This window comes from Microbacterium sp. JZ70 (assembly GCF_053903225.1).
In genome coordinates this window covers 338,476-395,504 of the sequence record NZ_CP096405.1, presented here as the reverse complement: position 1 = coordinate 395,504, position 57,029 = coordinate 338,476, and the positions used below count along the sequence as shown (strand labels likewise).

The following is a 57,029-nucleotide window of genomic DNA, read 5'->3' as shown; positions in this document are numbered from 1 at the left end:
GGACGGATACGTCGCGAGCACCACGCAGCTGACCGTGTCAGGTTCCAACGTTACCGCGTCCGTGCAGCTGATCGAGGACGTCGGCACGGTGACGGGCACGGTCGTCGGGACCGACGGTCAGCCGCTCAGCGGCGCTGCCGTCCGGATCGGCGAAGCGGAGACAACCACCGGATCAGACGGTGCATTCACCATCGCCGGGGTGCCGTCGGGGCAGGGTCTCGTCGTCACGGCTGCGCAGGTCGGATACCTCGACTCGTTCTCGGCGCCCATCACCGTCGTGCACAGCCAGACGACCTCGGGAGTGCGCATCGAACTGCCGGTCGCGGTGCCGGTCGTCAACGGTAGCTTCGAGACGGCGGGGGCCGACGGAGACGCATCCGCCGAGGGCTGGACACTCACGAGCGAGCCGGCCGGAGCAGTCATCCGGCAGGACCGCCGACCCTTCCAGGGCACCGTGGACGGCTCTTACGCCGTTTCGTTCTGGGCAGCTTCGGCCTATACGGCGGCACCATGCAGGCGGTCCCGGTCACGAAGCCCGGCACCTACACGGTGCGCGCGTATTCGTACTCGGGCGTCACAGGAACGCTGACAATGCAGATCAAGGATGCCGCCGGCGCAGTCCTCGCAGAGAAGACCCTCCCGCGGACCTCTAGCGCACAGCAGGTCGAACTGCTCGCCGATGTCAACGGAAGCTCGTTCACTATCGGCTTCGCGGTCGACGGGCATGCCGGAGACTGGGCGGTCATCGACAAGGTCGAGGCAGGCTTCGTCAGCGCACCCACGACGGAATCGGACACCACCCTCCCCACGGCCGCCATCATCACGCCGGTCGATGGCGCCGTGCTCGCTCGGTCGAACGGCGGCAAGGTATCGGCCACCGCGAAGGACGCCAGCGGACTGGCGCAGGTCACGGCCGACCTATACGACGGCGCGAACGAGCAACTGCTGAAGACGCTCGGGAGTACCGCGTCGATCGACGCGAACGAGTGGTCGGGGCGTTGGTCGCTGCCCACGAAGCTCGTCGACGGCTGGTACACCATCCGCTTCTCGGCGACCGACCTCGCTGGCAACGTGTCGACGGTCACCCGACGCTTCCGCGTGGACAGGAAGCGAACCCATGTCGCGACCATGAGCCCGAAGCCCGGCACTTCCGCCACATCGAAGAATGGACACAAGATCGAGATCACGGTTTCGGACAAGGGCGGCCTCGACATCGTGGGGCCGGTAGATCTGACCGACGTCGACGCGAGCAAGTAGTCGGCTCGGATCCTCCTCGTCGCCAAGGGAGTTGCGGCGGGCCTCGCTGTACCGGGACAAGCTCGCCTGTATTCAGGCACAGAGTGCGATCACCGCAGCCAGACGGAGCGGGTGCGTGAAGCCCTCGGCAACGTGGCGCCCAATGTCGGAAACGAGCATGCGGTCGAGGTGCGCTTCTACAAGCGGCGGGGAGCGCGCGCGACGGAGGCGCCCTCGCCGGGCGTGCAGGGGATGAGCGTCTGCGGCAGCGGCCGGTCGGGCTCGTTGATGCGCTCGATGATCGCGTCGACACCGAGTCGGCCGAGCTCGGCGGCGGGGGAGTCCATGTGGGTGAGGACGGGCTCGGCCATCGAGGCCATGTGCGCGGATGTGCCGATCGAGATGATCGACAGGTCGTCGGGTACCCGCACGCCGTGCTGCGCGAGCCCGATGGCGAGCCCGGGCGCGGCATGCTCGTTCATGAGGACGATCGCGGTCGCGTCGGGGTGGTGCTCCACGAGCTCGGCGGCGAGGAGGCGACCGGCCGCCGAGTTCTCCCCGCAGGTCAGCGTCGTCGCCGTGAGCCCCGACTGCGCCATGGTCTGGAGATACGACTCGCGGGCGCGGGCCACGCCTCCGTGCGCCACGAAGCGCTTCTCGGTCGCGCCGGAGATGTAGAGGATCGACGTGTGGCCGAGCGCGACGAGCTCCTCGATCGCGGTCTCGACCGAGGAAGCGAAGTCGACGTCGACCCAGGCCATCCCCTCCGGATCCTGCGTGCGCCCGATGAGGGCGAAGGGCGTCCGTCCCTCCTTGAGACGGTCGACTCGCCCGTCCTCGAGCTGGACCTCCATGAGGAGCACGCCGTCGACGAGGCCGCTCGCGGTGAGCTCGGTGATCTCCGCGGCCTCGTTGTGGGCGGGCCAGAGCACGAGCGTGTACCCGCGCTCGCGCGCGCGGTCGGCCGCGCTCGTGAAGAACGTCATGGCCGTTCCGCTGAGGTTCCGCTCGAAGGCCGGGTAGAGGAGCGCGATGATGTCGGTCCGCCCGCGGGCGAGGGCGCTGCCGGCGTGGTTGCGCGAGTAGCCGAGCTCGCGCATGGCCGCCTCGACGCGCTCGCGGGTGTGGGGGAGGACCTTCTTCGAGCCGTTCACGACGAAGGAGACCGTCGCGATCGACACGCCCGCGCGCTCCGCGACCTGCTGCATCGTGGCCATCCGATCATCCTCCTCTCCCGAAATCGAGTCGGGGCAAACCGTGGGGTTGACAACTTACCGTTCCCGAACCCATACTCTTTCACACAGCATCTAAGCGCTTAACCGCCCGAAGGGGAAGCGCTGGATCCGCCCCCGCCACCGCGTACGAAGGAGTATCGCCATGCGCACCAGGACCCGCGCTCTCACCGCCACCGCGGCCCTCGCCGCCGTCCCCCTCGCTCTCGCCGCGTGCAGCGGCGGGGCAGGCGGCGGCCAGGGCTCCGGCGACGCCGACACGCTCACCGTGCTCGACTACTACAACAACGAGCCCGACAAGACCCTCGTGCAGGAGGCCCTCGACACGTGCGCCGCCGAGGTCGGCGTCGAGCTGGACCGCGAGACCGTCCCCGGCGCCGACCTCATCCAGACCGTGCTCCAGCGCTCGTCGTCGCGCACGCTGCCCGACGTGCTCATGCTCGACAACCCCGACGTGCAGGAGATCGCCGCGACCGGCGGCCTCGCGCCGCTCAGCGACTTCGACGTCGACACCTCGGGCTTCGCGCAGGGGATCCTCGACGCCGCGACGTACGAGGGCGAGGTCTACGGCATCGGGCCGGCCGTCAACACGCTCGGCCTGTTCTACAACGTGACCGCGCTCGAGGAGGCCGGCATCGAGCCGCCGAAGACGTGGGACGAGCTCAAGGACGCCGCCGCCAAGCTCACGCAGGGCGACCAGTACGGCATCGCGTTCTCGGCCATCGCGAACTACGAGGGCAGCTGGCAGTTCCTGCCGTTCATGTGGACGAACGGCGGCGACGAGACCGACCTCACGAGCCCCGAGGTCGCCGAGGCGCTGCAGCTGTGGGTCGACCTCGTCGAGTCGGGATCCGCCTCGCCGAGCGTCGTCAACTGGAAGCAGGGCGACGTCAAGGACCAGTTCGTCGCGGGCAAGGCCGCGATGATGATCAACGGCCCGTGGCAGATCCCCGCGCTCGCCGAGACCGACGTCGAGTGGGACTCGGTGCAGGTGCCCGTGAACGAGGAGGGCCAGACGCCCGTGGCCCCGCTCGGCGGCGAGGTGTGGACCGTCCCGCAGACCGGCGACGAAGCGAAGCAGGCGAAGGCGGCCGAGTTCGTCGAGTGCATGTCGAGCCCCGACATCTCGATGTCGCTCGCCGAGAGCCGCTACCTCGTGCCGACGCGCACCGACCTCATCGACGACTACGTCGAGCAGGTGCCCGAGATGGCCGCCTTCGCGGAGCAGATCAAGGACGCCCGCGCCCGCACCGGCAAGCTCGGCGAGGACTGGCCGGAGGCCGCCACCGTGATCTACGACGCGATCCAGCTCGCGATCACCGGCAAGGCCACGCCGGCCGAGGCCTTCGAGCAGGCCTCGCAGGGCTGATCCACCACCCGTCGTCCGGCCGGGCGCGCGAGCGCCCGGCCGGCCCGAGGAAGAGGACGCTGATGACCTCGATCCCGTCCACCGCGCGACGTCCGCGCCGACGGCTGCAGCGCGACGACTTCGTCAAGGCGCTCTTCGTGATCCCCGCGGGGGTCTACATCCTGCTGTACTTCGGCTACCCCATCGTCAAGAACCTGATGATGAGCTTCCAGGAGTACACGACCAAGACCTTCTTCACGGGCGAGGCGCCCTGGGTCGGCCTCCAGAACTACGTCACGGCGGTCACGAGCAACCTCTTCTGGCCGGCCATCGTCAACACCCTGCTGTTCACGCTCGGATCGCTCGCTGGCCAGTTCGTGATCGGCCTCGCGCTCGCCGTGTTCTTCCAGAAGCGCTTCCCGCTGAGCGGCTTCATGCGCGCGATGCTCCTGCTGCCCTGGCTGCTCCCGCTCATCGTCGCGAGCGCGACGTGGCGCTCGATCCTCGATCAGGACAGCGGCATCCTCAATCAGTTCCTCACGGCGATCGGGCTGAACGCCGTGCCCTGGCTCACGAGCCCCGACGTCGCGCTCATCGCGGTCATCCTCGTGAACATCTGGGTCGGCATCCCGTTCAACGTGACGCTGCTCTACGGCGGGCTGCAGGACATCCCGGGCGAGCTCTACGAGGCCGCGTCGCTCGACGGCGCCACGGGGTGGAAGGCGTTCTGGCACATCACGCTGCCGAACCTGCGCGCCGTCATCGGCGTCGTGCTCGTGCTCGGCGTCGTCTACACGCTCAAGGTGCTCGACGTGATCCTCGGCCTCACGGGCGGCGGGCCGGCGAACGCGACGCAGACGATCGCCATCCGCTCGTACCAGACCTCGTTCATCGACTTCGAGTTCGGCGTGGGTGCGGCCTTCAGCAACATCCTCATCCTCATCTCGCTCGTGTTCGCGTTCGTGTACCTGCGCGGCACCCGCAAGGCCGTGGACGAGTAAGGAGACGACCATGACCACCGCACTCATCACGGTCGACCCCCGGGCCGCTCGACGGGCCGGCGGCCGGCGTCCGCTCGTCTACACCGCGCTCGGGCTGCTGTTCCTCGGCATCATGCTGTTCCCCGTCTACTGGATGGTGAACGCGTCGCTGCAGCCGTCCGGCAACACGCTCAATGCCGCGCTCATCCCGCTCGAGCCGAGCTTCGCGGGGTACGAGCGCGCGATCGCCGACCAGGGCCGCAACCTCCTCACGAGCCTCATCGTGTCGGTCGGCGCGGTCGTCGTGAGTCTCGGCATCGCGGCGCCGGCCGCGTACGCGCTCGCGCAGTTCCGGTACCGCTGGATCAACATCGCGCTGCTCGTCATCCTCATCGCGCAGATGATCCCCGGCATCGTCATCGCCAACGCGCTCTATGCGGCGTACAACGACCTCGGGCTGCTCAACACCGTCGCGGGGCTCATCCTCGCCGACGCCTCGCACGCGATCCCGTTCGCGATCCTCGTGCTGCGCGCGTTCATGATGAACGTGCACCCTTCGATCATCGAGGCCGCGCGCGTGGATGGCGCTGGCCAGTTCCGCGCGTTCTGGTCGATCGTGCTGCCGGTGTCGAAGAACGCGCTCATCACGGCGGGCCTGTTCGCGTTCCTCTTCGCGTGGAGCGACTTCCTCTTCGCCCTGACGCTCACGACGACGCCCGACATCCGCCCGGTCACGCTCGGCATCTACCAGTACCTCGGCACGCAGGTGTCGAACTGGAGCGCCGTGATGGCGACGGCCGTGCTGTCGTCGCTGCCGGCGATCCTCCTCCTGCTGCTCGCGCAGCGCTACATCGCCGCTGGGGCGATGGGCGGCGCGGTCAAGTAAGCCTCCGGAACCTCTGAAAGGACACATCGATGACGAACAACCCGATCCGCGTGATCGTCTGGGGCGAGAACCGCCACGAGCAGGTGCAGCAGAACGTGCGCGACATCTACCCCGACGGCATGCACACGACGATCAAGGAGGGCATCGAGGAGAACCTCGGCGACCGCGTGTCGGTGCGCACCGTGACCCTCGACGACCCCGAGCACGGCCTCACCGAGGAGGTGCTCGCCGAGACCGACGTGCTCGTGTGGTGGGGGCACGCGGCCCACGGCGAGGTGGCGGACGAGGTCGTCGAGCGCGTGCATCAGCACGTCCTGGCGGGGATGGGCCTGCTCGTGCTTCACTCGGGGCACTGGTCGAAGATCTTCGGGAAGCTCATGGGCACGACGTGCACGCTGCGGTGGCGGTCGAAGGACGACCACGAGATCGTGTGGACGGTCGACCCGACGCACCCGATCGCGCAGGGCGTGCCGCATCCGTTCATCATCCCCGCGCAGGAGATGTACGGGGAGTTCTTCGACGTGCCGGCCCCCGACGAGCTCGTGTTCCTCTCGACGTTCTCGGGCGGCGAGGTGTTCCGCAGCGGCATGACGTACCGTCGCGGCTTCGGCAAGATCTTCTACTTCAGCCCGGGCGATCAGGACTACCCCGTGTACCACCAGGCCGAGGTGCGCAAGGTCATCGCGAACGGCGTCGCATGGGCGCAGACTCTTCGTCCGGAGCGCTCGGTGCCGACGCTGCTGCGGTACGAGACCGAGGACTTCTACAACGGACGCGGCTACGAAGGGGCGATGCACAATTGACCGGCCAATCAGATGGCCGCCTGCGCGTCGTGCAGGTCGGGGCCGGCGGGATGGGCCGGGCCTGGATCGGGGCGATCACCGCCTCGGATGAGACGGAGCTCGTCGGCCTCGTCGACCTCAACATGACGACCGCGCACGACGCGCTCGCCGACGCGGGCCTGACCGACGTCGCGGTGGGCACGTCGGCGGCCGAGGTCGCGCGCGCGGTCAGCGCCGACGTCGTCGTGAACGTCACGGTGCCCGTCGCCCACCTGCCCGTGAACGTCGAGGCGCTCGCCGCGGGCTACCCCGTGCTGTGCGAGAAGCCGGCGGCGCCGACCGTCTCGGACGCCCTCCGCCAGGCGGCCGCCGCCGAGGTGCACGGCCGCCTGCTCATGATCAGCCAGTCGCGCCGGTACTTCGACGGGCTGCGCGCCCTCAAGCGGCAGACCGAGCGGCTCGGCGAGATCGGCGCCGTGACGACCGACTTCTTCCGGGCACCGCACTTCGGCGGCTTCCGCGAGGAGATGGAGCACGTGCTCCTCGTCGACATGGCCATCCACCAGTTCGACGCCGCGCGGTATCTCATCGGCCGCGACCCGGTCGCGGTGTACGCCGAGGAGTACAACCCGAGCTGGAGCTGGTACCGCGGCGACGCGAACGCCGTCGCGGTCTTCGAGTTCGAGGGCGGGGCGCGCTACACCTACAGCGGGAGCTGGTGCGCGCCGGGGCTCGAGACCTCCTGGAACGGCCGGTGGCGCATCAGCGGCGAGGCCGGATCGGCCGAGTGGGATGGCGACGGCGCGCCGCGCGCGGAGATCGGCGTCGGGTCGGTGGAGCAGGAGCTCGACACGGCTCCCGAGCAGATCGAGGGCTCGCTCGCCGAGTTCGTGGCCGCCGTGCGCGCGGGGGAGACGCCCTCGACCGACGCCCGGTCGAACGTCGCGAGCCTCGCGATGGTGGAGGCGGCGGTGCGCTCGGCCTCGACGGGCCGCCGCGTGCGCATCGCGACGGTGATCGAGGAGGCGTACGAGGCCGCGCTCGTCGACGAGAAGGATGACGCGGTGCGCGAGGTCCTCGAGCGCTGGCGCGCCGAGGTGCTCCTTCCCCGTCGGTGAGCGATGTTTCGACGCGGTCGTTGAGGGAGCTCGTCTTTCTCGGTCGTTGAGGGAGCTCGTCTTTCTCGGTCGTTGAGCGATGTCTCGACTCGGTCGCTGCGCTCCCTCGCTCGACACGGGTCTCCGCGAGTCGAAACGCCGATCTCGGCTCAGCCCGTCGGGGCCGTGATCTCGACGGGCTGACCGAGCCGCTCGAAGGTCTGCGTCACGGTTCCGGCGAAGCCGTGCACGGTGAGGGCGACCTCGGCGCTCAGCGGCGTCGCATCGGACGCCAGGCGGAGGACGAACGTGTCGACGTCGACCTCGTTCCAGCGGAACGGCGCGGTGCTCGCGATGCGGTAGACGCCCGCGGCGGCCGGCTCTGCGGCCACCTCCCACGCGGGGCTCGCCGCGATGAGCTCGGCGATCGCCCGCGGATCCGAGAACGGGGCCGCGTAGTCGGCGGCCTCGGCGGCGATCTGCTGGTCGCGGTCGTCGGATGACGCGTCGGCCTCGACGGCGCCGTCGCCGCGGTCGAGCCAGTGCGCGCCGTCGACGAACCAGAGGTCGAACGGGATGTCGGTGCCTCCCGTGCCGTCGAGGTGGAAGGCATAGTCGGGCTCGAAGGTGAAGTCCACCGTCCCGCGGAGCATCGGGCCGCTGAGGCTGATCCGCCCGGACCCCTGCGCGACGAGGACGTCCTGCACGCAGGCACCGAGGTCCGCTCCGTCGACGGTCGCGCCCGCCTCGATCCCCGCGCACGAGTCGGGCGCGGTCCATCCGCTCGGAGTGGGCGTCGGCGTCACCGTGGCCGGCGCGGTCTCCGCCGTCGGCGAGGGTGCGGCGGTCTCCTCGGGCGCCGTCTCGTGGGGCGGCGTCTGGGCCGCGCAGCCCGCGATCGCGGCGGCGAGAGCGAGAGCGGCGGCTGCGCGTGCGACCTTCATGGTCGGAGGATACTCGGCGCACTCGGGCGCAGACGCAGAGGCTCCTGGGTGCGCGGCGGGCGGCCGGGCTCGCGCCCGACCGCCCGCTGTCCCTCCCCCCTCGGACGTCACTGCGCGGGCATGAGCACCGTGTCGACGAGGTAGACCGTCGCGTTGGCGGTCTGGACGCCGCCGCAGATGACGGTCGCGTCGTTCACCATGAGGGCGTCGCCCGAGCCGGTCACCTCGAGGTCGGAGCCCTGAACGGTCGTGTGGGTGCCGGCGATCGCGTCGGGAGCGATCTGGCCGGGGACGACGTGGTAGGTGAGGATCGACGTCAGCAGGTCGGCGTCGGTGCTGAGCGTCTCGATCGTGGCCTCGTCGATCTGCGCGAACGCGTCGTCGACGGGGGCGAAGACCGTGAACTCGTCGCCGTTGAGCGTGTCGACGAGGTTCACGTCGGGGTTCAGCTCTCCCGACACGGCCGAGACGAGGGTCGTCAGCAGCGGGTTGTTCGACGCCGCGACCGCGACGGGGTCGGCGGACATGCCCTCGATCGAGCCCGCGCCATCCGGCACCGCCTCGGCGTAGTCGGCGCAGCCGGGCCCGACGAGGTTCGCGGCCGGGTCGGCCATCGTCTCGGGGCTCTCCTCGGGGGTCGTCTCCTCGGGCGCGGCCGACTCCTCGACCATGCCGGAATCGCCCGACGTCGGCTCCTCCTCGGCGGTGGTGGCGCCGCTGCTGCAGGCGGCGAGGCCGAAGACGGCGACGAGCGACAGGACGGCAGCGCCGGCGAACGTGGACTTCTTCGTGGACATGGCGTTCTCCTCTTCAACGGTGGGTGCCCCGAGGGGCGGTGCCTCTCGGCTTTCACGACGTATTCGGGGTGGTCGGCGAATCGGATGGGTCGATCTCGAAATCGCGTCGGGATGGCCCGCGGACCGCCTCGTGACGGGGATGCGGCATGCTTGTGGGCATGGTGATCGACGGCGTCGAGGTGGGCGAGCACGCCGACGGACCCGTCGACCACGTCGCGGACCTCCTCGTGCGCATCGCGGACGGCGATCAGGGCGCCTTCGCGTCGCTCTACGACATGCTCTCGGGCCGGGTCTTCGGCCTCATCCTGCGGGTGCTCGTGGATCGCGCGCAGAGCGAGGAGGTGCTGCAGGAGGTCTTCCTGGAGATCTGGCAATCCGCCGCGCGCTTCTCTCCGAACAGAGGTCAGGGGAGGACATGGGTCCTCACCATCGCGCACGGCCGAGCGGTCGACCGCGTGCGATCCGCGCAGGCGAGCACCGACCGGGATGTTCGCGTGGGCTTCCGGGACCTCGGAGTGCCGTTCGACGGGGTCGCCGAGGATGTGGAGCTCCGGATGGAGGGACGACGCGTCGTCGAGGCGCTCCAGAGCCTGCCGGAGGCGCAGCGCGAGGCGCTCACCCTCGCGTACTACGGGGGATACTCGCAGAGCGAGATCGCGGCCATGACCGCGACGCCGCTCGGAACGGTGAAGACGAGGATGCGCGACGGGCTGTCGCGCCTGAGGACCTGGATGGGGGTGCCGGCATGACCGAGAAGGATCTCGACGAGCTGCTCGCCGGCCGCGCCCTCCACGCGCTGTCGCCCGAGGATGCCGCCCGGCTGGAGCAGGCGCTCGCCGCGGATCCCGCGCTGCGCGCCCGTGCGCAGCGCGATGAGGAGACCGCCGCGCTGCTCGCCGATGCGACGCCCGAGGTCGCGCCGCCCGCCGCCATCCGGGACCAGCTGCTCGCGCGGATCGCCGGAGCCGCGGCTCCCGCGGACGTGACCCCCGAGCAGAGCGCCGATGCGCCCGCCCAGCCCGCGGGGTCCCGGGCGGGCGAGGCCGTCGAGCCCGCGGCATCCGCGCCTGCGGAGCCCGCGCCATCCGCGCCTGCGCGCCCGGGCCGTCGCCGCTGGTTCGCGCTCGCGGCCTCCGTCGCCGTCGTCGCGGCGGTCGGCCTCTCGGCGCTCACGATCGGGCGCCTGCTCGACCGGCCCGACGCCGTCGTGGCGCTCGAGCAGATCGCGCAGGCCGACGACGGACAGGTGCTCGAGGGCGAGCTGCCGGGCGGGGGCGCGATCGAGATGCACTGGTCGCACTCGGTCGGCGAGGTCGTGGTGCTCGCCGATGAGGCGCCGGCGCTCGACGAGGGCCGCCAGTACGAGCTCTGGCTCGTGCGCGGAGACGAGCCGCTCCCGGCGGGGGTGTTCGACGGCGGCGTCGACGAGCCGCTCCTGCTCGACGGAGAGCTGGCACCCGGCGACGTCGTCGCCGTGACGATCGAGCAGGAGGGCGGGTCGCCGACCGGCGTCCCGACGACCGAGCCGATCGCCGTGATGCCGACCGATTGAGCGACGCGACGGGAGCGGAGGACGGCCCCGGGGCCATCCGCCGCTCCCGTGCCCGCGGCTCAGCCGAACGTGAAGGAGTAGACCTCCACGCCCGGATCGACCGTCACCTCGATCTCGCCTTCGCGCGCGTCGCCGCTGCGCAGCTCGTAGGAGCGCGGCGTGCCGGAGATCGCGATCTCCTCGGGGGCTCCGCCGTCGACGCGTGCGGTGATGCTCCCCTCTCCCGCGAGGACGATGCGCACCTCGCTCGCGGAGTAGGCGAGGCGGATGGTCGCGGGCGCCTCGGCCGGGGTCGCGAACTGGGTCTCGATGGTCCAGGAGCCCTCGAGAGCGAACGTGTCGCGGGGCTGCTCGTCGGGGAGGGCGAAGCGGGCCGTGCCGCCCGTGTACGGTGTGGCGCCCGCGTAGTTGACGTCCTTCGTCCAGCCGAGGAACGTCTCGGGCGTGCGATCGGGATCGACGGGGGTGCGGTCGTCGACGGCGGTCGGCTCAGGGAGTGCGACCGCGGGGTCGGCATCGACGAGCAGCTCGCGGATCATCCGCTCGGTCGCGGCGTAGTTGCCCTCGCCGAACGAGATGTGCCGGACCGTCCCGTCGGCGTCGATGAGGTAGTGGGCCGGCCAGTACCGATTGCGGTAGTTCGTCCACGTCGCGAGGTCGTTGTCGAGGGCGACCGGGTAGGAGATGCCGAAGGCGTCGGCGCCCGCCTGCACGTTGGCCGCGTCCTTCTCGAACGCGTACTCGGGCGAGTGCACGCCGATGACCCGCAGCCCCGCGTCGCGGTACGCTGCATCCCACGCGACGACGTGGGGGATGCTGCGCTGGCAGTTGATGCACGAGTAGGCCCAGAAGTCGATGAGCACGACCTCGCCGCGGAGGCTCTCGAGGTCGACGGGAGCGCCGCCCGGGGTGTTCAGCCACTGCTCGATCCCGCGGATCGAGGGCGCCGTGCCGCAGGACTCGAGCTCGTCGGCTCCGTTGGTGCACTGATCGAGATCGCGGTTCTCGTCGGTGACGATGCCGCCGAGGTCGAGCGCGTCCTGCACGCCCTCATCCTCGGCGAGCTGCTGCTGGAGCGTCGAGGTGTAGTCGGGCACGAGCCGCTGGAGCGCGGCCGGGACATCGAGCACGAGGCCCACCGCGAGGGCGAGCATGGCGACGCCGGCCGCGATCCGCAGTCCGCGCTCGCGGCGGCGGAAGGCGCGGATGCGCTCGATGACGCCGCGCCCCGCGAGCGCGAACAGCAGGAGCGGGATGGCCACGCCGACCGCGAACGCGATCGTCAGGACGACGGTCTCGGGGCCGATGCGGCCGGTCGACCCCGCGACGATGATCGCCGCGAGCACCGGGCCCGCGCAGGGCACGAAGACCGTGCCGAGCGCGAGCCCGACGGCGAACCCGTTGCGGCGGTTCGAGACCTCGCGCTGGGGCAGCCAGGTGAACGGCTTCTCGAGGAGCCGCTCGAACGCGGGCACGAGCAGCCCGAGGCCGATGAGCGCCAGCAGCGCGATGCCGACCCAGCGGATGACGCCCTGGGGCAGGCCGAGCGCGCCGAGCGCGAGGGATCCGAGCAGGGTCACGAGCGTGAAGCTCGTCATGAGGCCGAGCACGACCAGGTAGGGGCGCCAGCGCGAGACGCTGCCGTCGTCGGCGCCGCTCCGGGCGGACTGCGCCCCGCCCGTGAGGAAGATGACGGGCAGCACGGGGAGGATGCACGGCGAGATCCCCGTGATCAGTCCGCCGAGGAACCCGATGATGGCCAGTGACATGTGCGCTTCCCTTCTCCGCTGACTCCTCTTCGTGGCGGGAGGTCGAGCGGATTGGGCGGGGGCGGGACACAGTGCAGGAGATCTGCGAGCGCGCGCTGAGGGGAGCCGCGAGATTACGCGAGGTCCGGGTTCGGGCAGCCCGGCTTCTCCTGCGTTGTGTCCCGCTTCCCGCGGGGGCGGCTCTGCGTGTCCCGCTTCCAGCGGTGCGGCTGTGCGTGTCTCGCTTCCCGCGGGGTCAGCCGCGCAGGTCGCGCCGCGTGAGCGCGACCACGCTCCCCGCGAGGAGCAGCACGACGCCGATCCACAGCGGCCAGAGGCCATCCGTCCATCCCTCGCGGAGCGGGCTCTCGTGATAGGCCCACGAGTACGGGGAGAGGGCGCGGAGCGCGTCGAAGTCGTCGTTCTGGTTGGCGACGCCGTTGAAGAGGAACGCCGCCGCCGCGACGAGCGCACCCGCACTCGTCGCCCACGCGCGACGGCCGAAGAGGGAGCCGACGAGCAGCGCGACCCCGCCGCTGAAGAGCCACAGCCCGATCGCGGCGAGCGTCTGCGGGATGACGTTCTCGCGCGCGAGGTCGAGTTCGAACGGCGAGTTCACGGCGAGCAGCAGGCACCCCGAGTAGACGCCGAGCCACGCGAGCCGTGCGACGAGGGCGAGCACCTGCCCGGCGACGTAGCCCGTGCGCGAGATGCCGTGGGCGAGGTCGAGCTCGAGGCGCCCCTGCTCCTCGGCGCCCGCGACCGCGGCGGAGCCCCAGCCGATCGCGGCGACCGTCGGCAGAACGAATCCGAGGATGCCGTAGAACGTCGCCTGCGCGTAGCCCGCGCCCGACGTGATCTGGTCGAAGCCGAGGGTGTTCACGAGCGAGGGCGGCAGGGTCTCGAGCATCTGCATCATCTGCCCGTCGATGCCGATGCTCGGGTAGAGCGAGAGGTAGAGCATCATCACGGCGGTGAGCGCGAGCGTCCAGACGAGGAGGCCGCGCCACGACTCGGCGAGCGTGCGGATGAACACGGGGATCATCGCGCGCCTCCCTCGTGCTGGACCGGCCCGGCGGAGGGCAGGTCTCCGGACGAGGCGGCTCCGGATGGCTGTCGCCGGCGGTCGCGTCGGAGGCGCGGCGGATCGGATGGTGCGGGTGCGGGTGCGGGTGCGGGTGCGGATGGCGGCGGGTCCGCGGGCGCGGATGAGGGCGGCGTCGCCGGTCGGCGGGACCGGGCGGCTTCTGCGCCCGCTCCCTCGCCGTACAGCCGCAGCACGGATTCCTCGAGGTCGGGCTCCTCGAGGGTGAGGTCGACGACGCGGAACCGGGCGAGCACCTTCACGATCGGGTCGACGTCACCCTCGATCGTGACCGCCACGCGGACATGGCCCGTGCCATCCGTCACCTCGAGGTCATGCAGGGTCGTCTCCGCGCCGGTCCGGCCGAGCGCGTCCCGCACCGATGCGACCGAGGCGTCTGCGATGCCCGCGCGCATGCGGCGCACGGCGCCGAGGCGCAGCGAGGCGACGTCGCCCGCCGCGACGACGCGGCCCGCACTCAGGACGGCGACCTCATCGGCCGCCTGCTGGATCTCGCTCAGCACGTGCGAGCTCAGCAGGATCGTCTGCCCGCGGTCGCGCGCCTCGCGCACGAGCTGCAGGAACGCCCGCTGCACGAGCGGGTCGAGGCCGCTCGTCGGCTCGTCGAGGATGAGCAGCTCGGGCTCGTGCATGAACGCCTGCACGAGCCCGAGCTTCTGCTTGTTGCCCTTCGAGAGGGTGCGGACGCGGCGGTCGAGATCGAGCCCGAGCCGGTCGGCGAGCTCGTCGATCCGCCCGGCTCGCACGGGGCCGGAGACCTTCGCGTAGAAGTCGAGCATCCCGCGCCCGGTCGTGCGGCCATCCAGCCGCAGTTCGCCGGGGACGTAGCCGATGCGGCGGCGCAGCGCGGGGCCGCCGTGCTGCGGGTCCTCGCCGAGCACGCGGACCTCGCCTCCGGATGGCCGGATGACGTCGAGCAGGATGCGCAGCGTCGTGGTCTTGCCGGCGCCGTTCGGGCCGATGAGCCCGAACACGGTGCCGGGCTCGACCCGCAGGTCGAGGGAGTGCAGGGCCGTGTGCTGCCCGTACCGCTTGTGGAGCGCCTTCGTCTCGATCGCCACCATGTGCCTCAACGTAGCGCCGTGCCGGCCGCAGCCAAAGGGTCGCGAGCGCGCGTCCGCTCAATGCCACAGCACGGCGACCGCGATCTCGACGTGCGCGGGCTCGCGGTCGTCGTCGAGGTGGTGCCGCAGGAGGGCTCAGGCCTCGGGCGCCGGCGGGCGCAGGGGTGTCCGCTCGGGCCGCGCCGGGGCCTTCGGGGTCTCTCGGGGCTTCGGGGTCGCGGCAGGGCGCCCGGCCTCGAGTTCAGGGGCGACCTGCTTCTCGAGCACCTCGACCGCGTCGTCGGAGAGGACGATCAGCCCGTCGAGCTCCTCGCGCACGCGCTTGTACGCGATCTGGCGCTCGGCCGCTGTGGCCGACTGGTCGACCGCGGTGCGGAGGAGCTGTTGTGCGCGGTCGAGGCGTCGGCGCTCGTCCTCGGTGAAGCCGCTGTCGCGCACGCGTCGGGCATCCTGCTCGGCGATGTCGAACGCGACCTCGAAGTCGTGCACGGCGTCGCGGTACTCCGCGAGCGTCGCCGCATCGATCTTGACGTCCGCGGACGCTGGGCGGAGGCCATCCGCCACCTTCTTCGCCCGCAGGAAGGCGGCCGTCAGCGGCTGGCGGCCGTCGCTCATCGTCGGGAACGCGATGAGCTTCGCGACGTCGAGCTCGTAGTCGAGCCAGCGGTGCATGACCTCGTCGTGCGTCGCCATGAGGCGCGCGAGCCTGGCCTGCCGGCTCGCCGCGTCGTCGGCCTCGATGTCTTCGGCGGGGCCATCCTGCGCCTTCGACGCCTTGAGCTGCGCCCGCGCCTGCATCTCGACCGCACGGGCTTCGCTCTTCGCCTTGATCAGCTCGAGGCGGCGCTTGTGACGCTCCTTCGACTGCTTGGACCACCATCCGCCGAAGCCGCTGGCGACGCCCATGAATGGGAAGACGAGCCACCAGTAGTCGCCGAGGAAGTCGAGGAGGGGTTGCACGCGTCCATGCTAGGCGCGGGGCTCCCTCGTGGGGAGCGGCCCTCGAGCCCCGCGCCTCTGGGGGACATGCCCCGGGGAGGCGTCGGGTCAGAGGGCGAGCGAGCGTCGGCGCTGGAGGGTCCAGACGACCAGGGCGAACGCGAGGATGGCCGCGGCGGCGACCATGACGAGCGGCCACCCGCCGAGATCCCACAGTGCGACCGCGAGCGTCGAGCCAACCGACCCGCCGAGGAAGTTTCCCACCACGAACACCGTGTTCAGCCGGCTGCGCGCCGACGGATCGATGGCGAGCATGCGGGTCTGGGTGAGGACCATGACCGACTGCACGCCGATCGAGTACAGGGCGATCGACGCCATCACCGCGATGAGCGAGTGCGGCGCGACTCCCGACACGGCGAAGGCGAGGATGGCCAGCACGAGACCCGCGCCGATCGCCGGCACGGCGAGTCCGCGGTCGTAGAGGCGCCCCACGAGCTGCGCCGCGACCGCGCCGCCGATCCCGACGAGGTTGACGAGGCCGATCTGGGTCGCGGAGAAGCCGAAGGGCTCGGTCGAGAGGAGGAGGGTGAGCGCCGTCCAGAAGAGCGTGAAGCTCGCCATCGCCGCCGCGCCGATGAGCCCCACCGCCCGCGCGGTCGCGCTCACGAGGTGCGTGCGCAGCACCGATGCCAGGAGCGCGGGGTAGGACACCCGCGCTCGCGGCTCGAGCCGGGGCAGCGAGCGCCACATGACGAACGCGAGCACGACCATGACGAGCGCGATGAGGGCGTAGAGCGCGCGCCATCCGATGAGGTCGGTCGCGATGCCGCTCACCGCGCGCGCGATCATGATGCCGAGCAGCAGCCCCGAGGCGACGGTGCCGAGCACGCGCCCTCGCTGCGCGTCGGTCGCGAGGTCGCCTGCGAGCGGCGCCAGGAACTGCCCCGACACCGTGCTCACGCCCACGAGACCGAGCGTCGCGAGCAGGATCGGGAAGGTCGGTGCGAGGGCACTCAAGCCGAGCATCGCGGCGGCGAGCAGCATGAAGAGCGGGATGGCGCGCCGGCGGTCGACGACGTCGCCGAGCGGGACGAGGAAGAACACGCCGACGGCGTAGCCGAGCTGGGTGACCGTGATGATGAGGCCCGCGGTGCTCGCGGAGACGCCGACGTCCGCGCCGATCACGTCGAGAATCGGCTGCGCCCAGTAGAGGTTGCCGACGGCGGCGCCCGCCGCGACGGCGAACAGGAGCGTCGCGCCGGCGGACATCCCTCGGGGGCTGGCTGACTCGGTCATGGTGCCTTCTTCACTAAATCCAACGTTCACGTTGGAAGTCACTGTAGTACCGTGGAGGGCAATAAGCAACGCTGGCGTTGGAAATGGGGAAGCGGATGGCCTGGGACGTCGAGGGCACGAAGCGCAAGATCATCGAGGCGGCGACGGAGGAGTTCGTCGCGCACGGCCAGCACGGCACGACGATCGAGCGGATCGCGAAGCGCGCGGGCGTGAACAAGGAGCGGGTCTACAACTACTTCGGCGGCAAGCCCGAGCTGTTCGCTCTCGTGCTTCGCGAGAAGGTCGCGGAGGGGGCGGTGTCGGTTCCGTACGTCGCCACGGGCATCGACGATGTCGGCGGATTCGAGTCGCGACTGGTCGACTTCAATCAGGCGCATCCCGAGCTCATCCGCCTGCTCGCATGGGAGGCGCTGGCCTACACCGACGCCGTGCCGGATGAGGAGAAGCGCGTCGAGCGGTACGCGCGCCGCACCGATGAGATCCGGGTGGCGCAGGACGCAGGCGCGCTCACGACCTCGCTCGATGCCGACATGCTGCACGTGCTCCTGCTCGCGCTCGCAGGATACGGCGCCCTGGTGCCGCAGGTGGTCCGGATGATCACGGGCGTCGGGACCGACGACGAGCGCTATCGCGCGGCGGTCGTCGAGGCCGCGCGTCGCCTCGCGGCCCCGTGACGCGGGGCTCGATCGCGGGTCACCCGCGCAGTGCCTCCACGGCGAGCTCGCCGAGGCGGGCATCGCGCGTCTCCTCGTGCGCGGTGATCGTGAAGACCGCGTTCCGCGTCGGGTCGATGATCGCGTACTGGCCGTAGCGCCCGTCGAGTCGCCAGGTGCCATCCGGCCCGCCCCAGGCCGCGAGTCCGTACCGCGCGGATGGCTCGGGCGCTCCGGTGTCGACCCAATCGGAGTGCATCGCGTCGATCCACTCCGCGGAGACGAGCTGCCGGCCATCCCACGCTCCGCGGTCTCGGAGGAGCCGCCCGATGCGCGCGACCTCCTCGGTGCGGAGCTGGAGGCCGCTGCCGCCGATGATCCATCCGGCAGGGCAGCGATGCCACTGCGGGTTGTGGATGCCGAGCGGATCGAACAGGCGCGGCAGGAGCCAGTCGCGCACATCGCCGACGACCGCGCCGAGCACGCGCATCGCGACGTACGTGCTGACGGTGGAGTACTGGAAGACGCGGCCGCGGGATGGCCGGCGCAGCATCTCCTGCGCGAGGTCGGGCCAGGGCACGGGGTCGAGCGCGAACCACTCGAAGTCGATGCCGCTTGTCATGGTGAGGAGGTGCCGGAGGGTCACCTCCTCGACGCCCTCGCCGAGCCGCATGCCGGGGAGGGAGGAGTGGATGGGCTCATCCAGGCTCACGAGGCCTTCGTCGATCGCGATGCCGACCGCGAGGGCCGAGACGCCCTTGGAGATCGAGTAGACGTTCTCGCGGTCGTCGCTGCGCCACCGGTGCTCGGCGGTGTCGTCGTCGATGAGCACGTGCGCGCCGTAGGCACCGAGGTTCTCTGCATCGACGGCTCGGACGAATCGGTCGAGGATGGCCTGTGCCGAGGTCATCGGTTCAGTCTGCCAGGCACCTGCGGGGTTCCGTCGAGGGCCCGCGCGGCGCTCTGCCTCGCGCCGCGTCTGCATGTCTCGATTGCCGCGGGTAAGCGGGGCGGAAACCCGCGGCGAGTGAGACATGGGTCAGGGGATGGACCCGTCGAGCGCCTCGACGGCCAGCTCGGCCAGACGGTGGTCGCGGGACTCCTCGTGCGCGGTGATCGTCAGGACGGCGTCGCGTCGCTCGTGCACGATGACGTACTGGCCGTAGCGTCCGTCGAGGCGCCAGGCGTCACCGGGGCCCTCCCACACGGCTATGCCGTAGCGGGCATATGGGGGCTCTCCGACGTCGACCCAGGTGCCGTGCATCGCGTCGATCCACTCGGCGGAGACGAGCTGCCGGCCATCCCACGCTCCGCGGTCGCGAAGGAGTCTCCCGATTCGGGCGAGTTCAGATGTGCGGAGCTCGAGTCCCGAGCCGCCGACGATCCATCCGAGCGGGCACCGATGCCACTGCGGATTGTGGATGCCGAGCGGATCGAACAGCCGCGGCAGCAGCCAGTCGCGGACGTCGCCGACGCGGGCGCCGAGAACCCGCATCGCGACATACGTGCTCGCGTCGGAGTACTGGAAGACGCGCCCGCGGGATGGCCGACGCAGCATCTCCTGAGCGAGGTCGTCCCAGCGGACCGGCTCGTCGCCGAACCACGCGAAGTCGATGCCGCTCGTCATCGTGAGCAGGTGCCGGAGGGTGACCTCCTCGGTACCCGCGCCGAACTCCAGCTCGGGGAGGTACGAGCGGATGGGCTCGTCGAGCGTCACGAGGCCCTCGTCGATCGCGATGCCGATCGCCAGCGCCGAGACGCCCTTCGAGACGGAGTAGACGTTCTCGCGGTCGTCGCTGCGCCACCGGTGCTCGGCCGTGCTGTCGCCGATGAGGACGTGCGCGCCGTACGCGCCGAGCCCTTCTGCATCGACGGCGCGGACGAAGCGGTCGAGGGCTGTCTGTGCCGCGGTCACGCGGTCAGTCTGCCAGGCTTCCGACGCCCGGTTCTGCATGTCTCGTTTGCCGCGGGTAAGCGGGGCGAATAACCGCGGCGAGTGAGACATGGGTCGTCCGCCGACCGTGGTGGCGGAGACGCAGGAGCGAGACACCGACGGGAGTGTCACCGCAACAGCGCCGCGACCGCCTTCGCCGCCATCTCGTCGGCGCCGAAGTGATCGTCGGCCGTGATCGTCACGACGGCATCGTCGAGGAAGATGAGCAGCTGACCATACGCGCCGTGAAGCCGCCACGCTTCCCCCGGCCCGCCCCAGCCGGCGAGGGCGTAGCGCTCGTACCCCGGATTCGCGTCGCGCTCGATCCAGTCGCTGTGCATCGCGTCGATCCATCCGCGCGAGACGAGCTGCCGGCCATCCCACCGCCCGCCATCGCGGATGAGGCGACCGATCCGGGCGAACTCGTCGAGCGTGAGCGAGAGGCCGCCGCCCGCGACGATCCACCCGTTCGGGCAGCGCTCCCACGCCGAGCCGACGATGCCGAGCGGCGCGAACAGCCGCGGCTCGAGCCATCCGTGCACGTCGCCGACGACCGCGCCCAGCGCCCGCATCGCGGTGTACGTGCTCGCATTCGAGTACTGGAAGACGCGGCCCTGCGACGGACGCCCGAGGAACTCCCGCGCCAGATCGGGCCAGTCGGTCATCATCGTCTCCGACCACGGGAAGTCGATGCCGCTCGTCATCGTCAGCAGGTGCCGCGTTGTGACGGCATCGACGCCCTGACCGAGCGCGATGCCGGGAAGGTACGTCGCGACAGGGGCGTCGAGATCGAACAGGCCCTCGTCGGAGGCGATGCCCGCCGCGATCACGCACACGCCCTTCGCGGCGGAGTGGATGTCGCGGCGGATGTCCTCGGCCCAGAGGTGCGCGGCCGCGTCGTCGCCGATGCGGACGTGCACGCCGTGGGCGACGAAGCCCTGCTCCTCGGCGCCGCGGACGATGCGGTCGAGTACGGTCTGCGCGCGGGTCACGTCCTCAGTCTCCCAGGGTCGGCGTCACCCCCCGCGTCACGCCAGGGACTGCGCGCCGATCACCGACAGCAGGCGCAGCTTCTCGGCGCTCTCCGAGCCCGGCGTCGCGGTGTACACGAGCAGGCAGTGCGACTGCTCCGGGTCGATGAGCCGCTGGCACTGCAGCTCGAGGGCGCCGACCTCCGGATGGACGAAGTGCTTCACGTCGCGCGGCCGGATGCCGATCTCGTGGCGCTCCCACAGCTCGCGGAACTCCGCACTCTCGGCCAGGAGCAGCTCGGCGTACCGCGCCGCCCGCGACGACGGACCGCGCAGCGTGGCGAGCTCGCGCAGCCCCGACACGTACATCCGCGACAGGAACGCGTGCTCCTCGGGAGCATAGAGTCGCCGAGCATCGGGATCCGCGAACCACCGGTACCCGATGCTCCGGAACGGGCCTTCGTGCGCCGTGAGATCTCCCGTGAGCGCGACGCCGGCGGGCGTCTGCCGCAGGGTCTCGCCGAGCTCCGTGACGATCTCGGCGGGGGTGTCCGTCAGGCGATCGAGGATGCGGATGAGCCCGGGGCTGACGTGCTCGGATGACCCGCGATCGGGCGGCTGCTGCCCCGCGAGCCGGAAGAGGTGGTCGCGCTCCGCGAGCGAGAGACGCAGGCCCTGCGCGATCGCGGCGAGCATCTGAGCGGATGGCTGCGGCCCGCGCTCGCGTTCGAGACGCGCGTAGTAGTCGGTCGACATGTGGCAGAGCGCAGCGACCTCCTCGCGACGCAGCCCGGCCGTGCGGCGTCGGCTTCCGCGGGCGAGGCCCACGTCCTCGGGCTGGAGCGCCTCGCGGCGCCGCCGCAGGAACTCCGCGAGCGCGGGTCGGTCGATCGTGGTCACGTCCCCATCTCACACGACCCGGGCCCCGCGTGCCACGGATCGCGGATCCCCCTCTCGCGAGGGGCGGATCGGCAGTCCCTGGATGCGCCCGCCGCACCCGACGAGCATCGATGCGACAGCCATCCGAGCCGAGGAGCACGCCGATGCCACGCCATCCGATCGACATCACCATCCCCGACCTGCGCGGCAAGCGCGCGATCGTCACGGGCGCGAGCGACGGCATGGGCCTCGTCATCGCCGAGCGCCTCGCGGCGGCCGGTGCCGAGGTCGTGATGCCCGTCCGCAACGCGGCGAAGGGCGAGGCCGCGGCCGCGGCCATCCGTTCGCGCCGCCCCGACGCGCGGCTCGTGCTGCGCGCGCTCGACCTGTCGTCGCTCGACTCCGTCGCGGCGCTCGGAGACACGCTCCTCGAGGAGGGCCGCCCCGTGCACCTCCTCGTGAACAACGCCGGGGTGATGACGCCGCCATCCAGGCAGACGACGGCGGATGGCTTCGAGCTGCAGTTCGGGACGAATCACCTCGGGCACGTCGCGCTCGTCGGGCGGATCCTGCCGCTGCTGCGCGCGGGACGGGCGCGGGTCACGTCGCAGGTGAGCATCGCGGCGCGGCGCGGACGGATCAACTGGGACGACCTGCAGTGGGAGCGCCGCTATGACGGGCAGCGCGCGTACAGCCAGTCGAAGATCGCCTTCGGGCTGTTCGGCCTCGAGCTCGAGCGCCGCAGTCGCGCGCACGGGTGGGGCATCACGAGCAACCTGTCGCATCCTGGGGTGGCTCCGACGAGTCTGCTCGCCGCGCGGCCCGAGATCGGGCGCAGCGGCGACACGACGGGAGTGCGGATCATCCGCTGGCTGTCGGCGCGGGGCATCCTTCTCGGCACGCTGGAGAGCGCGGGGCTCCCGGCGCTCATGGCGGCGACGGAGCCGACGGCGAAGCCCGGTGCGCTCTACGGCCCGAGCGGGCCCGGCCACCTCGGCGGCGCTCCAGCCGAGCACGCGCTGTACCGTCCGCTGCGCAGCGCCGAGGAGGCCCGCCGCGTGTGGGAGGTGTCGGAGCAGCTGACCGGCGTGCGCTTCGGGGCGTAGGCCCGGACCTGCATGTCTCGCTCATGCACCCTTCCGCCGCTCGGTGGGGTGAAGAAGTGAGACATGCAGGGGGGCTCAGCGCCCGAAGAAGTCGCCGAGCCCGAATTCCGACGCGGGGTCGCCCAGGCCGCTGCCGGCCTCCGACACCTGGTCGCCGAGGCCCTGCGTGAACGCGCCGGCCTCCGAGACGAAGCCGCCAGCACCTTCGGCGATCGCCGACACGTCGACACCTTCTGCGAGGGCGTCGAAGTCGACGCCGGCTCCGAGAGCGTGGCCGATGATCTCGGAGCCGATGCTCGTGAGGATGGCCCCGCCCGCGACCGCCGCGAGGATTCCGCCGACCGCGAGGCCGCCCGCGACGGCGCCGCCGGCGATGCCGACCGTCCGCGTGCGGGCGAGGAGCCCGCGGAGCCTGCCCGGCTGCGACGCCTCCGCACGAGCGGCGACCCGCGCGAGCTCGGGAGCATCGTACGAGCGCGGGTGCTCGTACGGCGGCAGCTCCGACCGCATCCGCTCGGCGACCTGCGCGCGCTGCTCGGGCGTGAGCCGCGCGAAGGCCTCGCGGTGCACCTGCTCGATCTGATCGGGGCGCGCGGTCTGCAGGAGGTAGTCGTAGCGGGCGATCGCGGCGCGGTCCTGCGCGGATCCGGATGGCGCGGTGCGCGCCGAGCGCGACGCCGACGGATGCGAGGCGGGGTACGGAGGAGGGGTGAGCCCGGTCGAGCGCCGGGTGTCCGGCGCGTGGTCCTGGCGGTGGCTCGGCTGAGGGCTCGCCGGCCGCTCGTCCCCGAGGAGCGAGTCGACGGCGCCGCGTGCCTTGGCCATCCAGTCGGTGCTCGACGAGCCGCGCTGCGACGAGGACGAGGAGGAGCTCGCGTCCATGGCCTTCTTCGCGAGCTTGATGAACTGGTTGAGCTTGCTCATGGGGTCCTTCCGGAAGGGTCGGCGCAGCCGACGTCTGCCAAAGTCTCCTTCGCTCCGGATGCGGAGCCGGCCGCCCGGAACTCGATGGCGAGTCCGTACTGACGGGTTGACCGCGGTGGAAGTACTCCCTCTGTGCGACCGAAGCTATCCGCCGACCTTATGCGCGCGGTGTGAGCGGCTCCCCGCCCCTCGCATGTCTCGCTTATGCCGGCCAAACCACCCCGGAAGCCTGAACGAGTGAGACATGCCGGAGGGAGGAACCGCCACGACCGAGACATGCCCCAGGGAGGACGCCCCCACAACGCGACAGCGGCCATCCGAGATCCGGATGGCCGCTGCGCGTCGAAGACGATGGCTTACGGGAAGAGCAGCGCGAACAGCGCGGAGCCGCCGCCCGTCGCGATGAGCGCGACGATGGCGATCCACGCCGTGATGCGGATGCGGCGCGTGCGCTGCGTGGAGTACGCGGCGAACTCGTCGTCCTCTTCCGGAGTCGTCATCAGGCGGTGGGCTCGACCACGGTCGGGCCGAAGTGCTTCGGCAGCGTGGAGGTCGAGAGCTCGCGGAGCTCCGCGGCCGAGACGGTGAAGACGTCCTGCACCTCGAGGTCGGCGACGGTGTCGGTGACGCCGATGCGGAGCACGGGGTAGCCGCGGCCCTCGCAGAGCCCGCGGAACTTCACGTCCTCCTCGCGGGGCACAGTCACGATGACACGGCCCGTCGACTCGCTGAACAGGGCCGTCGCGGCGTCGACGCCGTCGCGCTCCATGATCTCGGTGAGCCAGACGCGCGCGCCCACGCCGAAGCGCAGCACGCCCTCGGCGAGGGCCTGGCCGAGGCCGCCCTCCGAGAGGTCGTGCGCCGACGAGATGAGCCACTCGTCGCGTGCGGCGGCGATGAGGCCCGCGAGGCGCTTCTCGCCCTCGAGGTCGACGGCCGGCGGGCGTCCGCCGAGGTGGCCGTGCACGACGTCGGCCCAGGCCGAGCCGTCGAGCTCCTCGCGCGTGATGCCGAGGAGGTAGATGTTCTCGCCCGCGTCCTGCCATCCGCTCGGGATGCGGCGCGCGACGTCGTCGATGATGCCCAGCACGCCGACGACGGGGGTCGGGTGGATCGGGGTGTCGCCGGTCTGGTTGTAGAACGAGACGTTGCCGCCCGTGACCGGCACGCCGAGGGCGAGGCACGCATCGGACAGGCCGTCGACGGCCTGCGAGAACTGCCACATGACCTCGGGGTTCTCGGGCGACCCGAAGTTCAGGCAGTCGGTGACGGCCGTCGGGGTCGCGCCCGTGACGGCGACGTTGCGGTACGCCTCGGCGAGGGCGAGCTGCGCGCCCGCGTACGGGTCGAGCTGGCAGTAGCGGCCGTTGGCGTCGGTCGCGATCGAGAAGCCGAGGCCCGACTCCTCGTCGACGCGGATCATGCCGGCGTCGTCGGGGAACGACAGGGCCGTGTTGCCGAGCACGTAGTAGTCGTACTGGTTCGTGATCCACGAGGTGTCGGCGAGGTTCGGGCTCGCGACGAGCCGGGTGAACTGCTCGCGGATGGCCTCGGGCTCGGTCGGGCGCGGGAGCGCCGACGCCGAGTCCTCCTGGAGGGCGTCGATCCACGTCGGGTAGGCGACGGGGCGCTCGTAGACCGGGCCGTCGACTGCGACCGTCGAGGGGTCGACGTCGACGATGGTCTCGCCGTCCCACGTGATGACGAGCCGGCCATCCCCGGTGACCTCGCCGAGAACGCTCGTCTCGACGTCCCACTTCGACGTGACGGCGAGGAAGGCGTCGAGCTTCTCGGGAGCGACGATCGCCATCATGCGCTCCTGCGACTCGCTCATGAGGATCTCCTCGGGGGTGAGCGAGGGGTCGCGGAGGAGCACGTTCGTGAGCTCGACCTTCATGCCCGAGCCGCCGTTCGCGGCGAGCTCGCTCGTGGCGCACGAGATGCCCGCGGCGCCGAGGTCCTGGATGGCCTCGACGAGGTCGCCCTTGTAGAGCTCGAGGCAGCACTCGATGAGCACCTTCTCGGCGAAGGGGTCGCCGACCTGCACCGCGGGGCGCTTGGTCGGGCCGCCGTCGGCGAAGGTGTCCGACGCGAGGATCGAGGCGCCGCCGATGCCGTCGCCGCCCGTGCGGGCGCCGAAGAGCACGACCTTGTTGCCGGCTCCGGTCGCGTTGGCGAGGCGGATGTCCTCATGGCGCATGACGCCGACCGCGAGCGCGTTGACGAGGGGGTTCGCCTGGTAGACCGCGTCGAAGACCGTCTCGCCGCCGATGTTCGGCAGGCCGAGGCAGTTTCCGTACGACGAGATGCCCGAGACGACGCCGTGCACGACGCGCGCGGTGTCGGGGTGGTCGATGGCGCCGAAGCGCAGCTGGTCCATGACGGCGACCGGGCGCGCGCCCATCGAGATGATGTCGCGGACGATGCCGCCGACGCCGGTCGCGGCGCCCTGGAACGGCTCGATGTACGACGGATGGTTGTGCGACTCGACCTTGAAGGTCACGGCCCAGCCCTCGCCGACGTCGACAACGCCCGCGTTCTGGCCCATGCCGACCATGAGGCGCTCGCGCATCTCGTCGCTGACCTTCTGGCCGAAGCGGCGCAGGTAGATCTTCGAGCTCTTGTAGGAGCAGTGCTCGCTCCACATCACGGAGTACATCGCGAGCTCGCCCGACGTGGGGCGGCGGCCGAGGATGGCCTTGATCTGCTCGTACTCGTCGGGCTTCAGGCCCAGCGCGTCGTACGGCTGCTCCTTCTCGGGAGTGGCCACGGCGTTCTCGACGGTGTCGGCGACGTGGGCGTGCGGGGCAGCGGATGATGCGGGCGTGGTCACGCGGAAGCTCCTGAGGGGCGAGGGGGAGCGGACGAGGAGAGTCTACCGGGCGGGGCGTGAGGCGGTTGAGGGGCGGGGGACGGCGGGAAGCGACGCGGGGCCGCGGTTGATGTGCGTGCGATAGGGCTAGGTCAGATCCGAGACGTAGAGAGCCACTTCGTGTCGGTCAACTACATTCGCGCACACTTCGGGTCCCGCAGTGTGAGCGAGTCCGGGGCGTATGGGGTTGCTATGGTTCCGATCAAACACTCGTGTTCAGTGAGGATGAACGTTGACTGAGGCCGAAGACGCCGTCGTAGATGGCCTTCCCGGTGAGCGCGCTAAAGCCGCCGGCGAGACATCCTCGGACGAGCGGGTGACCATGATCGAGAGGCTCTCCAGCGTCGTCGGCGTGGACTTTTCCGCCTTTGAAGCTCCATACCGCTCTTTCATAACGACTGCGCAGATGGATGTGCAAAATCACGAATTCTATTGGGAGCTATCGGACCTGCACGATCAGCTTTCCAGAGAACTCGTAGTTGGGAAGATAAGAGCCGTCGACGCGTGGGCAAATGGGGAAACGGCATTCAAGCTGGTTGTGAAACCGTGGGAGTCTGTGCTCGACAAGCTCTATCGACTTAATATTGAGGAGAATCCCGAAGACGGTCCTCCTCAGCTCCTTAGCATTGACGACCGGGCGGAGAAGAAGCGCGTCCCCTCTGTCCGTGCATGGGTTACGCCGGACAGGGTGCACGAATTCGCGGACGATCTGATCCGCACGAAGTTTGTCGTGCCGTTCGTTGACGGGGTCGTCGATGTTAGTTCCCGCATTGCTGGAGCTGCGAAGGCCCTCGGGTTGAAGTCCTTCCCTCGGTATCACGCGAAAGATTCCGGGTATCACGCTCGTCACATCTATGTCGTCATTCCCGTAGTCGACGGGTCCGGAGCAGACGTTCACATTGCACTAGAAGTGAAGGTGCTTACAAAGCTCCAAGATACGCTCAGTGAACTCACGCACCTCCTCTACGAACTAAAACGCACCGGACAAGCGCCCTCGGTAAAGAAACGTAAGCTCGCGTGGCAGTTTGGTGATGCTGATTTTGAGGCTTCTTATGTCGGTCACAGCGCACACTACATTGAGGCGTCTCTCGTGCGATTGAAGGAACGTCTCGCCGCCTTCGAAGATAAGGACTGAATATGGAGAATCCGGAGCCGCGGGCACAGTACCTCAATGTTGTGCTGCGCCAAATCGACCGGACCTCGCTAAGGATTCCGCGATTTCAACGGCATTTCGTGTGGGACGAGAGCGACGTTCTGGAGTTGCTCGAAAGTATCAAGCGGGGATACCCCATTGGCAGTGTGTTGACGTGGAAGGTTGAGTCTGCCGACGGATATTTCTCCGGTTTTCGGACGGAAGCGTTTCCGGAAGCTGACGAGCGCGTCACTTCGTTTGAGGTCATCCTCGACGGCGCCCAAAGGCTTTCCAGTCTTTATGGATGCTTGCGACACCCGGATGCAAGTCCGAAGTACAAGATCTACTACGACGCCGACAGCGACGAATTTGTGCACGCCGATTCTGTTCGGTCGCTTGAAGCGTGGCACGTTCCTATGAGTGCCCTATTTGACAGTCGTAGCTTCCTCAAGGTTCAAGGCGACATAGCGGCGCTCGAGAACGGGGAGGCGCTCCTGCCTCGAGCCCTTGATCTGTACGCGACATTCCAGGACTATCAGGTCCCCATTATCGCTCTTTCGAATGCACGCCTTGAGGATGTTGTCGAGGTCTTCCGGCGCGTCAATAGCAGTGGCACCCCCCTGTCTTCTGTCGACTTCGTCCGTGCTCTCACGTGGCGATCCAACTTCGACCTCGAGGATACGTTTGACACTCTCTCGGAGAGATTCCGCGCCACGCCCCTGGATGGTCTAAATGATGAGTTCCTGATTCGCTGTCTATCGGTCGCCGCTGGCCTGTCGCTCGATTCGAGAGACGTTGGGCAACTTAAGAATCTTTCCTTGCGCCCCGGGGGTTTGTCGAACGAAGTGTCGGAGATGGAGGCTGCGCTTGACCGCATGTCGGAATTCCTCCAGCGTCTGGCAATCTCCGGCTTGTCTGAGGTGCCATATGAAGCGCAACGGCTCATTCTGTTCGGGATCATGCTCTTTAAGGTTAAGTTGCGTCCGGCCGAGATTGAGGATTGGTTGTGGCGTTCTACCTTCGCCGAGGAGTATCAGAGCAAGCCTGAGTCTTACCTGACGCGCTTGATTCGGGAAGTTAAGGGCGGTGATCCCGTCCGCGCGCTGGAGGTTCGCAAACCAATTGAGCCGGACTTGTTCGTGGGGCGCGTTCGCCGTGGCGGTTCGGCAGTCACAATCGGGTTCGATCTGCTCCTTCGTCGCGAGAAGGCGCGGTCATTGCTGTCTGGCGAGGTTGTCGGGTCGAGTGAAGGACAACACGAATACCTGTTCACGCGGGAGCAACTAAGCGAAGGCACGTTCGGCCGTGTGGCGAGCGCGGCGCTTCTGGCTAATCTCGTCTTGCTGACCGCCCACGACGCCCTTACGTGGCGGAAGATGCGGAAGAACCTTACGTTGCGTCAGATGTATGAAGAATGCGAACGGCGAACCGGAGATGCGGCCGAGATCTGGCGCAGTCAGGGGTTGGTCCTTCGTGAGGAAGAATCACCCACCTCCGTGTTGGAGAACCGATCGTCGTATCTCGTCGGGCGTGTAACTGGTCGCGGATTTGCGTGACCTCCAGACGGTCTAGATCGTGAGTGGTTAGGCGCATCGATCGATAGGCGAGGCTAGCCGACCGTCGAGCGGCGAGCCGCGGCGGGAGCGCGGGCGGCCTCGACCGCTGATACGTTCGCCGTATGTCAAGCGTTGCGGTCTTCGAAGAGCTGCGCGCGTTCGTCCGCGAGCGCGACTGGGCTCAGTTCCACACGACCGAGAACCTCGCGAAGAGCATCGCCATCGAGGCGGCTGAGCTGCTCGAGTGCTTCCAGTGGAACGCCGACGGTGACCCGGCCGACATCCGCGACGAGCTCGCCGATGTCCTCACGTACTGTTTACTTCTCGCGGACAAGCTCGGTGTCGACCCGTACGAGATCGTGCTGAGCAAGCTCGCGAAGACGCGACAGAAGTACCCGGTGGAGCGTGCGAAGGGGCGGAGCACGAAGTATGACGCCCTCTAGGATCGAGCGCCTCCCGTTCGACGCGAAGGAGGTCCGCACCTGGGGGCGGCGAGATCGCGCGCATACGGATTGGCCGGTCGTCTACGTCCTCGACGGCGACCAGCGGCAGGCGCGTCCGGCGGTCTACGTCGGCGAGACCCTGAACGCCGCAGCGCGGATGAAGCAGCACCTCGCGAACGCGAGCAAGCGGGAGGCCGGACTCACGACCATCCGCGTCGTCATCGACGATCGGTTCAACAAGTCCGTATGCCTCGATCTCGAGTCGCACCTGATTCGCTGGCTCGCCGGGGACGGTAGGTTCACGGTTCTCAATGGGAATGAGGGCATCACCGACGCGGCGTATTTCGACAGGGACCTGTATCGCGAATCTTTCCGCGACATCTTCGAGCAGCTGCGGGCCGACGGGGTCTTCGAGCGCTCGATCCCGCAGATCGAGAACAGCGACCTCTTCAAGCTGTCGCCCTTCAAGGCCCTGACGAATGATCAAGCTGCGGCTGTCGAGGACATCCTGGAGGGGCTCTTCGCCGACCTCGAGACGGGTGTCGATTCGACCGCCGTGGTTCAGGGCCAGCCCGGCACCGGCAAGACGATCGTCGCGATCTTCCTCATGAAGCTGATCGCCGACATCCGCGATCACGACGAGAACGACGAGGTGCAGCCTGACTCGATCTTCGCGGATCTGTTCGTCCCGGAGCATCGGGCCCGGTTGCAGGACTTCCGGATGGCGCTGGTGGTTCCGCAGCAGTCGCTGCGGCTGTCCATCCGGAAGGTGTTCAAGAAGACTCCGAAACTGGATCCGTCGATGGTCCTCTCGCCGTATGACGTGGGAAAGGCCGAGGAGCCGTTTGACCTGCTGATCGTCGACGAGACGCATCGGCTCAACCAGCGAGCGAATCAGTCGTCTGGCATGCTCAATCGCGACTTCATCGAGATCAACAAGCGGCTGTTCGGCGCGGATGATCTCTCGAAGACGCAGCTCGACTGGATCAAGGCGCGCAGTTCGCACCGAATCCTTCTCGTGGACGGCGAGCAGAGCGTCCGGCCGGCCGACCTGCCCGCGGCGACGCTCGCCGCGGAGGTGCGCGCGGCGTCGGCTCTCAGCCGCCGGTATCCGCTGCTCACCCAGATGCGGGTGAAGGCAGGAGCGGACTATGTCGACGCCATCCGCCGGCTGTTGCGGGGCGAGGAGGGCGCTGACGTGTCGGGGGAGATGCTCGGCGAGTACGACCTGCGGTTCTTCGATGACCTTGCTGACATGCGCATGACGATCCTTCGCAAGGACGAGGAGCACGGGCTTGCGCGACTCGTCGCTGGCTACGCCTGGGAGTGGCGAAGCCGTCGCGACCCCAGCGCCTTCGACATCGAGCTCGACGGGGTCAGGCTCCGCTGGAACAGCACTGACAAGGACTGGATCAACGCGCCGGGTTCCCTCGACGAGGTCGGTTCGATCCATACGGTGCAGGGATACGACCTCAACTATGCAGGCGTGATCATCGGTCCTGATCTGCGATACGACCCGCTTGCTCGGCGTCTGTTCGTCGATCGCGAGTCGTACCGTGACAAGAAGGGCAAGGAGAACAACCCGGCTCTCGGTATCTCCTACTCAGACGATGACCTGCTCCAGTACATCCGGAACATCTACGGGGTGCTGCTCACGCGGGGTATCCGCGGGACGTACGTGTACGTCTGCGACCCGGCGCTGAGGGGATGGTTGCGTGAGCGGCTTCCCGCGCGGTCGAAGGAAAGAAATTGACCAAGGAGGTGGCGCGATCGCGCCACCTCCTTGAGATCATCGGTAACGCGCGACGGCCTCTCGAATCGCGTCGGCGTGGTCGTAGATCTCGTCGAGGGTCTCGATCGGGTGGCGCGTCTCGGTCTTCGCCTCGTCCAAGAGCCCGAGGTACTTCTGCTTCGTATTGAAGTGAAGTCGAGCGACGGGCTTGCGGTTGTTATCGTCAAGGAGGATCGCGAAGTACGACTTCTGGTCGCGATGGACGACGCGCTGGGGCTTCACCTCACTACATGCGATCGCCTTGACGATCTGGTAGCCCTCGAGTTCTTCCAGGGTCGTTTCGATCTCGGTGTCTCGATTCAGGTCCTGCTCGACCACGCTCTCGCTGGACACCTCAGCTGTTGCGGAACCCACAGGAACGCTTACGCCCGCGCCGAGAGCAGTCTTCAGGCGATCGTTAACCTGCTCGGTGAGGAACTGCTTCGAAGCCTTTCCAACCAGCCCGCTGAATTGCTCGCGCACCTTGGCGGTGAAGGAACCTTCATAGACGCGTGCGGTGAAGAACTTGATCCACTCGTCCGAAGGCTCTCGGAACTGCCCAGCGATTTCGCGCTTGAGGGCGCCGACATACTTCAGTTCCTCTGCCGCGCTGATGATCGAATCGAGGTCGAAGCTCTCCTTGCTCAGCTTCTGGATCTCGGGGATCAACGTCTCGTCGATGTCGAGCAGATCGAGCACGAGGAACGGCTTCGCGTCCATCTTGTTCGGAGCATCCAGGTCCGTGTAGAACTGCCAGACCACTCCGTTCGTGAGAACGGCCAGGCGAGCATTCGTGGTCGCGAAGTAGCGGAAGAGCTGTGAGGCGTGCTCGATCTTCAGGGCGCCGAGCGACGCCTTGCACTCGATCAGGATCTGCACCTCGCCGTCGCGCACGATTGCATAATCGATCTTCTCGCCGCGTTTCGTGCCGACGTCGGCGGTGAACTCGGGGACAACCTCGAGCGGGTCGAACACGTCATACCCGAGGATGGTGGAGATGAATGGCATGACGAAGGCATTCTTCGTTGCTTCCTCCGTCCCGATGGCGTCCGCCTGATTCCTGACCTTGGTCGCCAACGCTTCCAAACGCTCGCTGAACTCCACTGCTGCTCCTCGTCAAGCCGCCGGTGACTCGTTTGCACCGGGATATCGGTAGCGTATCGGTGCCCGGGGACAACTCCACCTATCTGCGGAGTATCTATTTCCGCCAGTTGGGGAACTATCGCCCTGCAGAGTTATGTCGCCGATGAACCCCGAAGACGCTCAGGGCGCCCGTCGCTCGACGGACACGACGCGGTACACGGCGTCCTGCGGGATCTCCATGAAGAAGGCGTTGTCGGTTCCCGACTGTCCGGGGTTGAGATTGTCGACGTGAACGTACCCGGAGTCGTACTGAGTGCTGCCATCTGGGCTCTCGGCGACGACCTCGATGGAGTAGCTCATCGGGCCCGCCGCGCTGTTCGTCACCGTGATCGGAAGCTCCATGCTTCCGTACCCGCTCCAGACCGGCGCGCCGATCACCGTGTCGCCCGTCAGGTCCTTGTAACCCACCTTCTCGACGGCGACGACCGAGAGCGCGGGGACCACCTGGAGCGCGCCCATCGTCGTCTCGTACTCGATGGCCCCGCTCACCACCGCGTGCACCTTCAGCACGTCCTCCGAGACGACTCCGTTGAATGGTGCGTCGTCCTCGGCGACAAGGAAGGTATTGACATCGAGCTCGTACGCGCCGCCGGGCTGCGTTGCGCCCACATTCGCGCGCACGCTGTCGGTGCCGGTGTAGGAGTCGTACTGGGTGACCTCCGCGTAGACGATCACCTGCTTGCCGACGTGGGCATTCGCGTCCGCGGCGATTGCCGCCCAAGTCGCCGCATCAACCTCGCCGAAGGTGCTCAAGTCGACGGGCTCGGGCTCGGGTTCTTCCTCGGCCACCGGCTCGTCTTCCGCGACGGGTTCCTCGTCACCCTGCTCATCATCGGCGCTCGCGCCGCCGTCTGAAGAGGTGGATGAGGTGTTCTCTTCGCGCGCTGTCGTGATGGCGTTCGAGATGATCTGGTCAGCGACGTTCACCACGGCCAAGATGACGACCACGACCGCCGCCGCGACGATCCACGGCCACTTCTTCCGCTTCTTCTTTGGGGTCGCCTGGGGTGCGAAGGGATGCGAGGCTGACGACACGGGGTCCTGCGAGATGGCCGTTGTATCGGTGAAGGCAGGTGCCGTCGGCGGTTGGGTTGCGGGAACCCATTCGCCTCCTTCGGTGAGGAGCCAACCGTTGACGACGTCGCCAGGGCGGTAGGGAGGCTGTTCGGGAGGGTTCTGATCGCTCATGGTGTTCCTTCGAGTGCCCGGGTGCCCGGGGTGGTCACATGAAGATATCGGCATCATGCGACATTCGGGTCGTCTCCCTTCGACAACGTCTTCAGCGAACGACCGCGATCCGCTCTTCGAGCGCCCTCTCCAGCCCCTCCTGATCGCCGCCGGCCCACGCCACGTGCCCATCCGGCCGCAGCAGCACAGCATCCTGACCCAGGTGCTCGCCAACGTCGGCGATCCGGTGGATGATCCCGGGCCATCCGTCGACCGACAGCCCGCCGGTCGGGTCGAGCAGCAGCCACCGCCCGTCGCGCATGCGCTCGTACAGGCGCCCCTCCGCCAGCGGCATGTCGCGAAGCCTCCGCCCGACGAGCGGGTTGTCTGAGCCGAGGTCGTAGCGGATCCCGATCGACGCGACGCGCTCCGCGAGGAAGCGGTTGACATCGTCGAAGTCCATCAGCTCGGCGAAAAGCCGACGCACTGCCTGCGGGCCAGGAGCTGCGTCGATCAGCACACTCTGCGCGCGCGTCAGTGTCAGCACATCCGCCGCGACCGGATGCCGCTCGGCGAAGTAGGTGTCGAGCAGGCCGGGCGCGGCCCATCCGCGAATCTCTGCCGCGAGCTTCCACCCGAGGTTGAACGCGTCTTGGATGCCGAGGTTCAGGCCCTGCCCGCCGAGCGGCGGATGCACGTGCGCCGCATCGCCCGCGAGGAACACGCGGCCCACGTGATACCGATCGGCCAGGCGCGTGGCATCGGTGAAGCGGGTGAGCGAGATGGGGGAGTGGGCGCCGAAGTCCGTCCCGGCGAAGGCGCGGAGCTGTGATCGGAACTCGTCGAGGGTCGGGGGTACGGTGCGGTCCTCCGAGACGGATGCCGCGGGCACGACCGCGCGGAAGTGGCCGTCCGGCGTCGGGCCGATGCCGAACCCGCGATGCGTCTTGCGCACCTCATCCGAGGCCGTGGCCACCTCATCCGCCGGCGCCGTGATCTCGATCTCGCCGAGCAGCCACTCCGTCGTCGCGGCCTCACCGGGGAAGCCGACGCCGAGCGCGCGGCGCACGAGGCTGCGACCGCCGTCGCAGCCGGCCATCCACCGGGAGCGCACCCTCGTGCCATCCGCGAGCTCGACCGTGACGCCATCCTCATCCTGTGTGAAGCCGACGATCTCGATGCCGCGGCGGATGTCGGCGCCGAGTTCGGCTGCGCGCTCGGCCAGCAGGCGGTCGGTGATCGGCTGTGGGATGCCGAGGATGTATCCGTGCGCGGTGTCGAGGTCGGCGGGCTGCGGCTTGTCGATCCCCGCGAAGCGCCCGACCCCGGGGTGCCTCGTGCCGTGCTCGAGGAAGCGCTCGAGAAGCCCGCGCTGATCGAGGATCTCGATGCTGCGCGCGTGCAACCCGAGTGACCGCACGAGGCGGGTCGGCTCCGCGTCGCGCTCGAGGACGAGCACGCTTACGTCGCGGAGGCGCAGCTCGCTCGCGAGCATCATGCCCGTCGGGCCGCCGCCGATGATGATCACGTCGCACATGTGCCGCCCCCTTCCGCGCCGGAATCTCCGGCGCGGCGGACCATTCTGCTCCGTGCCGGGGGCCTTGCGGCAAGCCCCTGGGCCGCCGATATCCTGAAGGTGGCAGGAGGCGTTCGAGCTTCCTGCCTTTGTCATCTCTACGGCGTCAGCACCTCGACGTCCGCGCCGGCGAGGGCGGCGCTCAGCTCTGGGCTCGGCTGCTCGTCGGTGATGAGGTAGTCCGCCTGCTCGAGCGGGACCACCTGGGCGAACAGGCGGCGGCCGAGCTTGGTCGAGTCGGCGAGGATGGCCGTGCGGTCGGCGCGGCGCACCATCTCGGCCATCATCGTCGCGTCGCCGAGGTTCGAGGTCGAGTAGCCCGTCTCGTCGACCGCGCCGACGGCGACGAGCGCCAGGTCGCATCGGATGTCGACATCCGGCGTGCTCGAGTTCAGCGCGAGGGAGACCGGTCCGGTCGTCGCCTGCGTCAGGGTGCGGACGGCACCGCCGAACACGTAGAGGTCGCGGAACGCGTTCGGCGAGATCTCGGCCGGGATCCGCAGGTTGTTCGTCGCGATCGTCAGGTTGCGGTGGTTGCGCAGAGCCCGCGCCACAGCGAGCGTCGTCGTGCCGGCGTTCAGCATGATGACCGACCCGTCCTCGACCAGCTCGGCCGCGATGCGGGCGATCTTCTCCTTCTCGGCGACCTGCATCCGCAGGCGGACGTCTAGCCCGCGATCCCGTCCGGGGCTCTCGGCGGTGCTGACCGCGCCGCCGTGCGTCCGCACGACGACGCCCTCGCGGTCGAGCTGATCGAGATCGCGGCGGATGGTGTCGATCGAGACGCCGAAGTGGGCCGCGAGGTCGGCGACGGTCACCCGGCCGACCTCGTCGACGTAGGCGGCGAGATCGGCTTTGCGGCCGGCCGGGAGGCGCCGACCGCGTGCGGGTGAGGGAGCTTCCATGCGGTCATATCTAGCACAGAGCGCCCAGATCACTGAAGAAACAGCAGGAAACTGCACGATCGGCGGCAGTCAGTCGGGTCGGCTGATGTCGCGCCAGCGGCGGAAAGCCATGGAAGAGACCCGGAGAAGGGCTTGACGAGACCGCGCTGCTCGCCGCATACTCGTCCTAAACCGGCATTAAAACGCAGAAGAGCGCGGAATGCCGCAGGATCTCGAAGAGGAGAGACCATGGCAATTGATCGGAGTGCGGCCCGGCGGGCGCGAGTCGTCGCCGGCATCGCGACGGCTGCAGCGTCGGTCCTGGCGCTGTCCGGCTGCGGCGCGAACGGCGACTCGGGGGCGTCTGGGGGAGACGTCACGATCGAGTTCGCCCAGTGGTGGGAGCCGGAGCTGCCCGACGGCGAGTTCCGCGCCCTCATCGACAGGTTCGAGGAGGAGAACCCCGGCATCACGGTGGAGCTCGTCAGCGGTCCCTACGCCTCGACGAAGGAGCAGCTCTTCGCCGGCGCCGCCTCGGGCACGATGCCCGATGTCGTGGGCCTCGACGGTGCCTGGGTCAACGACTTCGCATCGAAGGGAGTGATCGCCGATCTCACGGCCCTGATGGCGGAGTACGACTACGACGACAGCGAGCTCGCGAGCCAGATCAAGGTCGACGACAAGACCTACATGATCCCGGTGGTCAACTTCGTGTACCCGATGTTCACGAACGACGGCCTGCTCGCGGAAGCCGGCGTCTCCGAGCCGCCGTCGACCCGCGAGGAGTTCGCCGACGCGGCCGAGAAGGTCTCGGCACTCGACGGAGACGCGTCGGGATGGGTCCTGCCGCTGTCGCTCGAGGCGCCGAACGGCGTGCAGAACGACGTGATGTCGTGGGTGTGGGCCTCGGGCGGCTCGATGCTCGACGGCGGTCAGCCGGACCTCACGAATGACGACGTCGCCTCCGCGATGGAGTTCATCGAGGGGATGTGGGACGCGGGCTCGATCGCGTCCGGCAGCTTCACGATGAAGGAGCAGGACAAGGTCGAGGAGTTCACGAACGGCCGCGTCGGGATGATGATCGACTCGCTTGCGCACATCAACCTCATCCGCGAGACGAACCCCGACCTCGAGTTCTCCATCTCGGCCATCCCCGCCGAGGAGGGCTACGAAGGCGAACGCGGCATCCCCTACGCGTCGTGGGGCATCGGCGTCGCAGAGAACTCCGAGAACAAGGAGGCGGCGTTCAAGCTCGTCTCGTTCCTGATGGAGTCGGAGACGAACTCCGAGCTGTCGACGATGGCGAACGCGTTCCCCGGCAACACGGAGTCGGTGCCCGACTTCGTCGCGGATGACGAGCTCTTCGCGAAGGCCTTCGAGATCTACCAGGCCGGCTATCCCGCGAACGAGTTCACCGGTCTGCCCGTCGCGGAGGAGCTCATGCGGCTCCTCGGCGAGCAGCTCCAGTCGGCTCTCGACGGTCAGCAGTCGATGCCGGACGCGCTCGAGAAGGCGCAGGAGTCCTGGGAAGCCGAGTTCTGATCCCGTTCCCGTTCGGTCGGATGGCGCGCGGCGGCGCGCGCCATCCGATCCCGACAGAGGTCGACGCCACATGAGCATGCAGACATCCTTCGCTCCCGACACGGAGACGCTCGTCACGGGTGCCCCGCTGTCGCGGAAGCGCCGCCAGCTGCGGAAGGCCGGCGAGTCCTACGGCTTCCTCGCCCCGACTCTCATCCTGCTCTTCGTCCTGATGATCGTGCCGATCGTCATGGTGATCGGGTACTCGTTCCAGGACGAGGCCGTGATGGGGTCGTCCTCCGGGCTCGTCGGGCTCGAGAACTACATCGCCGTCCTCTCTGACTCGGGGTTCTGGAAGGCGACGGGCAACACCGTCTTCTTCACCGTGGTCAGCGTCGCGGCGCACCTCATCCTCGGCCTGGCGTTCGCGATGCTGCTCAACAGCCCCCTGATCGGAGCGGTGCCGCGTGCGATCTTCCGCGCGCTCTACGTTCTTCCGTGGCTCTTCACGGCCGCGGTGATCGCGGTCCTCTGGCGGATGCTGCTGGCTCCGAACGGCATCATCAACTTCCTCCTCAGCACCGACGTCGAGTGGCTCGCCTCTCCGCAGCTCGCGCTGGGCACGGTCACCTTCATCAACATCTGGGCCGGCTACCCGTTCTTCATGGTGAGCCTGCTCGCGGGCCTGCAGGGCATCCCGAACGAGCTGAACGAAGCGGCGACGGTCGACGGCGCCAATGCACCCCAGCGGTTCTGGAACGTGACCATCCCGCAGCTGCGCCCCATCATCGTGAGCCTCGTGCTGCTCGATCTCATCTGGACGTCGCAGCAGTTCGCGCTGATCTGGATGACCACGGGCGGCGGGCCCATCGACGTCACCGAGGTGCTCAGCACATTCACCTACAAGCTCGCGTTCGCCGAATACGACTTCTCGCTCGCCGCGACCTCCGCCGTCCTCGTGCTCCTCATGTCGATGGTGCTCGCGGTGTTCTACGTCCGCCATCAGAAGGCGAGGGACTGACATGGCGCTCTCCGTCACCGCCCGCACGCGCACGGCGCGCACCGGCGTCATCATCGGGCTCCTTCTCGGCGCGGTCTTCGCCGCCGGGCCGGTGCTCTGGATGCTCTCGAGCTCGTTCAAGTCGAACACCGAGATCTTCGAGCTGCCCCCGCGGCTCATCACGGACTCGTTCTCGCTCGACGCCTACGTCGCGATCCTCACGACGCCCGAGACGGTCCGCTTCTTCCTCAACAGCTACATCGTCGCGGGAGCCGTCACGCTACTCACGCTGGTCGTGGCCATCCAGGCGGCGTACGCCTTCAGCCGATTCGAGTTCCGCGGCAAGCGCGTGCTGAACGTCGTGATCATCAGCGTGCAGGCAGTGCCGCCGATCACGCTGCTCATCCCGTACTTCGGCCTGGTCGTCGCACTCAAGCTCTACAACACGTACCCCGGCCTCATCCTCACCTACATGGTGTTCACGCTGCCCTACGCGATCATCATGATGACCGGGTATTTCAACACCCTGCCGCGCGAGCTCGACGAGGCCGTCCGGATGGACGGCGCCGGCTCTCTCACGGCGCTCTGGCGGATCCTCGTGCCGATCTCGGTGCCCGGCATCGTCTCGGTGGGGATCTACACCTTCATGATCGCGTGGAACGAGTACCTCTTCGCGCTCACCCTCACCCGCACCACCGACATGCGCACGGTGCCCATCGGCATCCAGCTGCTCATGGGGCAGCACTCGTACGAGTGGAACCAGATCATGGCGATGAGCATTCTCGGCTCGATCCCCGTGCTGATCCTCTTCCTGGTGCTGCAGCGCTTCTTCATCAGCGGTCTCACGGCCGGCTCCGTGAAGAGCTGACCGACCTCGCCATCCATCAACAAGGAGAATCACATTGCTGTACACCGGTAGGTCCATCCTCGACGTCGCCAACGAGCACGCCTTCGCCATCCCCGCCTTCAACATCAGCGACTGGGCGATGTTCAAGGGGATCATGGACATCAGCGAGGAGAAGGACGCGCCCGTCATCATCGCCATCCACCCCGACGAGGTCTCCCACATCACGACCGACCTCATCCCGGCCATGCACGCGCGTGCCCATCGCTCGAGCGTTCCGGTCGCCATCCACTGGGACCACGGCGGCACCTTCGAGCAGATGATCACGGCCATCCAGGCCGGCTTCACGTCGGTCATGATCGACGCCTCCCTGCAGCCGTTCGACGACAACGTCGCCCTCACGCGCAAGGTCGTCGAGGCAGCGCATGCCGTGGGCGTGCAGGTCGAGGGCGAGCTCGGGACGATCGGGGCGAACGACAGCTACGGCGAGGCCGGCGCGGCCGAGATCATCTACACGAACGTCGACGACGCGGTCCGGTTCGTGGAGGAGACCGGCGTCGACAGCCTCGCGATCGCGATCGGGACCTCGCACGGTCTCTACCCCGCCAACAAGAACCCCGAGCTGCGGCACGACCTGCTCCAGGAGATCAAGGCCGCCGTGGGCATCCCTCTCGTCCTGCACGGCGGATCCGGCAACCCGGACAGCGAGCTGGCGCGCGCGGTCTCGCTCGGCATCAACAAGATCAACATCTCGAGCGACATCAAGGTCTCGTACCACAACCGCATGCGCGAGGTCCTCGGCACCGACGTGCGCCTGCGCGAGCCGAACGCCATCCAGCCGGAGCCGCTCGAGGCGATGAAGGTCACGGCGGCCGAGAAGATCGACCTGTTCGGAGCCGCGGGCAAGGCCAACCTGTACTGATCGTCACAGAAGACGGAAGGAGCCGGCGTGGGATCCGATCTGGTGCTGGGGCTGGGCGGGACGGTCGACTACGAGATCCGCTGGGACACCGACGTGGTCAACGCGCTGGTCGGCGAGCTCGGCATCGTCCGCGCGGAGCTGACGGCCGACGAACCGATCGTCGATGAGCGCACGCTCGTCGCGGCGATCCTCGCCTTCGCCGCCGTGGGAACGGGCGGCGAGCGCTTCGTCGCCACGTCGGAGATCGTCGAGCGGTTCGCCGCGCGGTTCTCGACCTCGGTCACCCTGGGCGGGACGGGGGTGCGGGCGGGTCTCGCGCTCGACCGACTCGGTGTCCCGAGCACCCAGCACCTCGTGAGCATCGACGACACCGTGCGCCGGCTCCTCCCGTCGTCGATGCGCGTCGTCAGCTCCGCGACGCGCGACACCCTCGATCCGCACCTCATCGTGCAGTACCCGGCCGGTGCGCGAATCCGGCTGGCGGATGGCGAGGTCGTCACGCCGAGCGCCAATCGGCTGATCTTCGCGAACGATCCGCCGAACCGCGAGATGGCGATCGCGGATGGCCTGGGCGACGCCCTCGCGACGGCGGCGGTGTTCCTCGTCTCGGGTTTCAACACGATGCAGGACGACCGGCTGCTCGTGCGGCGCCTCGATGAGCTGCGGTCCGCCATGCGACGACTGCCGAGCGACGCCGTCGTGTACTACGAGGACGCGGGCTTCTACCGGCGCGAGTTCTCGCGGGAGATCCGAGCACGGCTGCTCGATCGCATCGACGTCTACGGCATGAACGAGGACGAGCTGCAGGAGTACCTCGGTCGGAGCGTGGATCTCCAGGACGCGGACGATGTGGTCGTCGCGCTGCGTGACATCCATCGGCTCATCCCCGCGCCGGCCCTCGTCGTGCACACCCGCACGTGGGCTGTCGCCGTCGGCCCCGAGGCGGAGCGTTACCGCGATGCTCTCGAGAGCGCGGTTCGGATCGCCGCGACCCGATATCGACTCGGAGACGGCTTCGCGCCATCCGATCTCGACGCGACCGACCGGTGCCCGCGGCATCAGAGCGGCGCCCTCGTCGTCGATCGAGTGCGTGCGTCGATTCCCGGCTCCGCCGGGGTCGCCGGATTCGACATCGACACGTCGTCGCCGACGACGATCGGGCTCGGGGACACGTTCGTGGGCGGCTTCCTGTCGGCGTTCGCGCCCGCGAGGAGAGCGGCGGCATGATCCACGAGCTCGGCCCCAATCGACCGCCGGAGAGGTTCTATCGCGGAGGTCGGGCCATCGCCGCCTTCCGCGGCGAGCCGTCGGCCGCCGAGCGGGAGCCGGAGGACTGGATCGGGTCCGTCACGACCGTCCGCGGGGAGGCGGAGCTCGGGCTGACGCGGCTGCCCGATGGCAGGCTGCTTCGCGACGCGGTGGCGGAGGATCCCGTCTCCTGGCTCGGAGCGGAGCATGCGGCCCGCTGGGGTGCTGATGTGCGGCTCCTCGTGAAGCTGCTCGACGCGGGCCAGCGGCTGCCTGTCCACGCGCACCCCGACGACGGGTTCGCCGAGCGCCATCTCGGCTGCCGGCACGGCAAGGCCGAGGCGTGGTACATCCTCCAGGGCGGCACCGTGCACGTCGGGCTCACGCGGGAGGTGTCTGCCGACGAGCTGGCCGATCTCGTCCGCTCCCAGGATGTCGACGCGCTCCTGGGCCTCCTGCACGCGGTGCGCGTGGAGCCGGGGGACGTCGTCTGGGTGCCGCCGGGTGAGCTGCACGCCATCGGCGAGGGCGTCTTCCTCCTCGAGCTGCAGCAGCCCGAGGACCTGTCGATCCTGCTCGAGTGGGAGGGGTTCGCGATCGACGGCGCGACAGAGGGGCACCTGGGCCTCGGCTTCGACAGGGCGCTCGCCGCGGTGAATCGTCGCGCCCGTCGCGTCGAGGAGCTCGCGGAGCTCGTGCGTCCGGCACCCGTCCGGGGGTCGGTCTTCCCGCAAGAGGCGGACCCGTACTTCCGGCTCGAGAGGCTGCCAGTGGACGGGCAGGCGACCGTCGCCGCGGGCTTCTCCCTCCTCGTCCTCGTGGAGGGCTCGCTCGTGATCGACGGCGCGCGGGCCGCCGTCGGCTCGACCTTCCTCGTGCCCGCAAGCCACGGACCGGTCGAGGTCTGCGGCGTCGGCGAGCTGCTCGTGGCTCGCCCGCCTGCCCCCTGACCAGGGCAGAGGCCGACCCCGCTCGACCCGTGGGAGTGGGACGGCCGGGCCTGACGTTCGGCGTCCCGCGCGCGTGCGCCGTGCCATCCGCTTCTCTCCTGGCAGGATGACCCGGATGATCGCCGTCGAGATCGCACCCGTGACGCTGCCGGACACCGTCGACGCGCGCGACGCGCGGGATTTCCTCGACTACCTCGAGGTCGCCGCGACCGTCATGCGGGAGCAGAGCGGCGCCGGCGTCGGCGCGCAGAAGCCTGCCGACGCACTCGAGCGGCTGCGCGGCGCGACGTGCGTGCCGCTGCTCGCGCGGATCGCCGGGCGGGCCGCGGGAGCAGCGCAGTTCATGGCACCGGCCGACGGGGGAGCGCTCGCGAGCATCAGCGTGTTCGTGCCGCGTCGCGATGCCGGCATCCTCGAGGCGATGCTCATCAAGGCCGTCGAGGAGCAGGCGCGGGCGCACTGGTTCGCGGCGGTCCGCGCGGTGAGTCTGCATCGGCCCGATACGGAGGGCGACGTCATCCCGGCGGCGGATGGCGGTGAGGCGGCTCCGCGCGACCCCCAGGCGCGGGCGCTCGCGGAGTCGGGCTATGCGCTCGAGACCGTCACGCGCCATCCGACGGGCTGGGGCGACCTGGAGTACCTCGCGGCCGAGTGGCGGAAGGACCTCGCCGCATAGACGGCGGGCGTCCGATCACGAGGGCGCGCCCCGCTGTCCCCGTTATGACTAGGATTCGGCGGCTACGAGCTGCTCCGACGTTTCGCTCACGTGCGGCGCCGGGCGATCCAGACGCCGACAGCGAGAACGACGATGCTCGCCGCCGCCCAGGCCCACACGTTCGTGGGCAGGCCGGTGACCGACATGAAGGTCGTTGTGCAGAACGAAGCAGCCGGAGTCGTCGCGTCAGCGCAGTATCCAACGGTGATGACAGGCGCGAGCAGAAACGCAACCGCGAGCAGCGCGGCGCTCGTGCCGACGATGATGCGACCGCGGCGCGACACGACAACAGAGTGTCATATCCACAGCGGGGAAGGCGTTTCCCGACTGTTCACCGCCGTCCGCGAGCCTTCCGGCATCCCCTCCGCGGCCATCTGACCGCGCCCGCCGCGAGTCCGACCCGACGGACTCAGGAAGGAAGATCCGTGCCATCCGCATTCCCTCGTCGCAAGGCCGTTGCCTGCGCTGTGCTCCTCCCGCTCCTCGTCGGCCCCGCCTTCGCGCAGCCGGCCTTCGCCGCGAAGGACGACGACCTCGTCGACGCGTCGGCCATCGAGCCGCGCGCGGCGGCGTACGGCGCGTTCGTCGACACGTACCGCCAGAACACGACCGACTTCACGACGCCCGAGACGAACCCGGCAATCGGCGTGCTCTCCGAGATGCTCGAGTACTGGACGCCCGGCACCACCTGGAACGACGGCACGGTTCTGAACGCCCAGGTGCATGAGCAGAACATCGCGGCGATCGAGAGGATCACGCAGAACCGCACCGACGAGGAGGCCGACGCCGCCTATCTCGCCGACCGCCGTCACCAGAGCTACTCGATGATCGAGGGGCTCGAGGAGGACGCGCAGGAGTTCCGCGACCTCGCGAACGCGGGCACGACCATCCTCGACGAGATCCCCGCCGACGCGCTCACGACCAAGTACGACGACCGCGGCAACGAGAACGGCGCCTGGGCCGATGTCGACTCCGAGCTCGGCAGCGTCGTGCAGCTCGTGAACACCGTGCGCGGGCCGTGGGCGACCTCCAACCGCGCCAAGGAGTACTACCAGTACATGCGCCCGTTCCGCTGGAGCGACGACGTCGTGCTCGTGCCCGAGCTCGAGCCGGTCAAGAAGCCCGAGGCGGAGGCCGCGTCGGACGGCGGATTCCCGAGCGGGCATACGAATGCCGCCTTCCTCGCGGGCATCGCGCTCGCCACGGCCGTGCCCGAGCACTACGACGACCTCCTGCTGCAGGCGTCCGACCTCGGCTACAGCCGTGCCGAGGCCGGGATGCACTCGGCGCTCGACATCATCGGCGGCCGCATCCTCGCGACCGGCCTCGCCGCGGCGACCCTCGCCGACGACGAGAACGCCGAGCTGATCGCCGAGGCGACGGCGGACGCCGACACCGCGCTCGAGGCCGAGCTCGATCTCGACACCGACCGCGACGCGTACCAGGCGCGCCTCGCGGAGTACCTCGCGAACACCACGTTCGGCCTCGACCCCGTCGGCGAAGCGGGCGTCGCGCCGGTCGTGCCGGAGGGCGCCGAGGAGCTCATCCGCACGCGCTATCCCTACCTCGACGACGCGCAGCTGCGCTGGGTGCTCTACTCGACCGCGCTCGAGTCGGGTCTCCCCGTCGCGGATGACGCCGAGGGCTGGGGCCGGCTCAACCTCTTCGCCGCCGCGAACGGCTTCGGCGCATTCGACCGCGACGTCGCGGTCTCGCTCGACGCGACGGCGGATGGCTACGGTGCGGTGGACGTGTGGCGGAACGACATCGACGGCGCGGGGTCGCTCACGCTCGACGGCACGGGCACGCTCATCCTCGCGGGCGAGAACTCCTTCACGGGCGGCGTGCGCGTGAAGGGCGGCGAGCTCGTCGCGACGACCGCGACCGCGCTCGGCACCGCCGACGTCGAGCTGCAGCGCGGCGTCGTCCGCGAGCAGGCGGATGGCACGCTCGAGGTGGGTGGGGAGCTCACGCAGAAGAAGGGCGCGACGCTCGCGCTCACGATCGAGGACGCCGCCGCTCCCGCCCTCTCGGTCGACGGCCAGGCGAAGCTGCGCGGCACGCTCGCGGTCGACGTGTCGGCGCTGGCCGAGGTGCCGGCCGAGCTGCCGCTCATCGAGGCCGCGAAGTTCCCGGGCGCGCTTCCGTCGCTTGAGGTCACGGGGCTGCCGGAGGGCTACCAGCCGGAGCTGCGCATCGAGGGCGGCGTGCTCACGCTGGTCGACGCGCGCTGACATGTCGGCGGGCGGGGAGAACCCCGCCCGCCCGCCGGCTGGGTGGGTGAGAGGACGCGACCCCTCACCCACCCGGATGCTCAGCCGAGCGGCTGCGTCGTCGGCGAACCGAGCACCATCGGCGCGACGATCAGCTTGTCGACGCGCGGGGCCTCGTCGTCGGCGCTGAACACGCGGAGCGGCTCGCCGTCGCTCGACAGGGTCACCTGCATGCTGCGCTCCAGGAAGCTGTTCCAGCTGAAGGTGTGGCGGTGGTAGCCGTGCCCCACCTCCTGGTCGCCATCGGCGATGTCGAGGCGGAGGTCGACCACCTGCGGGTTGTACGGGTGGGGCGAGGCGAGGCTCGCGTTGGAGTACCAGACCGACACGGCGTAGTCGCCGGCGCTGTCGAAGCCCGCGGAGCGCGCGAACTCGATCGCGTTCCCCTCGCCGCCGCCCAGACCGTCGACGTAGCCGCCGCCCGTCGCGTTCGTGCCCGTGGCGGGGGCGAGCGTTCCGGCCTGCGCGGTGCCCGTGAGCTGCCCGTCCTCTGCCTCCAGGACGACGCGCGCGTCGTCGGCGGCGCGGACCCGCGTCGTCGTGACGCTCTCGATCGCGACATCGCCCGACGAGCGCAGCTCGATCTCGTTGATGCCCTCAGCGAGGTGCACTCGGGCCGTCGACTCCCAGCTGCCCTTTCGCTCGCTTGCGAGTTCGACAGGCGAGCCGCCGTTGATCGTGACCTCGATCGCGCCCGCGCGGCCGCTCTCGTAGGCGACCGACAGGTCGTAGTAGCCCGAGTCCATCGCCGTGACGTAGAGGTCGGCGCGCCCGCTGTCCGACAGGCTCGCGAATCCGGACGCCTTCTTGCCCTTGTACGCGATCTTCGCCCCGTCGTACAGACGGAACGTCGAGGCCGGGTGCACCGTCGGCTCGCCGTCGGTCACATCCGTGAGCAGGAAGCGGTCGAGCGTGACGTCGGGGTAGGGGAGAAGGTTCTCCCCATCCGCGGTGGTGCGGAGCGTGAGCTCGTGCGTGCCCGCGGTGAGCTCGACAAGGGTCTCGCCGCTGCCGCGGTAGTTCCAGTGCAGGTCGGCCCGGTACTGCACCGTGCTCGCGTATGCGCCGTCGACCCACAGGGCGTGCTGGCCGGGGTTCTTGTTGGAGGCCCCGATCGCCTGGAACCGGTAGAGACCGTCGCGCGGCACCTCGACCGTCCAGGTCGCGGTCGAGTCGAGCGTCTTGAACGCGCGCACGTCCTGGTTGCCGGAGGCGAGCCACGTCCAGCCGCCACTCGCCTTCGGGTCGTGGCTCTGCACGTACGAGCCGGTGATCGCGGTGCTCTCGGCCTCGACCGTCGCGCTCCAGGGCTGCGCCGCGAGATCCTGCTCGACATCGTGCGTGCCGGCCGGAGTGATCAGCACCTGGTAGGCCGCGTAGCGGTTGAACGTGTCGACCGGGATCGTGAGCTTGCCGCCCGCGAGCGCTGCGCCATCCGCCGCCCAGACGAGAGCCGGGGTGTCGGCGAGCCCCTGCGCGCCGACCGTCGCGATCTCGCGCACCTCGACGTCGACCCGGTTGCCGAACACCTTTCGATCGAGCCCTTCGAGCGACACCTCGACGTCGGCGTCCGTCCCGCCGAGAAGCACGGTCGCGCGCCGGTTCTCGTCGTCGACGGCCGCGATGCCCTGCAGAGTGTCGGCGGTGTCGGGACGCGGCGGCGTCACACGCACGGTCTCCGACCCCTCGAGGTCGCCGTACCACTTGAACATCCACCACCCGGCGTTCGCGCCGTTCGGCCGCGAGGAGTTGTCGGAGAAGTTGCCCGAGTAGCCCCAGTACGCGGTCTGGGCGTCGACCTTCGTGTCCTCGAACATCGAGAACCACTGGATGAGCTGACCGGGCTGCCCCATGTCGCGCAGCATCCCGTACTCCGTGATGTTGACGGGGATCGGATCGATGCCCTTCGATGACTCGATCCCGCGGAACTCCGCGAGATGACCGCGATAGGTCGCGAGATTGTCGATGCCGAGCTCGTGCCAGATCCACACGTCGGGGACGGATCCGTCGGCGATCGCGTAGTCGAGGAACTCCGTGCTCGGCGTCTTCCGCCAGTGACTGTCGCCGGGGCCGCCGATGCGCGGCCGGTCGAGACCGTGGCGCGCGTAGACCTCCTCGATCTTCTCGTGCACCGCGGTCCAGTCGGCGAAGAACTGCTCCTTGTCGGCCGCCCAGTCCGAGTACCAGATCCAGTCCGGCTCGTTGAACGGGATGAAGGTGTACTCCTCGGGGTGGTCGGATTGCGTCGCGACCGCCTCGGTGACGAACTCGATCACCTCGAGGTAGTCCCAGACGCCGTTGGCGCCCTCGGTGTAGGAGCCGGTCGCGACGTCGTAGGTGCGGTCGTCGCCCGGGCGGACGCCGCTGTTGTACGGCCACTCGGGGTAGTAGTCCTGCTGGTAGATGTACAGGTCCTCGCCGTGCTTGTCGAAGAACCCGTCCTCGATCTTCAGCGTGTCGCCGCCGGGGTGCTGCGTGCCGTACGGCGGCTTCTGGGACGTGTTCGTGATGTGCGCGCCGTTGATCAGCGCCTGAGTCGGAGCGCCGTCGTCGCCGAACCCGTACAGCGTTCCGCTCGCGCCTCCGCGGAACTCTCCGGTGCGATCGGAGAAGTCGACGGTCAGGCGCTCCGCGTCGGCCGCGACCGCGGGTGGAGCGGCGAAGCCGCTCGTGACCAGCGCAGCGGCAGCGAGCGTCGTCGCCGCGCCCAGTGTTCTCTTCATGGGAAGGGATCTCCTCTTCATCGAGTCGGGTGCTTCGGCTCACCACTGGGAGGCGACACTAGCAACGCGTGATAACGATTACAAGACAGACTTGATAGCGATTTCAGAATCCGCTACGTTCGCCTCTTGAAATCGCTATCAGCGACTCGACCGGGTCGCGTGGACCGCAATGACGAGGAGTGACGTGACCGAACAGCTGGCGTGGGGAGACGGCGACCTGACCCTCACCTTCGGATGGGCCGACGACGCCCCCGTCCATCTCGCGGCTCTCCGGATGGGCGAGCGCGCGCTGCCGCTGTACCGCGTCCCGCTCGTCGAGATCCTCACGGCCACGGCCGGGCACCTGCCTGCGTCGGGCCGCCTCTCGCACACCGAGCTCGGTGCGCGCCTTCGCCACATCGATCATGAGGTCGATGAAGACGGGCGCCTCATCATCCGCCAGCAGGCCGACGGCGTCGAGGCGGTGACCCAGCTCGAAAGGCTCGAGGGCGCTCCTCGGGCCGTCCGCGCGCAGACGAGTGTGCGCGCGGTCGGAACCGACCCTGTCGTCCTGCGGTCGGTGACGTCATGGGCGGGCGGCTTCACGGCGCGCGACGCGAGCGGGCCCGAGAAGCTCGACGGGTGGGTGCGCGTGTCGGGCGTGAGCGACTGGCTCGGGGAGGGGCGCTGGTGCCGCACGCCGCTGCGCGGGCCGGACTTCCCGCACCTCGCCGAGCACCTCACGGGGCACAACCCGCGCGGCGCCTGGGCGGTGAGCTCGGACGGCACCTGGTCGACGGGCGCGGACCTGCCCGTCGGGGGGCTGGAGAGCGCAGCGCTCGGGCTGGCGCTCGTGTGGCAGATCGAGCACAACGGAGCCTGGCGCAGCGAGATCGGCGAGGACACGGACGGCGGGTACCTGAGCCTCTCGGGGCCGACGGACACCGACTCGTCGTGGACGCGTCGGCTCGCACCGGGGGAGGCCTTCGAGACGGTTCCGGTCGAGCTCGCCTACGGTCGGGACTTCGAGGACGCGCTGGGCGCTCTCACGGACTTCCGCCGCTCCGCGCGCCGCGCCCACCCGGACAACGTCGCGATGCCGGTCGTCTTCAACGACTACATGAACACGCTCAACGGAGATCCGACGACCGAGCGGCTGCTCCCGCTCATCTCCGCGGCGGCCGAGGTGGGGGCCGAGGTCTTCTGCATCGATGCGGGCTGGTACGACGACAGCGGTCACTGGTGGGACACGGTCGGAGAATGGCGGCCCTCCCGCACCCGCTTCCCGGGAGGTCTCTCGGAGGTGGTCGACGCCATCCGCGACGCCGGGATGGTGCCAGGGCTCTGGCTCGAGCCCGAGGTCGTCGGCGTGCGCAGCCCCGTCGCAGAGACGCTTCCGCGGGAGGCCTTCCTCCAGCGTCACGGACAGCGGATCGTCGAGCACCACCGGTACCACCTCGACCTGCGGCACCCGGCGGCGGTCGCTCACCTCGATGCGGTCGTCGACCGCCTTGTCGCCGACTTCGGCGTCGCGTTCTTCAAATTCGACTACAACGTGAACCCCGGTGCGGGAACCGACCACGACGCCGACAGCCCGGGCGATGGGCTCCTCGCTCACAACCGCGCCCACCTCGCCTGGCTCGACGGCGTTCTCGACCGCCACCCCGGACTGGTGATCGAGAACTGCGCCTCGGGAGCGATGCGGATGGACTTCGCGATGCTCTCGCGGCTGGCCATGCAGTCGACCTCCGACCAGCAGGACTTCCGGAAGTACCCGCCGATCGCAGCCGCGGCTCCGATCTCGATGCTGCCCGAGCAGGCGGCGAGCTGGGCGTACCCGCAGCCCGACATGAACGCGGAGGAGCTCTCGTTCAGCCTCGTCACGGGACTTCTCGGCCGGTTCTACGTGTCGGGCTACCTCAACCGGATGACCGACGCACAGCGTGAGGTCGTCGCAGCGGCCGTCGCGCAGGCCAAGTCGCTGCGCCCGCTCATCCGCAGCGGCAAGGCCCATTGGCCCCTCGGGCTTCCGGGATGGACCGACCCGTGGGTCGCGCTGTCCATCCGCTCGGAAGGCGAGGAGGTCGTGTCGGTCTGGCGCCGGGACGGCGAGAGCTCGACGTCCCTGTCGTTCCCGCACCTCATCGGCGCCGACGTGGAGGTCTCGCCGGTGTTCCCCCTCCACCTCCCGGCCTGGCGGACGACGTGGGACGCCCCCTCCGGGACCCTGGCGCTGCACGCCGGCGATGCCGATCTCGCCGCGCGCACCATCCGCCTCAGCGTGGGCACCCCGACCCGCTGACCTCTCTCCGGTGCCCATCCCGAGCGCCGGAGCAACCACGAAGGAGCAATTCGATGAAGAACACGTTCCGCGCAGGCGCGGCGCTCGCCGCCGTCGCCGCGCTCACCCTCACCGGGTGCTCGGATCCCGGCGCGGGCGCCGGCGCGAGCGACCCCGCCGAGTGGCCCGCGCAGGACGCCGATCTCGCGGGAACGACCCTGACGATCTGGGCGGCGCAGAACTCGAACACCGTGCCGGACAGCGTCATCGCCGGCTTCGAGGAGCTGACCGGCGCGGAGGTCGAGGTCGTCACGATCCCGGATCCCTACGAGCAGGGCGTGCAGACGAAGGTGGCCACGGGCGACAAGCCCGATCTCGCGTTCTGGCAGCCGACGGCGTCCATGCTGACCGCGCTCAACGCCCCGACGAACCTTCAGCCGCTCGACGACGCCCCCTGGCTCGACGCGTACAAGCCCGAGCTGCGGGATATCACCGGCATCCTCGACGACACGCGCTACGCGGCGCTCATCACGACCCCCGCTGTCGAGGGCGTGTACTACAACAAGGAGGTCTTCGAGGAGGCCGGGGTCACCGACCTCCCGAAGAACTGGGACGAGTTCATCGCGCTCGCGCGGGACCTCAAGGAGCAGGGCACGACGCCGTTCTTCGACTTCGGCGGGGGCACGCCCTGGGCCACGCAGTGGTGGGTTCAGGTGCAGCTCGCCGACGCCGCGAAGGACGGCCTGTGGGACGAGGTGAACGCGAACGAGAAGGGGTTCGACGAGTCGCCGATCCAGGACGCGATCGACGAGTACGCCGCCCTGATCGATGAGGGGCTCTTCAACGAGGACATCAAGACCGCGACGTTCGAGGAGCAGGGCCCTGCCCTCCTGAGCGGCGAGGCGGCGATGGTCGTCCAGGTGAACTCGTTCTTCGGCCAGCTGCAGTCCCTGGCGGATACTGCGGAGCTCGATGAGAAGATCGGCTTCTTCCCCATCTCGCCGAGCGGCAACGTGGGCACCTTCATCCCCGATCAGTCCAACGCCCTCGTGGCGTTCAAGACGGGGGATGCCGAGCGCGAGGCCGCATCGCGCCAGCTCCTCTCGTACTGGCTCGGCGACGGCTACGAGGAGTTCGTGAACGCCCAGTCCACGGTCTCGCTGCAGACGGATGTCCCGTCGTCGGACGAGGTGCCGCAGGCGCTTCTCGACGTGAGCGCGTCGCTCGGCGACGCGGTCGGCTCGATGCAGGCGCTCGCCGTCGCCAACCCCGACCTCTACCTGAACCTCGGAGACATGATCCAGGGCACCATGACGCCGGCCGAGGTGGGCGAGGCCACGCAGGCCCAGTTCGCCGAGCTGGCCAAGGCGATCGGCGCCTCCGGCTTCTGACTCTCGGACAGCCGGGCGCCGACGAGGTCGGCGCCCGGCACCCCACCGGAAGGCATTCACCCATGACGACCACCCTCGGTCTCCCGCGCCAGGCGGCGCCGGCCGCTCGACCTGACGAGCAGCCGGCCCCGCCCGCACGACGCACGCAGGACCATCCGGCCTGGTTCCTGATCCCCGCGCTCGTCGTTCTCGTCGTGTTCTTCCTCGTGCCGACGATCTTCAACTTCATCTACGCGTTCACCGACTGGTCGAGCTTCAAGTCCGAGATCGGCTTCGTCGGCTGGGCGAACTTCACCGCGCTGTTCTCGAGCGGCCAGCTCGTGAACGCGCTCTGGGTGACGCTCCTCTACGCCGTGCTCGTCGCCGTCTTCCAGAACCTCTTCGGTCTCGCGCTCGCGCTCCTCCTCGAGCGCGACACGCGGCTCAACCGGATCATCCGCGTCGCGTTCTTCATCCCCGTCATCATGTCGGCGCTCGCGGTCGGCTACATCTTCCAGGCGATGCTCAAGCCCGAGGGCGCTCTCAACGGCATCCTCGGCTTCCTCACCGGGCAGGACGTGCAGATCGCGTGGCTCGGAAGCACGACCTGGACCATCATCGTCGTCGCTCTCGTGCACGCATGGAAGTGGATGGGGCTGTCCATGCTCATCTATCTCGCGGGGCTGAAGACGATCAGCGGCGATGTTCTCGAGGCGGCGCGGATCGACGGATCCGGCTGGTGGGGAACCTTCACCGCCATCCGCTTCCCGCTCCTCGCACCCGCGGTCACCTTCAATGTCGCGACCGCGCTGCTCGGCTCGATGAACGGATTCGACATCGTGCAGGCCACGACGGCGGGTGGTCCGGGCGGCACGACCGAGCTCCTCAACATCTTCATCTTCCGCACATTCGGCCAGGGCCTGTTCGCCCAGGCCACGACGATGAGCCTCGTGCTCTTCCTGACGGTGGCCGTGCTGGCCTTCCCCGTCATCCGCATGCTCCGGAAGCGAGAGGACATCCTGTGACCGCCACCATCTCTCACGCCGCGTCGCAGCGTCGCTCGAGCGTCGCGGCCTCGCGGTGGGCGCAGCCTGTCGTCGCCGTCGTGACAGCTGTCGTGCTGCTCGGGATCCCGTTCTGGCTCGTCGTCGTCACCGCGTCGAAGACCCAGGCGGAGGCCTTCGAGCCCGACCTCAGCCTGCCTTCCGAGTGGCGTCTCCTCGAGAATCTCGCGACGGTCTTCACCGAGGGCCGGATGTGGCCCGCGTTCCTCGGGAGCGCGCTCGTGATGATCCCCTCCGTGCTCGGGGTGCTCATCCTCGGGTCCATGGCCGCTTGGATCCTCGGGCGCCGACGGGGCCGCGTCATGTCCGCTGTGTACGCGCTCGGCATCAGCGGCATCGTGCTCCCGCCCGCGGTCGTCACGATCGTCCTCCTGCTGCGGCAGCTCGGCCTCGCCGGAACGCCGCTCGGCATGATCGGCGTCTACATGGGCATGTACCTCTCCACCGTGATCTTCTTCGTGACCGGCTTCGTGAAGACCATCCCCGCCGAGCTCGAGGAAGCCGCGCGGGTCGACGGCGCAGGGCCCGTCCGGGTCTTCGTGCGGATCATCCTGCCGCTGCTCATGCCCGTGCTCGCGACCGCGACGATCCTCATCTGCCTCTACATCTGGAACGACGTCTTCTACGCGCTCTTCGTGGTCGGCGGTCGCCTGGACACCCTGCCCCTGAACCTCTACCAGGTCGCGAGCTCGGGACTCTACCTGCAGAACTGGCACCTGATCTTCGCGTACATCGTGCTCATGAGCCTTCCGCTCCTGATCACGTTCATTGTGGCGCAGCGCAAGATCATCTCCGGTATCACGAGCGGCGCGGTCAAGTGAGACGATGAGGGCGAAGGACACCATCGACATGAAGAGCAAGCACCCCACCATCGCCGACGTCGCCCGGCGCGCCGGAGTCTCGGTGCCGACGGTGTCACGGGTGCTCACCGGTGCGGCGAGGGTCAGCCCGACGAAGCGCGAGGCCGTCGAGAACGCGATCGCCGAGCTCAACTACCGCCCGAGCGCAGCCGCCCGCGCCCTCGTCTCGCGGCGCTCGCAGGTCATCGCCGTGATCGCGGGGGACACGTCCCGCTACGGATACGCCGAGACGATCCGCGGCGTGGAGCTCGCCGCCCGCGCCGAGGGATACACCGTCATGATCACGGTCGTCGAGTCAGCCGACGATGACGAGGTCGATCGGGCGATCACGGCCACGCTCACACATGCCATCGCGGGGGTGGTCGTGCTCAAGTTCGACCCTCCCGGGGTCGCCGTGGTGAACCGGCTTCCCGACGACATCCCGGTCGTCGCGCTCTCCGGCGTGCGCGACGTGAGCGTTCCGCAGGCGGTGCTCGACGAGACCCGCGCGGCAGAGGAGCTCACGAACTTCCTGCTCGAACTCGGCCACGAGACGGTGCATCATGTGCGCGTGCCTCCCTCGCGTCGGGAGGACGGGCGGACGACCGGATGGCGCCGAGCGCTGCGGAAGGCCGGCGCACCGATCCCCGCGCCGTTCGACGCGACGTGGGAGCCGGTGAGCGGACGGCAGGTCGCGCGGGAGATCGCGGCGGATCCGACCGTGACCGCCGTGTTCTGCGGCAACGACGAGATCGCGATGGGCGTCATGCGCGGTCTGGCCGACGCCGGCCTGCGCGTCCCGGAGGACATCTCGGTGGTCGGATTCGACGATCACCCGCTGAGTGAGATCTGGTCGCCTCCCCTGACGACCGCCCATCAGGATTTCGCCGGGATGGGACGCCGGGGGTTCCAGCTGCTGCTCGACCTCCTGAACGGCGCCGGCGGCAAGCGCTTCTCCTCCGAGCGCCCGGCGCTCGTCACGCGGGAGAGCGCCGCAGCGCCCAGCCCTGAGCGCATGCGCGCGCTCGAGGACACTCGAGGCGAGCTGGCCGCGGGCGCCTGACGCGCGCATAGAACCGGGCCGCCGAACAGAAGTAGGCGTCCCGTCAGGCGGCGATCTTCGGCCGTCGCCGACCGTGGCGGGGCCTCGTCCGCGTTCCGCGCGAGGCCCCGCCACGCTGCTCAGCGGCGTGCCGGCGCCGGCAGCATCCGCTGCTCCTCGCTGACGAGGGTCGTGCTCTCGACACCGGGAGCCGACACGGTGAGCTCGACGCTCAGGTGCTTGCCGGCGTCGCCGCGGACCGGCGTGTAGCTCGAATCCGTCGCACCCGCGATCGGCCGCCCGTTGCGCAGCCACTGCCACGAGACGTCGCCGTCGGCGGGGGCGAACTCCGCGATCGCCTCGACGGGCTCGCCGATCGCGGGCGCCTCGCTGAGCTCGAGCCGCGTGATCACGGCCGTCCTCGAGATCGCGACGGTCGTCTCGCTCGAGACGGATCCGTCGGCCGACGTCACGACGATGCGCGCGGTCCATCCGTTCGAGGCGTCGGCCTGCTCGACCTCGACCGATGCCTCATCGTCGAGCGCGAAGGCCTGCACGACGGGCGGAACGGACGGATCAGCCGTCACCTTGTAGGCGCTGGCCTCGGGCGAGAAGCCCTCCACCGTCGCGCCGGCCACGCGGAGGTCCGCGAGGGTCGCGACTGCGGCCGGCGAGGCCACGCTCTCGAACAGCTCGACCTCCGAGACGATCATGTGCATCCCCTCGGCGGCGTGCAGGGTGAAGCGCACCCCGGTCGCCGTCCGGGTGGCGAATTCGGCCGTCACGATCGGAGCGCCGGTGGACGGAGACTCCACCGCCTGCGGAGACTCCCAGCCGGGCGCGGGCGCCCAGGTGCCGTCGGCGTCGCGCACCTCGATCGTCATCGTCTCGGCCCAGCTCGGGCGGCCGTCGCGCCAGAAGCGGATCGCGGCTCCGTCGAGGTCGCGCGCCTCGAACGTGTACGTGAGGGTGCTCGTCTGCTGCTGAGCGCTGCCGGACCAGTTCGACCATCCCTTGTCGTCGAGGACGCCGTTCAGGGTGCGCTCCGCCGGGTAGCCGGGCTCCGTGTAGCTGGCCTCCACCGCGACGCCGCCGTCTGCCGCGAAGCTGCGCTGGGTGCCCTCCGTGACGAGCACGGCGAGCCGCGCGTCGAGCTCCGCGCCGTCGGCCCGCGCCGTCCCGGCGATCGAGATCGCACCGGGCTCGGTCAGCGCGCTCTCATCGAGCGTCGTCCAGTCCCACTCGACCGGCACCTCGAAGGCGTGCTCCGACGCCCCCACGCGGGCCGGGACGGTGTCCGGCGCCGCGGCGCGCACAGCGTCCGCCGTGGTGCCCGCCGCGACCGTGACGGATACGGGATCCGTCGCGGTGAGGCCGCCGACATCGACGTGCGCGACGACGGTGAACGTCTGCCCGAACAGGTCGGCGGCCGTGCCCGGCACCTCCACGCGGCCCTCGTTCTCCCAGGTCGCGTCATCGGGAAGGTCCCACTCGACCGGAACCGCCGCGCCCGTGCCCCACGCGTACGCGGAGAGGACGGTCTCGGGCAGCAGAGGAGCGACGCCGGCCGTTGTGCGCGCAGGGATCGCCGTCCCATTGACGGGGGTCAGGTCGCGCGCCTCCCAGGCCTGGTTCGCTCCTCCGTTGGAGCCGTACACGCCGACCGAGGCGCCCTCGGCCGAGGACTGCCCGCCCACCTCGAGCGCGAGCGCGAGCGCCTCGTTCACGAACGAGAAGCTCTTCCCGTCGGTGGTGTTGACGATCCACCGTGTCTCGGGGCTCTCGGCCGCGGCCGACGGGTCGATGTCGCGCAGGTCGGTGCCCGCGCTCGTCGCGCCGAGGACACGGCCGTCGCCGTTCTCGAGCACGACGCGCTGGGTCGCGGTCCTCTCGCCGACGGCGACCGTGTGGGCCGTCCACTTCTGCGCCGCTGCGGTCGCGGTGTCGTCGGCGAGCGTCGTGATGCTCGTCGCCGCACCGGAGCCGCCGGCAGTGAGCGCCTTTCCGCTCTGCGCGCCGACGAGCTGGTAGCTGTGCCCGTCCTCGATGGCGGGAGCATCGGCGGAGACGCCGGAGACGCCGTCGATCACGAACGTCGTGACCGACTTCGCGGGCACGGTGAGCGTGGCCGACGCGTCGTCGACGGGGACGGGTGCTCCCTCGACGAGCGCGTTCGCGGTCGGCTCATCGGGCGACGGGGCCTCCGTCGTGACGTACGGCGTCACGGTCGCGCCGTCCGCGA

At 69.3% G+C, this 57,029-nt stretch carries 50 protein-coding genes (2 of these 50 only partly in view); 28 read left to right on the top strand and 22 right to left on the bottom strand.

Features of this window, described 5'->3' with window-relative positions:
- Both M1D46_RS01775 and M1D46_RS01770 read left to right on the top strand, forming a co-directional pair.
- Positions 1-589, top strand: partial view of a glycosyl hydrolase 53 family protein gene (locus M1D46_RS01775; protein ID WP_456286416.1) — the 3' portion only. The gene continues 2,435 nt to the left of window position 1, outside the view; the window shows 589 of its 3,024 coding nt (coding positions 2,436-3,024); its start codon lies off the left edge, out of view; its stop codon occupies positions 587-589.
- A gap of 2 nt (positions 590-591) precedes the next feature.
- Positions 592-1,257, top strand: coding sequence for an Ig-like domain repeat protein (locus tag M1D46_RS01770; RefSeq protein ID WP_456286415.1), 666 nt, complete (start codon positions 592-594; stop codon positions 1,255-1,257).
- A gap of 176 nt (positions 1,258-1,433) precedes the next feature.
- On the opposite strand, the gene M1D46_RS01765 is transcribed toward M1D46_RS01770, so the two are convergent.
- Positions 1,434-2,453, bottom strand: a complete 1,020-nt coding sequence (locus tag M1D46_RS01765; RefSeq protein WP_456286414.1) for a LacI family DNA-binding transcriptional regulator — start codon at positions 2,451-2,453, stop codon at positions 1,434-1,436.
- A gap of 160 nt (positions 2,454-2,613) precedes the next feature.
- Between M1D46_RS01765 and M1D46_RS01760 the strand changes: the two genes are divergently transcribed.
- From M1D46_RS01760 to M1D46_RS01740, 5 genes are all read left to right on the top strand, one after another.
- Positions 2,614-3,837, top strand: a complete 1,224-nt coding sequence (locus M1D46_RS01760; RefSeq protein ID WP_324013439.1) for a sugar ABC transporter substrate-binding protein — start codon at positions 2,614-2,616, stop codon at positions 3,835-3,837.
- A 62-nt stretch (positions 3,838-3,899) separates the two neighbouring features.
- A complete protein-coding gene (locus M1D46_RS01755) occupies positions 3,900-4,817 on the top strand; it encodes a carbohydrate ABC transporter permease (RefSeq protein ID WP_271174185.1) in 918 nt (305 codons plus the stop codon).
- A gap of 10 nt (positions 4,818-4,827) precedes the next feature.
- Complete coding sequence (locus M1D46_RS01750; RefSeq protein WP_324013441.1) at positions 4,828-5,682, top strand: carbohydrate ABC transporter permease; 855 nt, start codon at positions 4,828-4,830, stop codon at positions 5,680-5,682.
- Positions 5,683-5,711: 29 nt separating this feature from the next.
- On the top strand, positions 5,712-6,485 hold the full coding sequence (locus M1D46_RS01745; protein WP_456286413.1) for a ThuA domain-containing protein: 774 nt from the start codon (positions 5,712-5,714) through the stop codon (positions 6,483-6,485).
- Positions 6,482-7,582 carry a Gfo/Idh/MocA family protein gene (locus tag M1D46_RS01740; protein WP_456286412.1) on the top strand — a complete coding sequence of 367 codons (1,101 nt, stop codon included), beginning with the start codon at positions 6,482-6,484 and terminating at the stop codon, positions 7,580-7,582. The genes M1D46_RS01745 and M1D46_RS01740 overlap by 4 nt, the downstream gene beginning before the upstream one ends.
- Positions 7,583-7,731: 149 nt before the next feature.
- Here the strand turns inward: M1D46_RS01740 and M1D46_RS01735 are convergent, their stop codons facing one another.
- Both M1D46_RS01735 and M1D46_RS01730 read right to left on the bottom strand, forming a co-directional pair.
- Positions 7,732-8,505 (bottom strand): hypothetical protein, encoded by a 774-nt coding sequence (locus tag M1D46_RS01735; RefSeq protein ID WP_456286411.1) that lies wholly within the window; start codon positions 8,503-8,505, stop codon positions 7,732-7,734.
- A 107-nt stretch (positions 8,506-8,612) separates the two neighbouring features.
- Entirely contained in the window at positions 8,613-9,302 is a 690-nt protein-coding gene (locus M1D46_RS01730) for a fasciclin domain-containing protein (RefSeq protein WP_324013447.1), read from the bottom strand.
- 146 nt (positions 9,303-9,448) lie between these two features.
- On the opposite strand from M1D46_RS01730, the gene sigK reads away from it, so the two are divergent.
- Positions 9,449-10,051, top strand: a complete 603-nt coding sequence (sigK, locus tag M1D46_RS01725; protein WP_271174179.1) for an ECF RNA polymerase sigma factor SigK — start codon at positions 9,449-9,451, stop codon at positions 10,049-10,051.
- Positions 10,048-10,854, top strand: a complete 807-nt coding sequence (locus M1D46_RS01720) for an anti-sigma factor (protein WP_456286410.1) — start codon at positions 10,048-10,050, stop codon at positions 10,852-10,854. Before sigK ends, M1D46_RS01720 begins: the two co-directional genes overlap by 4 nt.
- A gap of 59 nt (positions 10,855-10,913) precedes the next feature.
- On the opposite strand, the gene M1D46_RS01715 is transcribed toward M1D46_RS01720, so the two are convergent.
- The 5 genes from M1D46_RS01715 to M1D46_RS01695 form a co-directional block, all read right to left on the bottom strand.
- Positions 10,914-12,623, bottom strand: coding sequence for a cytochrome c biogenesis protein CcdA (locus tag M1D46_RS01715; RefSeq protein WP_456286409.1), 1,710 nt, complete (start codon positions 12,621-12,623; stop codon positions 10,914-10,916).
- A 235-nt stretch (positions 12,624-12,858) separates the two neighbouring features.
- A complete protein-coding gene (locus M1D46_RS01710) occupies positions 12,859-13,647 on the bottom strand; it encodes an ABC transporter permease subunit (protein WP_456286408.1) in 789 nt (262 codons plus the stop codon).
- Positions 13,644-14,771 (bottom strand): ABC transporter ATP-binding protein, encoded by a 1,128-nt coding sequence (locus M1D46_RS01705; RefSeq protein ID WP_456286407.1) that lies wholly within the window; start codon positions 14,769-14,771, stop codon positions 13,644-13,646. Before M1D46_RS01705 ends, M1D46_RS01710 begins: the two co-directional genes overlap by 4 nt.
- 135 nt (positions 14,772-14,906) lie before the next feature.
- Positions 14,907-15,731 (bottom strand): hypothetical protein, encoded by an 825-nt coding sequence (locus M1D46_RS01700; protein ID WP_456286406.1) that lies wholly within the window; start codon positions 15,729-15,731, stop codon positions 14,907-14,909.
- 87 nt (positions 15,732-15,818) lie between these two features.
- The gene (locus tag M1D46_RS01695) at positions 15,819-17,006 is read right to left on the bottom strand and encodes an MFS transporter (protein ID WP_456286405.1); all 1,188 of its coding nucleotides are present in this window, start codon (positions 17,004-17,006) and stop codon (positions 15,819-15,821) included.
- Between the two features lie 95 nt (positions 17,007-17,101).
- On the opposite strand from M1D46_RS01695, the gene M1D46_RS01690 reads away from it, so the two are divergent.
- Complete coding sequence (locus tag M1D46_RS01690; protein WP_421075950.1) at positions 17,102-17,680, top strand: TetR family transcriptional regulator; 579 nt, start codon at positions 17,102-17,104, stop codon at positions 17,678-17,680.
- Positions 17,681-17,699: 19 nt separating this feature from the next.
- On the opposite strand, the gene M1D46_RS01685 is transcribed toward M1D46_RS01690, so the two are convergent.
- The 4 genes from M1D46_RS01685 to M1D46_RS01670 all read right to left on the bottom strand — a co-directional run bounded on the left by M1D46_RS01685 (position 17,700) and on the right by M1D46_RS01670 (position 21,463).
- Positions 17,700-18,569 (bottom strand): serine hydrolase domain-containing protein, encoded by an 870-nt coding sequence (locus M1D46_RS01685; protein ID WP_456286404.1) that lies wholly within the window; start codon positions 18,567-18,569, stop codon positions 17,700-17,702.
- Positions 18,570-18,698: 129 nt separating this feature from the next.
- A complete protein-coding gene (locus M1D46_RS01680) occupies positions 18,699-19,574 on the bottom strand; it encodes a serine hydrolase domain-containing protein (RefSeq protein WP_456286403.1) in 876 nt (291 codons plus the stop codon).
- 146 nt (positions 19,575-19,720) lie between these two features.
- Complete coding sequence (locus M1D46_RS01675) at positions 19,721-20,584, bottom strand: serine hydrolase domain-containing protein (protein ID WP_456286402.1); 864 nt, start codon at positions 20,582-20,584, stop codon at positions 19,721-19,723.
- A 36-nt stretch (positions 20,585-20,620) separates the two neighbouring features.
- Positions 20,621-21,463 carry a helix-turn-helix transcriptional regulator gene (locus tag M1D46_RS01670; protein ID WP_456284151.1) on the bottom strand — a complete coding sequence of 281 codons (843 nt, stop codon included), beginning with the start codon at positions 21,461-21,463 and terminating at the stop codon, positions 20,621-20,623.
- A 143-nt stretch (positions 21,464-21,606) separates the two neighbouring features.
- Between M1D46_RS01670 and M1D46_RS01665 the strand changes: the two genes are divergently transcribed.
- Complete coding sequence (locus tag M1D46_RS01665) at positions 21,607-22,548, top strand: SDR family oxidoreductase (RefSeq protein WP_456286401.1); 942 nt, start codon at positions 21,607-21,609, stop codon at positions 22,546-22,548.
- Positions 22,549-22,623: 75 nt separating this feature from the next.
- On the opposite strand, the gene M1D46_RS01660 is transcribed toward M1D46_RS01665, so the two are convergent.
- From M1D46_RS01660 to purL, 3 genes are all read right to left on the bottom strand, one after another.
- Positions 22,624-23,472: a cation-transporting ATPase gene (locus tag M1D46_RS01660; RefSeq protein WP_456286400.1), complete on the bottom strand. Its 849-nt coding sequence runs from the start codon at positions 23,470-23,472 to the stop codon at positions 22,624-22,626.
- Positions 23,473-23,828: 356 nt separating this feature from the next.
- Positions 23,829-23,972 (bottom strand): hypothetical protein, encoded by a 144-nt coding sequence (locus M1D46_RS01655; protein WP_282979923.1) that lies wholly within the window; start codon positions 23,970-23,972, stop codon positions 23,829-23,831.
- Entirely contained in the window at positions 23,972-26,305 is a 2,334-nt protein-coding gene (gene purL, locus M1D46_RS01650) for a phosphoribosylformylglycinamidine synthase subunit PurL (protein ID WP_456286399.1), read from the bottom strand. Before purL ends, M1D46_RS01655 begins: the two co-directional genes overlap by 1 nt.
- Before the next feature lie 271 nt (positions 26,306-26,576).
- Here purL and M1D46_RS01645 point away from each other — a divergent pair, with 271 nt between their 5' ends.
- From M1D46_RS01645 to M1D46_RS01630, 4 genes are all read left to right on the top strand, one after another.
- Positions 26,577-27,479 (top strand): hypothetical protein, encoded by a 903-nt coding sequence (locus M1D46_RS01645; protein WP_456286398.1) that lies wholly within the window; start codon positions 26,577-26,579, stop codon positions 27,477-27,479.
- A 2-nt stretch (positions 27,480-27,481) separates the two neighbouring features.
- A complete protein-coding gene (locus M1D46_RS01640) occupies positions 27,482-29,032 on the top strand; it encodes a DUF262 domain-containing protein (protein ID WP_271174160.1) in 1,551 nt (516 codons plus the stop codon).
- A 122-nt stretch (positions 29,033-29,154) separates the two neighbouring features.
- Positions 29,155-29,475, top strand: a complete 321-nt coding sequence (locus tag M1D46_RS01635) for a nucleotide pyrophosphohydrolase (RefSeq protein WP_271174159.1) — start codon at positions 29,155-29,157, stop codon at positions 29,473-29,475.
- Entirely contained in the window at positions 29,462-31,228 is a 1,767-nt protein-coding gene (locus M1D46_RS01630) for a DNA/RNA helicase domain-containing protein (protein WP_456286397.1), read from the top strand. The genes M1D46_RS01635 and M1D46_RS01630 overlap by 14 nt, the downstream gene beginning before the upstream one ends.
- Positions 31,229-31,264: 36 nt before the next feature.
- On the opposite strand, the gene M1D46_RS01625 is transcribed toward M1D46_RS01630, so the two are convergent.
- The 4 genes from M1D46_RS01625 to M1D46_RS01610 form a co-directional block, all read right to left on the bottom strand.
- A complete protein-coding gene (locus M1D46_RS01625; RefSeq protein WP_456286396.1) occupies positions 31,265-32,350 on the bottom strand; it encodes a type I restriction endonuclease in 1,086 nt (361 codons plus the stop codon).
- Positions 32,351-32,509: 159 nt separating this feature from the next.
- Complete coding sequence (locus M1D46_RS01620) at positions 32,510-33,577, bottom strand: hypothetical protein (RefSeq protein ID WP_456286395.1); 1,068 nt, start codon at positions 33,575-33,577, stop codon at positions 32,510-32,512.
- Positions 33,578-33,668: 91 nt separating this feature from the next.
- Complete coding sequence (locus M1D46_RS01615) at positions 33,669-35,093, bottom strand: FAD-dependent monooxygenase (protein WP_456286394.1); 1,425 nt, start codon at positions 35,091-35,093, stop codon at positions 33,669-33,671.
- A 137-nt stretch (positions 35,094-35,230) separates the two neighbouring features.
- A complete protein-coding gene (locus M1D46_RS01610; RefSeq protein ID WP_456286393.1) occupies positions 35,231-36,037 on the bottom strand; it encodes a DeoR/GlpR family DNA-binding transcription regulator in 807 nt (268 codons plus the stop codon).
- A 228-nt stretch (positions 36,038-36,265) separates the two neighbouring features.
- Between M1D46_RS01610 and M1D46_RS01605 the strand changes: the two genes are divergently transcribed.
- The 7 genes from M1D46_RS01605 to M1D46_RS01575 all read left to right on the top strand — a co-directional run bounded on the left by M1D46_RS01605 (position 36,266) and on the right by M1D46_RS01575 (position 43,177).
- Positions 36,266-37,558 carry an ABC transporter substrate-binding protein gene (locus tag M1D46_RS01605; protein WP_456286392.1) on the top strand — a complete coding sequence of 431 codons (1,293 nt, stop codon included), beginning with the start codon at positions 36,266-36,268 and terminating at the stop codon, positions 37,556-37,558.
- A gap of 70 nt (positions 37,559-37,628) precedes the next feature.
- A complete protein-coding gene (locus M1D46_RS01600; protein WP_456286391.1) occupies positions 37,629-38,558 on the top strand; it encodes a carbohydrate ABC transporter permease in 930 nt (309 codons plus the stop codon).
- Position 38,559: 1 nt separating this feature from the next.
- A complete protein-coding gene (locus tag M1D46_RS01595; RefSeq protein ID WP_271174147.1) occupies positions 38,560-39,405 on the top strand; it encodes a carbohydrate ABC transporter permease in 846 nt (281 codons plus the stop codon).
- Between the two features lie 34 nt (positions 39,406-39,439).
- Positions 39,440-40,303, top strand: coding sequence for a ketose-bisphosphate aldolase (locus tag M1D46_RS01590; RefSeq protein ID WP_456286390.1), 864 nt, complete (start codon positions 39,440-39,442; stop codon positions 40,301-40,303).
- A 27-nt stretch (positions 40,304-40,330) separates the two neighbouring features.
- Positions 40,331-41,530, top strand: a complete 1,200-nt coding sequence (locus M1D46_RS01585; RefSeq protein ID WP_456286389.1) for an ADP-dependent glucokinase/phosphofructokinase — start codon at positions 40,331-40,333, stop codon at positions 41,528-41,530.
- Complete coding sequence (locus M1D46_RS01580; protein WP_456286388.1) at positions 41,527-42,501, top strand: class I mannose-6-phosphate isomerase; 975 nt, start codon at positions 41,527-41,529, stop codon at positions 42,499-42,501. Before M1D46_RS01585 ends, M1D46_RS01580 begins: the two co-directional genes overlap by 4 nt.
- A 106-nt stretch (positions 42,502-42,607) precedes the next feature.
- Positions 42,608-43,177 (top strand): hypothetical protein, encoded by a 570-nt coding sequence (locus M1D46_RS01575; protein WP_456286387.1) that lies wholly within the window; start codon positions 42,608-42,610, stop codon positions 43,175-43,177.
- A gap of 86 nt (positions 43,178-43,263) precedes the next feature.
- Here M1D46_RS01575 and M1D46_RS01570 read toward each other — a convergent pair whose 3' ends face one another.
- A complete protein-coding gene (locus tag M1D46_RS01570; protein WP_456286386.1) occupies positions 43,264-43,500 on the bottom strand; it encodes a hypothetical protein in 237 nt (78 codons plus the stop codon).
- Between the two features lie 141 nt (positions 43,501-43,641).
- Between M1D46_RS01570 and M1D46_RS01565 the strand changes: the two genes are divergently transcribed.
- Complete coding sequence (locus M1D46_RS01565) at positions 43,642-45,450, top strand: phosphatase PAP2 family protein (protein WP_456286385.1); 1,809 nt, start codon at positions 43,642-43,644, stop codon at positions 45,448-45,450.
- Between the two features lie 80 nt (positions 45,451-45,530).
- Here M1D46_RS01565 and M1D46_RS01560 read toward each other — a convergent pair whose 3' ends face one another.
- Positions 45,531-48,212 (bottom strand): carbohydrate-binding protein, encoded by a 2,682-nt coding sequence (locus M1D46_RS01560; protein ID WP_456286384.1) that lies wholly within the window; start codon positions 48,210-48,212, stop codon positions 45,531-45,533.
- A 184-nt stretch (positions 48,213-48,396) separates the two neighbouring features.
- Between M1D46_RS01560 and M1D46_RS01555 the strand changes: the two genes are divergently transcribed.
- The 5 genes from M1D46_RS01555 to M1D46_RS01535 all read left to right on the top strand — a co-directional run bounded on the left by M1D46_RS01555 (position 48,397) and on the right by M1D46_RS01535 (position 54,808).
- Entirely contained in the window at positions 48,397-50,493 is a 2,097-nt protein-coding gene (locus M1D46_RS01555; protein WP_456286383.1) for a glycoside hydrolase family 36 protein, read from the top strand.
- 53 nt (positions 50,494-50,546) lie between these two features.
- Positions 50,547-51,863, top strand: a complete 1,317-nt coding sequence (locus M1D46_RS01550; RefSeq protein WP_456286382.1) for an ABC transporter substrate-binding protein — start codon at positions 50,547-50,549, stop codon at positions 51,861-51,863.
- 62 nt (positions 51,864-51,925) lie between these two features.
- Positions 51,926-52,867, top strand: coding sequence for a carbohydrate ABC transporter permease (locus tag M1D46_RS01545; protein WP_456286381.1), 942 nt, complete (start codon positions 51,926-51,928; stop codon positions 52,865-52,867).
- A complete protein-coding gene (locus tag M1D46_RS01540; protein WP_456286380.1) occupies positions 52,864-53,727 on the top strand; it encodes a carbohydrate ABC transporter permease in 864 nt (287 codons plus the stop codon). The genes M1D46_RS01545 and M1D46_RS01540 overlap by 4 nt, the downstream gene beginning before the upstream one ends.
- A 4-nt stretch (positions 53,728-53,731) precedes the next feature.
- Positions 53,732-54,808: a LacI family DNA-binding transcriptional regulator gene (locus tag M1D46_RS01535; RefSeq protein WP_456286379.1), complete on the top strand. Its 1,077-nt coding sequence runs from the start codon at positions 53,732-53,734 to the stop codon at positions 54,806-54,808.
- Between the two features lie 119 nt (positions 54,809-54,927).
- On the opposite strand, the gene M1D46_RS01530 is transcribed toward M1D46_RS01535, so the two are convergent.
- Positions 54,928-57,029: the 3' portion of a glycoside hydrolase gene (locus M1D46_RS01530; RefSeq protein WP_456286378.1), read on the bottom strand. 1,534 nt of this gene lie beyond the right edge of the window; the window shows 2,102 of its 3,636 coding nt (coding positions 1,535-3,636); its start codon lies off the right edge, out of view; the stop codon is at positions 54,928-54,930.

What these genes read in the sequence shown, in the direction of transcription:
- M1D46_RS01770 (WP_456286415.1), top strand. Translation starts at nt 592, where the DNA reads ATGCAGATCAAGGATGCCGCCGGCGCAGTCCTCGCAGAGAAGACCCTC.
- M1D46_RS01765 (WP_456286414.1), bottom strand. Translation starts at nt 2,453, where the DNA reads ATGGCCACGATGCAGCAGGTCGCGGAGCGCGCGGGCGTGTCGATCGCG.
- M1D46_RS01760 (WP_324013439.1), top strand. Translation starts at nt 2,614, where the DNA reads ATGCGCACCAGGACCCGCGCTCTCACCGCCACCGCGGCCCTCGCCGCC.
- M1D46_RS01755 (WP_271174185.1), top strand. Translation starts at nt 3,900, where the DNA reads ATGACCTCGATCCCGTCCACCGCGCGACGTCCGCGCCGACGGCTGCAG.
- M1D46_RS01750 (WP_324013441.1), top strand. Translation starts at nt 4,828, where the DNA reads ATGACCACCGCACTCATCACGGTCGACCCCCGGGCCGCTCGACGGGCC.
- M1D46_RS01745 (WP_456286413.1), top strand. Translation starts at nt 5,712, where the DNA reads ATGACGAACAACCCGATCCGCGTGATCGTCTGGGGCGAGAACCGCCAC.
- M1D46_RS01735 (WP_456286411.1), bottom strand. Translation starts at nt 8,505, where the DNA reads ATGAAGGTCGCACGCGCAGCCGCCGCTCTCGCTCTCGCCGCCGCGATC.
- M1D46_RS01730 (WP_324013447.1), bottom strand. Translation starts at nt 9,302, where the DNA reads ATGTCCACGAAGAAGTCCACGTTCGCCGGCGCTGCCGTCCTGTCGCTC.
- sigK (WP_271174179.1), top strand. Translation starts at nt 9,449, where the DNA reads ATGCTTGTGGGCATGGTGATCGACGGCGTCGAGGTGGGCGAGCACGCC.
- M1D46_RS01720 (WP_456286410.1), top strand. Translation starts at nt 10,048, where the DNA reads ATGACCGAGAAGGATCTCGACGAGCTGCTCGCCGGCCGCGCCCTCCAC.
- M1D46_RS01715 (WP_456286409.1), bottom strand. Translation starts at nt 12,623, where the DNA reads ATGTCACTGGCCATCATCGGGTTCCTCGGCGGACTGATCACGGGGATC.
- M1D46_RS01710 (WP_456286408.1), bottom strand. Translation starts at nt 13,647, where the DNA reads ATGATCCCCGTGTTCATCCGCACGCTCGCCGAGTCGTGGCGCGGCCTC.
- M1D46_RS01705 (WP_456286407.1), bottom strand. Translation starts at nt 14,771, where the DNA reads ATGGTGGCGATCGAGACGAAGGCGCTCCACAAGCGGTACGGGCAGCAC.
- M1D46_RS01695 (WP_456286405.1), bottom strand. Translation starts at nt 17,006, where the DNA reads ATGACCGAGTCAGCCAGCCCCCGAGGGATGTCCGCCGGCGCGACGCTC.
- M1D46_RS01690 (WP_421075950.1), top strand. Translation starts at nt 17,102, where the DNA reads ATGGCCTGGGACGTCGAGGGCACGAAGCGCAAGATCATCGAGGCGGCG.
- M1D46_RS01685 (WP_456286404.1), bottom strand. Translation starts at nt 18,569, where the DNA reads ATGACCTCGGCACAGGCCATCCTCGACCGATTCGTCCGAGCCGTCGAT.
- M1D46_RS01665 (WP_456286401.1), top strand. Translation starts at nt 21,607, where the DNA reads ATGCCACGCCATCCGATCGACATCACCATCCCCGACCTGCGCGGCAAG.
- M1D46_RS01660 (WP_456286400.1), bottom strand. Translation starts at nt 23,472, where the DNA reads ATGAGCAAGCTCAACCAGTTCATCAAGCTCGCGAAGAAGGCCATGGAC.
- M1D46_RS01655 (WP_282979923.1), bottom strand. Translation starts at nt 23,972, where the DNA reads ATGACGACTCCGGAAGAGGACGACGAGTTCGCCGCGTACTCCACGCAG.
- M1D46_RS01640 (WP_271174160.1), top strand. Translation starts at nt 27,482, where the DNA reads ATGGAGAATCCGGAGCCGCGGGCACAGTACCTCAATGTTGTGCTGCGC.
- M1D46_RS01635 (WP_271174159.1), top strand. Translation starts at nt 29,155, where the DNA reads ATGTCAAGCGTTGCGGTCTTCGAAGAGCTGCGCGCGTTCGTCCGCGAG.
- M1D46_RS01630 (WP_456286397.1), top strand. Translation starts at nt 29,462, where the DNA reads ATGACGCCCTCTAGGATCGAGCGCCTCCCGTTCGACGCGAAGGAGGTC.
- M1D46_RS01620 (WP_456286395.1), bottom strand. Translation starts at nt 33,577, where the DNA reads ATGAGCGATCAGAACCCTCCCGAACAGCCTCCCTACCGCCCTGGCGAC.
- M1D46_RS01615 (WP_456286394.1), bottom strand. Translation starts at nt 35,093, where the DNA reads ATGTGCGACGTGATCATCATCGGCGGCGGCCCGACGGGCATGATGCTC.
- M1D46_RS01610 (WP_456286393.1), bottom strand. Translation starts at nt 36,037, where the DNA reads ATGGAAGCTCCCTCACCCGCACGCGGTCGGCGCCTCCCGGCCGGCCGC.
- M1D46_RS01605 (WP_456286392.1), top strand. Translation starts at nt 36,266, where the DNA reads ATGGCAATTGATCGGAGTGCGGCCCGGCGGGCGCGAGTCGTCGCCGGC.
- M1D46_RS01600 (WP_456286391.1), top strand. Translation starts at nt 37,629, where the DNA reads ATGAGCATGCAGACATCCTTCGCTCCCGACACGGAGACGCTCGTCACG.
- M1D46_RS01595 (WP_271174147.1), top strand. Translation starts at nt 38,560, where the DNA reads ATGGCGCTCTCCGTCACCGCCCGCACGCGCACGGCGCGCACCGGCGTC.
- M1D46_RS01580 (WP_456286388.1), top strand. Translation starts at nt 41,527, where the DNA reads ATGATCCACGAGCTCGGCCCCAATCGACCGCCGGAGAGGTTCTATCGC.
- M1D46_RS01575 (WP_456286387.1), top strand. Translation starts at nt 42,608, where the DNA reads ATGACCCGGATGATCGCCGTCGAGATCGCACCCGTGACGCTGCCGGAC.
- M1D46_RS01560 (WP_456286384.1), bottom strand. Translation starts at nt 48,212, where the DNA reads ATGAAGAGAACACTGGGCGCGGCGACGACGCTCGCTGCCGCTGCGCTG.
- M1D46_RS01550 (WP_456286382.1), top strand. Translation starts at nt 50,547, where the DNA reads ATGAAGAACACGTTCCGCGCAGGCGCGGCGCTCGCCGCCGTCGCCGCG.
- M1D46_RS01545 (WP_456286381.1), top strand. Translation starts at nt 51,926, where the DNA reads ATGACGACCACCCTCGGTCTCCCGCGCCAGGCGGCGCCGGCCGCTCGA.
- M1D46_RS01535 (WP_456286379.1), top strand. Translation starts at nt 53,732, where the DNA reads ATGAGGGCGAAGGACACCATCGACATGAAGAGCAAGCACCCCACCATC.